General features: G+C 39.1%; 60 protein-coding genes, 2 tRNA genes and 1 pseudogene (2 of these 63 running past the window's edge). 55 read left to right on the top strand and 8 right to left on the bottom strand.

Annotated elements, in window-relative coordinates; translation table 11 throughout:
- Both OZX60_04250 and OZX60_04245 read right to left on the bottom strand, forming a co-directional pair.
- On the bottom strand, window positions 1-504 hold the 5' portion of the coding sequence (locus OZX60_04250) for a dihydroorotate oxidase (GenBank protein ID WEV44654.1). The gene continues 441 nt to the left of window position 1, outside the view; 504 of the gene's 945 nt are visible here — the first part of the coding sequence; the start codon lies at window positions 502-504; its stop codon lies off the left edge, out of view.
- Between the two features lie 99 nt (window positions 505-603).
- Window positions 604-1,701: a nitronate monooxygenase gene (locus OZX60_04245; protein WEV44653.1), complete on the bottom strand. Its 1,098-nt coding sequence runs from the start codon at window positions 1,699-1,701 to the stop codon at window positions 604-606.
- Between the two features lie 237 nt (window positions 1,702-1,938).
- On the opposite strand from OZX60_04245, the gene OZX60_04240 reads away from it, so the two are divergent.
- From OZX60_04240 to budA, 15 genes are all read left to right on the top strand, one after another.
- A complete protein-coding gene (locus OZX60_04240) occupies window positions 1,939-2,373 on the top strand; it encodes a MarR family transcriptional regulator (GenBank protein WEV45879.1) in 435 nt (144 codons plus the stop codon).
- On the top strand, window positions 2,370-3,350 hold the full coding sequence (locus tag OZX60_04235) for a ketoacyl-ACP synthase III (GenBank protein WEV44652.1): 981 nt from the start codon (window positions 2,370-2,372) through the stop codon (window positions 3,348-3,350). Before OZX60_04240 ends, OZX60_04235 begins: the two co-directional genes overlap by 4 nt.
- A gap of 97 nt (window positions 3,351-3,447) precedes the next feature.
- A complete protein-coding gene (locus OZX60_04230; protein ID WEV44651.1) occupies window positions 3,448-3,675 on the top strand; it encodes an acyl carrier protein in 228 nt (75 codons plus the stop codon).
- A 106-nt stretch (window positions 3,676-3,781) separates the two neighbouring features.
- The gene (gene fabK, locus OZX60_04225; protein WEV44650.1) at window positions 3,782-4,738 is read left to right on the top strand and encodes an enoyl-[acyl-carrier-protein] reductase FabK; all 957 of its coding nucleotides are present in this window, start codon (window positions 3,782-3,784) and stop codon (window positions 4,736-4,738) included.
- A gap of 85 nt (window positions 4,739-4,823) precedes the next feature.
- Window positions 4,824-5,744 carry an ACP S-malonyltransferase gene (gene fabD / locus OZX60_04220; protein ID WEV44649.1) on the top strand — a complete coding sequence of 307 codons (921 nt, stop codon included), beginning with the start codon at window positions 4,824-4,826 and terminating at the stop codon, window positions 5,742-5,744.
- A 3-nt stretch (window positions 5,745-5,747) separates the two neighbouring features.
- Complete coding sequence (gene fabG, locus OZX60_04215; GenBank protein ID WEV44648.1) at window positions 5,748-6,482, top strand: 3-oxoacyl-[acyl-carrier-protein] reductase; 735 nt, start codon at window positions 5,748-5,750, stop codon at window positions 6,480-6,482.
- A 111-nt stretch (window positions 6,483-6,593) separates the two neighbouring features.
- Complete coding sequence (fabF, locus tag OZX60_04210) at window positions 6,594-7,841, top strand: beta-ketoacyl-ACP synthase II (GenBank protein ID WEV44647.1); 1,248 nt, start codon at window positions 6,594-6,596, stop codon at window positions 7,839-7,841.
- 8 nt (window positions 7,842-7,849) lie between these two features.
- The gene (gene accB / locus OZX60_04205; GenBank protein ID WEV45878.1) at window positions 7,850-8,338 is read left to right on the top strand and encodes an acetyl-CoA carboxylase biotin carboxyl carrier protein; all 489 of its coding nucleotides are present in this window, start codon (window positions 7,850-7,852) and stop codon (window positions 8,336-8,338) included.
- Window positions 8,335-8,757 carry a 3-hydroxyacyl-ACP dehydratase FabZ gene (fabZ, locus tag OZX60_04200; protein WEV44646.1) on the top strand — a complete coding sequence of 141 codons (423 nt, stop codon included), beginning with the start codon at window positions 8,335-8,337 and terminating at the stop codon, window positions 8,755-8,757. The genes accB and fabZ overlap by 4 nt, the downstream gene beginning before the upstream one ends.
- Window positions 8,758-8,768: 11 nt before the next feature.
- Window positions 8,769-10,139 carry an acetyl-CoA carboxylase biotin carboxylase subunit gene (gene accC / locus OZX60_04195; protein ID WEV44645.1) on the top strand — a complete coding sequence of 457 codons (1,371 nt, stop codon included), beginning with the start codon at window positions 8,769-8,771 and terminating at the stop codon, window positions 10,137-10,139.
- A gap of 6 nt (window positions 10,140-10,145) precedes the next feature.
- Window positions 10,146-11,000, top strand: a complete 855-nt coding sequence (gene accD / locus OZX60_04190; GenBank protein ID WEV44644.1) for an acetyl-CoA carboxylase, carboxyltransferase subunit beta — start codon at window positions 10,146-10,148, stop codon at window positions 10,998-11,000.
- 17 nt (window positions 11,001-11,017) lie between these two features.
- Complete coding sequence (locus tag OZX60_04185; GenBank protein WEV44643.1) at window positions 11,018-11,776, top strand: acetyl-CoA carboxylase carboxyl transferase subunit alpha; 759 nt, start codon at window positions 11,018-11,020, stop codon at window positions 11,774-11,776.
- A gap of 119 nt (window positions 11,777-11,895) precedes the next feature.
- Complete coding sequence (locus OZX60_04180) at window positions 11,896-12,228, top strand: putative quinol monooxygenase (protein WEV44642.1); 333 nt, start codon at window positions 11,896-11,898, stop codon at window positions 12,226-12,228.
- Window positions 12,229-12,393: 165 nt separating this feature from the next.
- On the top strand, window positions 12,394-13,968 hold the full coding sequence (rny, locus tag OZX60_04175) for a ribonuclease Y (protein ID WEV44641.1): 1,575 nt from the start codon (window positions 12,394-12,396) through the stop codon (window positions 13,966-13,968).
- Between the two features lie 88 nt (window positions 13,969-14,056).
- Window positions 14,057-14,767 (top strand): acetolactate decarboxylase, encoded by a 711-nt coding sequence (gene budA, locus OZX60_04170; protein WEV44640.1) that lies wholly within the window; start codon window positions 14,057-14,059, stop codon window positions 14,765-14,767.
- A gap of 15 nt (window positions 14,768-14,782) precedes the next feature.
- Here budA and OZX60_04165 read toward each other — a convergent pair whose 3' ends face one another.
- Entirely contained in the window at window positions 14,783-15,601 is an 819-nt protein-coding gene (locus OZX60_04165) for a mechanosensitive ion channel (protein ID WEV44639.1), read from the bottom strand.
- 105 nt (window positions 15,602-15,706) lie between these two features.
- Here OZX60_04165 and OZX60_04160 point away from each other — a divergent pair, with 105 nt between their 5' ends.
- The 28 genes and pseudogenes from OZX60_04160 to mraY all read left to right on the top strand — a co-directional run bounded on the left by OZX60_04160 (window position 15,707) and on the right by mraY (window position 38,471).
- Complete coding sequence (locus OZX60_04160) at window positions 15,707-16,726, top strand: branched-chain amino acid aminotransferase (protein ID WEV44638.1); 1,020 nt, start codon at window positions 15,707-15,709, stop codon at window positions 16,724-16,726.
- 84 nt (window positions 16,727-16,810) lie between these two features.
- Window positions 16,811-17,014, top strand: coding sequence for a DUF2969 family protein (locus OZX60_04155; GenBank protein ID WEV44637.1), 204 nt, complete (start codon window positions 16,811-16,813; stop codon window positions 17,012-17,014).
- Between the two features lie 90 nt (window positions 17,015-17,104).
- Window positions 17,105-17,185, top strand: a tRNA-Tyr gene (locus tag OZX60_04150).
- Window positions 17,186-17,208: 23 nt separating this feature from the next.
- Window positions 17,209-17,280 (top strand) — tRNA-Gln (locus OZX60_04145).
- 68 nt (window positions 17,281-17,348) lie between these two features.
- Window positions 17,349-17,966, top strand: coding sequence for a signal peptidase I (gene lepB, locus OZX60_04140; protein WEV44636.1), 618 nt, complete (start codon window positions 17,349-17,351; stop codon window positions 17,964-17,966).
- A gap of 99 nt (window positions 17,967-18,065) precedes the next feature.
- Window positions 18,066-19,322: a diaminopimelate decarboxylase gene (locus tag OZX60_04135; GenBank protein WEV44635.1), complete on the top strand. Its 1,257-nt coding sequence runs from the start codon at window positions 18,066-18,068 to the stop codon at window positions 19,320-19,322.
- A 147-nt stretch (window positions 19,323-19,469) separates the two neighbouring features.
- The gene (locus tag OZX60_04130) at window positions 19,470-19,709 is read left to right on the top strand and encodes a YneF family protein (protein WEV44634.1); all 240 of its coding nucleotides are present in this window, start codon (window positions 19,470-19,472) and stop codon (window positions 19,707-19,709) included.
- Window positions 19,710-19,762: 53 nt separating this feature from the next.
- A complete protein-coding gene (gene racE, locus OZX60_04125) occupies window positions 19,763-20,554 on the top strand; it encodes a glutamate racemase (GenBank protein ID WEV44633.1) in 792 nt (263 codons plus the stop codon).
- A gap of 404 nt (window positions 20,555-20,958) precedes the next feature.
- Window positions 20,959-21,552 (top strand): annotated as a pseudogene (locus tag OZX60_04120) (nucleoside-triphosphate diphosphatase).
- Complete coding sequence (locus OZX60_04115) at window positions 21,549-22,064, top strand: metallophosphoesterase (protein WEV44632.1); 516 nt, start codon at window positions 21,549-21,551, stop codon at window positions 22,062-22,064. The pseudogene OZX60_04120 and the gene OZX60_04115 overlap by 4 nt, the downstream one beginning before the upstream one ends.
- Window positions 22,054-22,563: a CBS domain-containing protein gene (locus OZX60_04110; GenBank protein ID WEV44631.1), complete on the top strand. Its 510-nt coding sequence runs from the start codon at window positions 22,054-22,056 to the stop codon at window positions 22,561-22,563. The genes OZX60_04115 and OZX60_04110 overlap by 11 nt, the downstream gene beginning before the upstream one ends.
- A gap of 23 nt (window positions 22,564-22,586) precedes the next feature.
- Complete coding sequence (locus OZX60_04105; protein ID WEV44630.1) at window positions 22,587-23,324, top strand: segregation/condensation protein A; 738 nt, start codon at window positions 22,587-22,589, stop codon at window positions 23,322-23,324.
- A complete protein-coding gene (gene scpB / locus OZX60_04100; protein WEV44629.1) occupies window positions 23,308-23,853 on the top strand; it encodes an SMC-Scp complex subunit ScpB in 546 nt (181 codons plus the stop codon). The genes OZX60_04105 and scpB overlap by 17 nt, the downstream gene beginning before the upstream one ends.
- 72 nt (window positions 23,854-23,925) lie before the next feature.
- Window positions 23,926-24,645: a pseudouridine synthase gene (locus OZX60_04095; GenBank protein WEV45877.1), complete on the top strand. Its 720-nt coding sequence runs from the start codon at window positions 23,926-23,928 to the stop codon at window positions 24,643-24,645.
- A complete protein-coding gene (gene acpS, locus OZX60_04090; protein ID WEV44628.1) occupies window positions 24,642-25,001 on the top strand; it encodes a holo-ACP synthase in 360 nt (119 codons plus the stop codon). Before OZX60_04095 ends, acpS begins: the two co-directional genes overlap by 4 nt.
- A gap of 1 nt (window position 25,002) precedes the next feature.
- Window positions 25,003-26,118, top strand: a complete 1,116-nt coding sequence (alr, locus tag OZX60_04085) for an alanine racemase (protein WEV44627.1) — start codon at window positions 25,003-25,005, stop codon at window positions 26,116-26,118.
- 228 nt (window positions 26,119-26,346) lie between these two features.
- Window positions 26,347-27,195, top strand: coding sequence for a bifunctional methylenetetrahydrofolate dehydrogenase/methenyltetrahydrofolate cyclohydrolase (locus tag OZX60_04080; GenBank protein WEV44626.1), 849 nt, complete (start codon window positions 26,347-26,349; stop codon window positions 27,193-27,195).
- On the top strand, window positions 27,188-28,513 hold the full coding sequence (gene xseA / locus OZX60_04075) for an exodeoxyribonuclease VII large subunit (protein ID WEV44625.1): 1,326 nt from the start codon (window positions 27,188-27,190) through the stop codon (window positions 28,511-28,513). The genes OZX60_04080 and xseA overlap by 8 nt, the downstream gene beginning before the upstream one ends.
- Window positions 28,513-28,734, top strand: a complete 222-nt coding sequence (locus OZX60_04070) for an exodeoxyribonuclease VII small subunit (protein ID WEV44624.1) — start codon at window positions 28,513-28,515, stop codon at window positions 28,732-28,734. The genes xseA and OZX60_04070 overlap by 1 nt, the downstream gene beginning before the upstream one ends.
- Entirely contained in the window at window positions 28,724-29,605 is an 882-nt protein-coding gene (locus OZX60_04065) for a polyprenyl synthetase family protein (protein WEV44623.1), read from the top strand. Before OZX60_04070 ends, OZX60_04065 begins: the two co-directional genes overlap by 11 nt.
- Before the next feature lie 11 nt (window positions 29,606-29,616).
- Entirely contained in the window at window positions 29,617-30,429 is an 813-nt protein-coding gene (locus OZX60_04060; protein WEV44622.1) for a TlyA family RNA methyltransferase, read from the top strand.
- Between the two features lie 2 nt (window positions 30,430-30,431).
- On the top strand, window positions 30,432-30,857 hold the full coding sequence (locus tag OZX60_04055; protein WEV44621.1) for a hypothetical protein: 426 nt from the start codon (window positions 30,432-30,434) through the stop codon (window positions 30,855-30,857).
- 1 nt (window position 30,858) lies between these two features.
- A complete protein-coding gene (gene recN / locus OZX60_04050; protein WEV45876.1) occupies window positions 30,859-32,520 on the top strand; it encodes a DNA repair protein RecN in 1,662 nt (553 codons plus the stop codon).
- A gap of 87 nt (window positions 32,521-32,607) precedes the next feature.
- Window positions 32,608-33,855 carry a peptidoglycan bridge formation glycyltransferase FemA/FemB family protein gene (locus OZX60_04045; GenBank protein ID WEV44620.1) on the top strand — a complete coding sequence of 416 codons (1,248 nt, stop codon included), beginning with the start codon at window positions 32,608-32,610 and terminating at the stop codon, window positions 33,853-33,855.
- A gap of 49 nt (window positions 33,856-33,904) precedes the next feature.
- On the top strand, window positions 33,905-34,861 hold the full coding sequence (gene rsmH / locus OZX60_04040; protein WEV44619.1) for a 16S rRNA (cytosine(1402)-N(4))-methyltransferase RsmH: 957 nt from the start codon (window positions 33,905-33,907) through the stop codon (window positions 34,859-34,861).
- A 4-nt stretch (window positions 34,862-34,865) separates the two neighbouring features.
- Window positions 34,866-35,243, top strand: a complete 378-nt coding sequence (gene ftsL, locus OZX60_04035) for a cell division protein FtsL (protein WEV44618.1) — start codon at window positions 34,866-34,868, stop codon at window positions 35,241-35,243.
- A complete protein-coding gene (locus tag OZX60_04030) occupies window positions 35,240-37,477 on the top strand; it encodes a penicillin-binding transpeptidase domain-containing protein (protein ID WEV44617.1) in 2,238 nt (745 codons plus the stop codon). The genes ftsL and OZX60_04030 overlap by 4 nt, the downstream gene beginning before the upstream one ends.
- A gap of 1 nt (window position 37,478) precedes the next feature.
- The gene (gene mraY, locus OZX60_04025; GenBank protein ID WEV44616.1) at window positions 37,479-38,471 is read left to right on the top strand and encodes a phospho-N-acetylmuramoyl-pentapeptide-transferase; all 993 of its coding nucleotides are present in this window, start codon (window positions 37,479-37,481) and stop codon (window positions 38,469-38,471) included.
- Between the two features lie 91 nt (window positions 38,472-38,562).
- Here the strand turns inward: mraY and nrdF are convergent, their stop codons facing one another.
- The 5 genes from nrdF to plsY form a co-directional block, all read right to left on the bottom strand.
- Window positions 38,563-39,516, bottom strand: a complete 954-nt coding sequence (gene nrdF / locus OZX60_04020) for a class 1b ribonucleoside-diphosphate reductase subunit beta (protein WEV44615.1) — start codon at window positions 39,514-39,516, stop codon at window positions 38,563-38,565.
- A gap of 13 nt (window positions 39,517-39,529) precedes the next feature.
- Window positions 39,530-41,686 (bottom strand): class 1b ribonucleoside-diphosphate reductase subunit alpha, encoded by a 2,157-nt coding sequence (gene nrdE / locus OZX60_04015; protein ID WEV44614.1) that lies wholly within the window; start codon window positions 41,684-41,686, stop codon window positions 39,530-39,532.
- A gap of 72 nt (window positions 41,687-41,758) precedes the next feature.
- Window positions 41,759-42,115 (bottom strand): class Ib ribonucleoside-diphosphate reductase assembly flavoprotein NrdI, encoded by a 357-nt coding sequence (nrdI, locus tag OZX60_04010; GenBank protein WEV44613.1) that lies wholly within the window; start codon window positions 42,113-42,115, stop codon window positions 41,759-41,761.
- Window positions 42,116-42,334: a glutaredoxin-like protein NrdH gene (nrdH, locus tag OZX60_04005; GenBank protein WEV44612.1), complete on the bottom strand. Its 219-nt coding sequence runs from the start codon at window positions 42,332-42,334 to the stop codon at window positions 42,116-42,118.
- A gap of 139 nt (window positions 42,335-42,473) precedes the next feature.
- On the bottom strand, window positions 42,474-43,115 hold the full coding sequence (gene plsY / locus OZX60_04000) for a glycerol-3-phosphate 1-O-acyltransferase PlsY (GenBank protein ID WEV44611.1): 642 nt from the start codon (window positions 43,113-43,115) through the stop codon (window positions 42,474-42,476).
- A 220-nt stretch (window positions 43,116-43,335) separates the two neighbouring features.
- Between plsY and parE the strand changes: the two genes are divergently transcribed.
- From parE to OZX60_03940, 12 genes are all read left to right on the top strand, one after another.
- Window positions 43,336-45,276: a DNA topoisomerase IV subunit B gene (gene parE, locus OZX60_03995; GenBank protein WEV44610.1), complete on the top strand. Its 1,941-nt coding sequence runs from the start codon at window positions 43,336-43,338 to the stop codon at window positions 45,274-45,276.
- A gap of 43 nt (window positions 45,277-45,319) precedes the next feature.
- Window positions 45,320-46,648, top strand: coding sequence for a potassium transporter TrkH (locus OZX60_03990; protein ID WEV44609.1), 1,329 nt, complete (start codon window positions 45,320-45,322; stop codon window positions 46,646-46,648).
- An 8-nt stretch (window positions 46,649-46,656) separates the two neighbouring features.
- A complete protein-coding gene (locus OZX60_03985) occupies window positions 46,657-47,310 on the top strand; it encodes a TrkA family potassium uptake protein (protein ID WEV44608.1) in 654 nt (217 codons plus the stop codon).
- Between the two features lie 11 nt (window positions 47,311-47,321).
- On the top strand, window positions 47,322-49,736 hold the full coding sequence (gene parC / locus OZX60_03980) for a DNA topoisomerase IV subunit A (protein WEV44607.1): 2,415 nt from the start codon (window positions 47,322-47,324) through the stop codon (window positions 49,734-49,736).
- 108 nt (window positions 49,737-49,844) lie between these two features.
- A complete protein-coding gene (locus OZX60_03975) occupies window positions 49,845-51,578 on the top strand; it encodes an ABC transporter ATP-binding protein (GenBank protein ID WEV44606.1) in 1,734 nt (577 codons plus the stop codon).
- Window positions 51,575-53,323, top strand: coding sequence for an ABC transporter ATP-binding protein (locus tag OZX60_03970; GenBank protein WEV44605.1), 1,749 nt, complete (start codon window positions 51,575-51,577; stop codon window positions 53,321-53,323). The genes OZX60_03975 and OZX60_03970 overlap by 4 nt, the downstream gene beginning before the upstream one ends.
- A gap of 101 nt (window positions 53,324-53,424) precedes the next feature.
- Complete coding sequence (locus OZX60_03965) at window positions 53,425-54,219, top strand: Cof-type HAD-IIB family hydrolase (protein WEV44604.1); 795 nt, start codon at window positions 53,425-53,427, stop codon at window positions 54,217-54,219.
- 58 nt (window positions 54,220-54,277) lie between these two features.
- Window positions 54,278-54,952, top strand: coding sequence for a response regulator transcription factor (locus OZX60_03960; GenBank protein WEV44603.1), 675 nt, complete (start codon window positions 54,278-54,280; stop codon window positions 54,950-54,952).
- A 172-nt stretch (window positions 54,953-55,124) separates the two neighbouring features.
- Window positions 55,125-55,550: a PTS fructose transporter subunit IIA gene (locus OZX60_03955; protein WEV44602.1), complete on the top strand. Its 426-nt coding sequence runs from the start codon at window positions 55,125-55,127 to the stop codon at window positions 55,548-55,550.
- 60 nt (window positions 55,551-55,610) lie between these two features.
- Complete coding sequence (locus OZX60_03950) at window positions 55,611-56,102, top strand: PTS sugar transporter subunit IIB (protein ID WEV44601.1); 492 nt, start codon at window positions 55,611-55,613, stop codon at window positions 56,100-56,102.
- A 23-nt stretch (window positions 56,103-56,125) separates the two neighbouring features.
- Window positions 56,126-56,974: a PTS sugar transporter subunit IIC gene (locus tag OZX60_03945; GenBank protein ID WEV44600.1), complete on the top strand. Its 849-nt coding sequence runs from the start codon at window positions 56,126-56,128 to the stop codon at window positions 56,972-56,974.
- 1 nt (window position 56,975) lies between these two features.
- Window positions 56,976-57,671, top strand: the 5' portion of a protein-coding gene (locus OZX60_03940; GenBank protein WEV44599.1) for a PTS system mannose/fructose/sorbose family transporter subunit IID. 138 nt of this gene lie beyond the right edge of the window; the window shows 696 of its 834 coding nt (coding positions 1-696); it begins with the start codon at window positions 56,976-56,978; its stop codon lies off the right edge, out of view.

Raw genomic sequence — 57,671 nt, 5'->3', positions numbered from 1 at the left:
GGGAAGTTTAACTCCAAAAGGTTTTGTATAGAAGGCAAAAATTTCCTTAAGAAGTTTTTCAGTATCCTCAAAATCATAGGCCATTTGAGGTTTTCCAGGAACATTTGGACAAGATAGGTTAAGTTCAACCAGACCTGTGTATTCACTATCTTGAATTGTTCTCATGTTTTCAACATACTCATCAAATCCCTTGTAAGAGGCAACACTCATAACAAAGGGTGAGTCTGGATAAGCTTCTTGCCTTTTAATGGCATAATCTAGGTAGTAGTCAAGCCCCTTGTTGGGAAGACCCATTGAATTAATACTTCCAAGATCCAAATTAACATAACGAGGTTCTGGATTTCCAAGACGAGCTTCTTGGGTAGCTGATTTAGTAACAAAAGATCCAGCTGATGATTCTGCCAGCTGATCTAGTTCTAAGGTATCCATACAGTGAACTCCAGAAGCGTTCATAAAAGGATTTTTATAAGTGTGTCCATAAAAACTTGCTCTTAAATTTGCCATTATCTTCTCCATTAAAGTTATTTACAAGTCTAATTTTAGCAAAATCCTGAACAATAAAAAAGCTGAAAAAGAAAAAAGATAGGAAAAACCTATCTTTTTCTATCCCTTAAGTTCGTCAAAAATTGCCTTAACCGTTGTAATCTCGTTAATTCGGTAACCATTTGAACCTGAGAAGATAAGCCCCATATCCGTATTATGTTCTACAGAGTTGAGAAGAGCCTCACTGATACAGTAAGGAATAGTCTTCCTATCACATAATTTCTTCTGGAGGCAGTTTAGGCAGCCGGCAATTGGAATAATAGGAGTTTTAGGGTCCTCCTGAGCCTTATAGGCCGGAGCACCTTTAGTAATTATTTCGGTAAATTTATTGTCAATTGCTCGACCAGGTAGGCCAACCGGTGATGTAGTCAGGTGAATGTCATCTTCCGTTGCATTAAGGAAGCGGGCCTTAAAGTCATCTGGTGCATCACATTCTTCAGTTCCGATAAAACGAGTTGCCATCTGAACTCCAGAACATCCAAGGTTTAGGTAGTGGTCGATGTCGCTTCGGCTCCAAACACCACCTGCGAAGATAACAGGGATTGATTGATTGAATTTTTCTTCGTACTCACGAACATGTTCGATGATTTTTACAATCTCGTCATCCATAGTAAGGATGGCTTCCTCAATTTGATCAGCCTTGAATCCAAGATGTCCTCCAGCTTTAGGTCCTTCAATAACGATGAAGTCAGCTGTACGGTCATATTTTTTAGCCCAGTTACGAAGAATAATCTTTGCGGCCTTAACAGATGATACGATTGGTGCAATCTTAGTCTTAGCATTACCTACAAGTTCTGGCAGGTTCATTGGGAGACCAGCTCCTGAAATAATCACATCAGCCCCAGCTTCAACAGTTGCTTTTACTACGTCATCGTAGCGGAAACTTGCTACCATAACGTTAAATCCAAGGATTCCTCCCTGAGCAAAACTACGTGCCTTGTCAAGCTGAGTTTTAATGGCTTTGAGGTTGGTTCTAACTGAAGAACGTTTGAATCCTTCTTCCTGGTAACCAATTTGTGCTGTTGAAAGGATTCCGATTCCTCCTTGGGCAGCAACAGATCCTGCAAGTCGGTTTAGGGAAATCCCAATCCCCATCCCACCTTGTATGATTGGGATTTTAGCGGTTAAATCGCCTATTTTTAATTCTGGTAGTTTCATTTTTCTTCCTTATTTAAAATTGTAAAATTATTTGATGGTTTTGCCAAGTGAATGAAATAAACCACACAGCCTATTTTAACAAACTTTATTTGAATGTCAAAGTTTGATTATCAAATCTTTTGATAATCAAATTAATTTTTAGGAGCTGTTGACAGCCCAAATACATATTGATATAATTTGATGGTCAAATAATTTGATAATCAAAATTATAATAAATAAAGGAGATTGTGTTTGGCTATAGATTACACAAAAATTAATAAGTATCTTACGCACATTTTCAATAATGTTTTAATTATTGAAGAGGCAAGCCTACAATCATCACAATTTTCAGATGTTTCAATTAAGGAAATGCATACCATCGATAGTATCGGTGAGGCAAAAATAACAACGCCAAGTGATATTGCAAAAGATTTAATGATAACAGTGGGAACTGTAACTGTATCTTTAAATCGATTGGAAAAAAAGGGATATGTCGAACGTTATCGCAGTCAAAGTGACAGACGTGTAGTTAACGTATCTTTGACAAGCCGAGGAAGATTACTTTACCGTTTGCACCGAAAGTTCCACAGGGAGATGGTAAAACGTTTGGTCGCTGGATTGTCAGATGATTCTGTAAAAATCCTCCAAACTGGTTTAGAAAATCTCAATACGTTTTTAGAGGAGATAAAATGACCTTTGCAAAAATAATAGGTGCAGCCCATTACGCACCAGATCAGGTTGTTAGTAACGATGACCTAGGGAAAATCATGGAGACATCTGATGAATGGATTGCAAGTAGAACCGGAATCAGAAAACGCCATATTTCAAAGGATGAAAATACCTCTGATTTGGCAGCGGAAGTTGCTAGAAGGTTGTTAGAAAAGTCTTTGCTTGAAGCCGAAGATCTTGATTTCATCATTGTTGCAACTATCTCACCAGACGGTAACATGCCGAGCACAGCTTCACTTGTTCAAGCAAAAGTTGGAGCAGTGAATGCCTTTGCTTTTGATCTTACAGCGGCTTGTAGCGGTTTTGTTTATGCACTAGCCCTTGCTGATAAGTTAATAGCAAGTGGAAGCTACCAAAAAGGAATTGTTATTGGGGCAGAAGTCCTTTCAAAGGTTGTTGACTGGTCAGACAGGACAACAAGTGTTCTCTTTGGTGATGGAGCTGGCGGAGTTTTACTTGAGGCAGGTTCTACTGAACCTCTAATCATGGCTGAGTCCTTGAAATCTGATGGGGACCGGGCGATGAGCCTTACCAGTAATTTAACTGGTCCTAGGTCACCTTTTTCATCTGAAAATGACGCAGATGATTTATTTTTAAGAATGGATGGTCGAGCTATCTTTGACTTTGCAGTTAGAGATGTGCCAAAAAATATAGATGCAAGCTTACAAAAAGCTAACCTTTCAGGTGATGATATTGATTATTTCCTGATGCATCAAGCTAACTCAAGGATTTTAGATAAACTTGCCCGTAAGGTAAAAGTTGACCGTCAAAAATTCCTACAGAACATGCAGGATTATGGTAATACAAGTGCAGCCAGCATCCCCATCTTACTGTCAGAATCAATTGAAAATGGTACCATTAAATTAGATGGTAGCCAAAAGATTGTTATGACTGGTTTTGGTGGAGGCTTGACATGGGGAACACTTGTTGTTAAAATTTAGGCTATATTATTTAAAATATATTGAAAATGTATTTATTGTTTGCAGTTAAATTCATATTTTAAAAATATATACATAAAAAGAAAATGGAGAATTAATCATGGCAGTATTTGAAAAAGTTCAAGAAATTATCGTTGAAGAATTAGGGAAAGACGCAAGCGAAATCACATTAGAAACAACATTTGATTCACTTGACGCTGACTCACTTGATATCTTCCAAATTATTAACGAAATTGAAGATGAATACGATATCGCTATTGAAACTGAAGATGGTTTAAATACAGTTGGTGATTTAGTAGCATTCGTAGACGAAAAAATTGCTGAATAATATAAAATTCTGAGAGCGTGCGAACGTTCTCAAAATTTTTATACCTATAGTTTGATAATCAAACTATTTAATTAAAGATAATAAAAATAAAAAAATATAATATATTATGGAAACTAAAATTACTGAATTATTAAACATTGAATATCCAATCTTCCAGGGCGGAATGGCCTGGGTTGCTGATGGAGATTTAGCTGGTGCCGTATCTAAGGCAGGGGGCTTTGGAATTATCGGTGGTGGTAATGCACCTAAAGATATCATCAAGGGACATATCAGACGTATTCGTGAGATTACAGATAAGCCTTTTGGTGTTAATATCATGCTCCACTCACCATTTGTTGATGAAATTGTGGACCTTGTGATTGAAGAGGGTGTGAAGGTTGTAACGACTGGAGCTGGTTCACCTAAGAAATACATGGAACGCTTTAAAGAAGCTGGAATGATTGTTATTCCAGTAGTTGCAAGTGTTGCCCAGGCAAAATCAATGGCAAGAATTGGTGTTGACGCCATTGTTGCTGAAGGTATGGAAGCTGGTGGTCACATCGGTCAATTAACAACCATGACCCTGGTTCGTCAGGTAACCGACGCAGTTGATTTACCTGTTATTGCAGCAGGTGGGATTGCTGACGGTAAAGGAATGGCAGCAGCCTTCATGTTAGGAGCTGAAGCTGTTCAACTTGGAACTCGTTTCATCGTTGCCAAGGAGTCAAATGCCCACCAAAACTATAAAGATAAGGTTTTGAAGGCCAAAGACATTTCGACTGTTATTTCAGCAAGTCATTTTGGTCATGCTGTGCGTGCCATCAAAAACCAATTAACTAAAGACTTTGAGGCAGCTGAACTTGCAGCCTTCAAACAAGAAAATCCAGACTTATCAGTATTTGAAGAAATGGGAGCTGGGAAACTTCCAGCATCTGTAATTCACGGAGATGTTGATAATGGTTCAGTTATGGCTGGACAAATAGCTGGTCTTGTTCGTAAGGAAGAAACTGTTGAGGAAATCATTTTAGATTTATATCAAGGTTTCCAAGCTGAAATAAAAGCAGCTGCTAAGTGGATTGACTAAGTCAACAAGTAAAGTAACAAAATTAAGGTCATTTCAAAGGCAAGTCTTTTAAATGACCCTATTGATATTGAGGAAAAGATAAAAGATGAAAAAAACTGGACTTTTATTTGCAGGTCAAGGAGCTCAAAAAGTGGGAATGGCTCGTGATCTCTATGATAATTTTGAAATTGTAAGAGATACCTATGCTGAGGCTTCTGATATTCTTGGCTATGATTTAAGAGACTTGATTGATGAAGATCCTGAAAAATTAGGAGATACAACCTACACGCAGCCTGCAATTCTTACGACTTCAGTTGCAATTTTGCGCTTGCTTAAGGAAAAAGGACTTGATTATCAAATGGTAGCTGGTCTTTCCCTAGGTGAGTATTCTGCTTTGGTTGCAAGTGGTGCCTTAGATTTTAAGAGTGCCTTAGAGCTTGTTGCCAAAAGAGGCCGATTTATGACTGAAGCAGCTCCAGCTGGTTCTGGTAAAATGGTTGCCATTATGAATACAGATCCTGAGTTGATTGAAGAAATCTGCTTGAAGGCTTCTGAGCAAGGAATTGTAAGTCCTGCAAACTATAATACGAGAGCACAGATTGTAATCGGCGGGGAAGTTCAAGCAGTTGATGTGGCTGTAGATCTTCTTTCAGCTGAAGGTGTTAAGCGAATGATTCCTTTAAAGGTTTCAGGTCCCTTCCACACAGCAATCCTAAAACCTGCCTCTGAAAAATTAGGTCAGGTTCTTGAAACAGTTGAGTTTAATCAATTTGATTTACCTTTAATATCAAACACTACTGCCCAGACCATGGCTTTTGATGATATTAAAAACCTTTTAACTCGTCAGGTTATGGAACCAGTTAAATTTTACGAATCAGTAGAAGAAATGATTGATCTTGGAGTTAATCACTTCCTAGAAATTGGTCCAGGAAAGGTATTATCAGGTTTCCTTAAAAAGATTGACAAGACAGTTGAAGTTGATCAAGTTGAGGATTTAGCAAGCTTACAAGCATTTTTGGAGAAATAAAAAGTGGAAATTTTAAATAAAAACGTCTTTATCACTGGTTCAAGTCGTGGGATTGGTTTAGCCATTGCCCATCAATTCGCAAAAGCTGGTGCCAACGTTGTTTTAAACGGGCGCTCTCAAATTTCTGAGGAGCTTTTGAATGAATTTAACGACTATGAAGGTCGTGCTGTAGCTATCTCTGGGGATGTTAGTGATGCAGCTGATGCCAAAAGAATGGTTGAAGAAGCAATTGAAGTCCTAGGAAGTGTTGATATTCTAATCAACAATGCAGGAATCACTAATGATAAACTTATGCTTAAGATGACCCTGGATGATTTTGAGCAAGTTTTAAACATCAACCTGTCAGGTGCCTTCAACATGACTCAAGCAGTTTTAAAACCAATGACCAAGGCTCGTCAAGGTGCCATTATTAACATGACTTCTGTCGTGGGTCTAATGGGAAATATTGGTCAGGCCAACTATGCTGCTTCTAAGGCAGGTCTTATCGGACTTACAAAATCAGTGGCTCGTGAGGTTGCTGGGCGAAATATCAGAGTAAATGCTATTGCTCCTGGATTTATTGAAAGTGATATGACCGACGTTTTATCTGACAAGGTTAAGGATAGCATGAAGGCTCAAATTCCAATGAAACGTTTTGGAAATCCTTCTGAAGTTGCAGAAGTTTCCTTATTCTTAGCAGGTCAAGAATATCTTACAGGTCAAACCATCGCAATCGATGGTGGTTTAACCATGCAGTAGAAAATAAGTAGGAGACCCTTATCTTCTATTATATTAATAGAGTCTATCAGTATAAATAGAAGAGTTTAAACAAACGGTCCTGAAATAGTTTATTAATTGAGGAGTATGAACATGACAAATCGCGTAGTTATTACCGGTTATGGTATAACGTCACCTATAGGTAATAGCCCGGAAGAATTTTGGGAAAACCTTTCTGCTGGTAACAGTGGAATTGATGTAATTAAAAAATTTGATGCTAGTGCTACTGGTATCACAGTTGCAGGTGAAATCAATGATTTTCCCTTTGATAAATATTTTGTCCATAAGGATAAAAAAAGGATGGATACTTACAGCCTTTATGCAGTTTATGCAGCTCTTGAAGCTTTAAATATGGCAGGTATTGATCCAGATGACAACGACCTTAACCATGACCGTTTCGGTGCCATTATTGGTTCAGGGATTGGAGGATTACCGGTTATTGAAGAACAGGGTGCAAGACTTGCAACTCGTGGTCCAAAAAGGGTTGCCCCTCTTTTCGTTCCTCTATCAATTGCTAACATGGCTACAGGTAATGTTGCCATCCGTGTTAAAGCTAACGGGGTGAGCCGCGCTGAAGTTACTGCCTGTGCTGCTGGTACCAATGCCATTGGATCAGCCTTCCATGAAATCAAAAATGGATATGCAGATATCATGTTAGCAGGTGGAACAGAAGCTGCCATTTGTGAATTCGGAGTGGCGGGATTTGCCAATCTAACAGCCCTAACAAGTGAAACAGATCCTAAGAGAGCATCAATTCCTTTTGATAAGGATAGGTCTGGTTTTGTTCTAGGAGAAGGAGCTGGTGTCCTTGTTCTTGAAAGCCTTGAACATGCTAAAAACCGCGGTGCAAATATTCTTGCAGAGATTGTAGGTTACGGATCAACTAATGATGCCTACCATATGACAACACCATTAACTGATGGTTCAGGAGCTGCTAAGGCTATGAAACTTGCCCTTGATGAAGGTGGAATTGAACCTTCTGAAGTTGGTTACATCAATGCTCATGGTACTTCTACTCAAGCTAATGAGCGCGGGGAAGCCCTTGCTATTCATACTGTCTTTGGTGATGATGAAAATGTTTTAGTATCTTCTACTAAAGCTTTAACAGGTCATGCCCTTGGGGGAGCTGGTGGGATTGAAGCTGTTGCAACCCTACAGGCAATCTTAAACCAATATGCTCCGGTTAATGCTGGAACAAAAGAACTAGATGAAAATACATCAATGGTTAATGTTGTTCTTGGTCAAGGCCGAGATCACGATATCAAGTATGCCATCTCAAACTCATTAGGATTCGGTGGACACAATGCCGTAATCGCTCTTAAGAAATGGGAGGGAGAATAATAATGCCTATGCATATAAATGAGGTTAAGGATCTACTTAACCAGTTTGACAAATCTTCCCTTCGTGAATTTTCTTATTCAACTAATGAATTCAATCTTGCCTTTTCTAAAAATTCAGGGCAGCTTAACCCATCAAATCCTTCAACTGCAGTAAGTGAAAGAGAAATTGTTGAGGTTCCTCTAGCTCCTGCTAGCTCAGTTAGTCCTGTAGCCAGCGAAACTCCTGCAAGCCCAGAGCTTGTAGTGGTTGAAGAAGCTGCTGAAGGAGAAGCTGTTAAAAGTCCCCTTGTTGGTGTTGCCTACCTAAAACCAGCACCAGATAAGGATGATTTTGTTTCAGTTGGCGATAAGGTTAAAAAAGGACAAACTCTTTTAATTATTGAAGCTATGAAGGTTATGAATGAAATTCCAGCTCCGTGTGATGGTATTGTAACTGAAATTCTTGTAGCATCAGAGGAGATGGTTGAGTTTGGAGAGGACTTGGTGAGAATCAAATGATTGATATAAATAAAATCAAAGAATCCCTTCCTCACCGCTATCCCATGCTTCTAGTTGACCGTGTCCTTGAGGTCAGTGAAGATGAGATTACAGCCTTAAAAAATGTTACTATTAATGAACCTTTCTTTAATGGACATTTTCCTGAATATCCAGTTATGCCAGGTGTTTTAATCATGGAAGCTCTCGCTCAAGCAGCTGGTGTTCTTGAATTATCAAAGGACGAAAACAAGGGGAAATTAGTTTTTTATGCTGGAATGGACAATGTTAAGTTTAAAAAGCAAGTTGTTCCTGGCGATCAACTAATCCTCAAGGCTAAATTCATTAAACGCCGTGGTCCGATTGCCGTTGTTGAAGCTCAAGCTTCAGTTGATGGTAAATTAGCCGCAAAGGGTACTTTAACCTTTGCAATTGGTGAATAGGTTGGTGAATCATGTTTAAGAAAATATTAATTGCAAATCGAGGGGAGATTGCAGTAAGGATTATCCGTGCTGCACGCGAACTTGGAATTCAAACAGTTGCCGTCTACTCGGAAGCAGACCGCTATGCCCTTCATACTTTATTAGCTGATGAAGCAGTTTGTATAGGTCCAGCTAAGGCAAGCGAATCTTACCTAAACATGCACCAAATAATTTCAGCTGCAGTTACTTTAAAAGCTGAAGCTATCCACCCAGGTTTTGGATTTTTAAGTGAGAATTCAAAATTTGCTAACCTCTGTGAAGAAGTGGGAATCAAATTTATTGGACCATCAGCCAAAATTATGGACATGATGGGAGATAAGATTAATGCCCGTAAACAGATGATTGCGGCCAAAGTCCCTGTTATTCCAGGTTCTGATGGGGAGGTTTACTCAGCCCAAGAGGCCCTTGAAATTGCTGAGAAAATTGGCTATCCAGTTATGCTTAAAGCTTCTGCTGGTGGTGGTGGAAAGGGAATTAGGAAGGTAAATTCTAAGGAAGAACTCGTTCCTAATTTTGCTTCTGCCCAAGCTGAAGCTCAGGCAGCCTTTGGTAACGGAGCCATGTACTTAGAACGTGTTATCTATCCAGCTAGGCATATTGAGGTGCAGATTCTAGCAGATGAATTTGGTCAAGTTATCCATCTGGGTGAGCGTGATTGCTCCCTCCAGCGTAACAACCAAAAGGTTCTAGAAGAAGCCCCTTCAGTTGCAATTGGACACAGCTTAAGAAATAAAATAGGTCAAGCGGCAGTAGCTGCTGCCTCATATGTTGGTTATGAAAATGCTGGAACCATTGAATTTTTACTGGATGAAGAATCTGGTGACTTCTATTTCATGGAAATGAATACAAGAATTCAGGTGGAGCATCCCGTAACAGAATTTATAACTGGAGTTGATATTGTTAAGTCTCAAATCAAAATTGCTGCTGGTGAAAGCCTTGACATTCAGCAAGAAGATATTGAGTTCACAGGTCACGCTATTGAATGCCGTATAAATGCTGAAAACCCTAAATTCAACTTTGCCCCAAGTCCTGGTAATATAAGTGGTTTGTACCTTCCGTCAGGTGGTGTTGGCTTGCGTGTTGATTCTGCCATGTATCAGGGTTATACTATTCCTCCTTACTATGACAGTATGATTGCTAAAATAATCGTCCACGGGGAAAATCGTTTTGAGGCATTAATGAAAATGCAAAGGGCTCTTTTTGAGCTTGAAGTTGAAGGTGTTCAAACTAATGCAGACTTCCAACTAGACTTGATCTCAAATGATCAAATTATCGCAGGAGATTATGATACTTCCTTTCTTGGAGAAGTTTTCTTATCTGACTATTTAGAGGGAGAGATTTAAGAAACCATGGCTTTATTTAGCAAAAAAAATAAGTATATTCGGATAAATCCTAACCGTTCAACAATAGATGAAAAGGTAAGTAAGCCTGAAATTCCTGACGAACTTTTTGCCAAATGTCCTGTTTGTAAACATACCATCTACACTAAGGATTTAGGTAAGGAAAAGGTTTGTCCCTTCTGTGGTTATAATTTTAGGATTTCTGCTAAAGAGCGTCTTAAGCTTATCGTTGATAAGGGATCTTTTGAAGAGCTATTTACAGGAATTGAAACAACTGACCCCCTTGATTTTCCAGGTTATCCTGAAAAACTTGCTTTCACTAAAGAAAAGACAGGTCTTGATGAAGCTGTTCTAACTGGCCTTGCAAAAATTAAGGGACAAAAGACAGCCTTAGCCATCATGGACCCAAATTTTATTATGGCCTCAATGGGAATGGTTGTTGGTGAGAAGATCACTAGGCTTTTTGAGCATGCCCAAGCTGAAGGTCTACCAGTTGTCATCTTTACAGCATCAGGTGGTGCCCGGATGCAGGAAGGTATTATGAGCCTTATGCAAATGGCTAAAATATCTGCTGCGGTTAAAAGACATTCAAATGCAGGTCTACTTTATTTAACCGTTTTAACCGACCCAACAACTGGGGGAGTTACAGCATCTTTTGCCATGCTTGGAGACATAATCTTAGCTGAACCGCAAAGTCTTGTTGGTTTTGCAGGTCGTAGGGTTATTGAGCAGACTGTACGTGAAAATTTACCTGAAGATTTCCAGAAGGCTGAATTTTTACAGGAAAAAGGTTTTGTTGATAAGATTGTTAGAAGGAAAGATCTAGCTAGTACTATCGGAAAAATCTTACACCTACATTCCTAAACTTAGAGGAGAGAAAAATGCCCGAAAATGCTAATAAAATTGTTCAGCTGGCAAGAAGTCAAGATAGACTGACCATGCTTGACTATGCTGAACAGCTTTTTGATGATTTTATAGAATTCCACGGGGACCGTAATTTTAGGGATGATGGTGCCATTGTCGGTGGGATTGCAAGCCTTTCTGGTCGTCCAGTAACAATTATTGGAATCCAAAAGGGAAAGAGCCTGCAGGATAATTTAAAATGTAACTTTGGCCAACCTCACCCAGAAGGTTACCGTAAGGCCCTACGCTTAATGAAGCAGGCTGAAAAATTCAACCGTCCTGTCATTACCTTTATTAATACGGCAGGAGCCTTCCCTGGGCTTGGTGCCGAAGAGCGTGGTCAAGGTGAGGCCATTGCAAGAAACCTTTTAGAAATGAGTGATCTAAAGGTTCCAGTTATTGCTATAATAACTGGTGAAGGAGGATCTGGTGGAGCCCTAGCCCTTGCTGTAGCAGATAGGGTCTGGATGCTTGAAAATGCTGTATATAGCATTCTCTCACCAGAAGGATTTGCGACCATCCTTTGGAAGGACGTAAGCCGTGCCCCTGAAGCTGCCAAACTACTTAAGATAACTTCTAGTGACCTTTTGGCTAACGGAGTAGTGGACAAGATTATTCCAGAAGAAAGAACAATCTATACTCTTAAAGAGGCATTGACTTCTGAACTTGAGCTACTTTCTGCCCTAAGTCCTGAAGAACTTGTTGAAAAACGTTATCAAAGATTTAGAAAATACTAAAAGAAGATAGATGGATCTTATCCATCTATTTTTTTGTTTGAGCCTGAGCTTTTACCTGACAATCCCTGTGAAATCCTGTAAGATTTTACTTGAAGTGATTACTTAACAGGAGGGAAAAGATGCCGATTACAGTAAATATTTACTATAAGGGAGAAAATGGATCCCCTAAAAAATTTGCCCAGGAAATGCTTGATAAGGGACTGGTTGATTTAATTAGAAGTAAGGAGGGGAATTTGCGATATGAATATTTTCTTCCCCTTGAAGGAGAAGACAGCATTCTTTTGATTGATCAATGGAAAAATCAGGAGGATCTTGATCTTCATCATGCTAGTCCAGTAATGAATCAAATAATTGCTTTAAGGGACAAGTACGGGCTTCAAATGGAGGTTGAACGGTATGTGGATGATGAAAACGGGATTCCAGAAAAAGATGAAAAATTCATTCGAAAATAAGCAGGTAAGCAAGACCATTTTTTTGAAAATTTCATTTTATCAAAAGTGTCTTACATGTGACTTGCATTCACAATCTTTTGACCACTTCCTTTAAATATGATAAAATGTTAAGGTATGGTTAAGAGTACTTTTCTGTATAAAATTTAAACAATGAGGTGTAACAAGATGGTAAGTGTTATTGCTACTATCCTTTGCGCTGTAATTGGTTTGATTGCAGGTTTTATCTTGCGCAACATTCGTCTGAATAAAGATCAGCTAGATGCTGAAACATTGATAGAGAGTGCTGAGAGTAAAGCTAATGATTTAATCCTCGCTGCTAAGCGTGATGCTGAAAATATGAAAAATGAAGCCCGCTTAGTAATTACTGAAGAGGGTCAGAATTATCGCTTAAGAATTGAAAAAGAATTTGAAGAAAATCGACAAGAACTTAAAAAACAAGAGAATCGTCTAAAACAGCGGGAAGAGCTATTGGACCGCAAGGATGATGCCTTGACTCAAAAGGAATTGAACCTTGATTCAAAAGAAGACAATCTTGAGCAAAAAACGCAACAAATTAAACAGCGTGAAAGAGAAGTAGAGAAGTTAGATGCAGTTAAACAGGAGACCTTAGAGCAGGTTGCTAAGCTTTCTACAGTGGAAGCTAGGGATATCGTTCTTAAGGAAACTGAGGACTCACTAACAAGAGATCTAGCTCAGATGGTTCGAGCTAGTGAAGAGAAGGCTACTGTTGAAGCTGATAAGCGTGCTAAAGATATCCTTGCCCTTGCCATGCAAAGGGTTAGTGGAGATTTTGTAAGTGAGCAGACTGTCTCAGTTGTCAGCCTTCCAAATGATGAGATGAAGGGTAGGATTATTGGACGTGAAGGTCGTAATATCCGTACCTTTGAATCTCTAACAGGGATTGATGTCATTATTGACGATACACCTGAAGCGGTTGTCCTATCAGGATTTGATCCGATTAGACGGGAAATCGCCCGTCTAACCTTGGAACAACTTGTCCAGGACGGCCGTATTCATCCGGCTCGAATTGAAGAGTTGGTTGAAAAAAACCGTAAGGAAATCGACAAAAAAATCGTCGAATACGGTGAGCAGGCAGCCTTTGAGGTGGGTGCTCATACCCTCCATCCAGATATTATTAAAATTATGGGTCGCCTTCACTTTAGAACAAGTTATGGACAAAATGTTCTTAACCACTCAATTGAAGTAGCAAATCTTGCAGGAGCTCTTGCAGGAGAGATGGGTGAAAATGTAGCCCTGGCTAAGCGTGCTGGTTTCCTTCATGACATTGGGAAAGCCCTTGATCATGAGATAGAAGGAAGTCACGTTGAAATTGGAGTGGAACTTGCTAAGAAGTATAGGGAAAATCCAATTGTTATTAATACCATTGCTAGCCACCACGGTGATACGGAGCCAACAAGTGTGATTGCCCTATTGGTAGCAGCAGCAGATGCCCTAAGTGCAGCTCGTCCAGGAGCCCGTCGTGAGTCAATTGAAAACTATATCAAGAGACTTCAAAAACTCGAAGAGATTTCAAATAACTTTGACGGAGTTGATTCAAGTTTTGCTATTCAGGCAGGACGAGAAATTCGTGTACTAGTTAATCCAGGTAAAATCAATGATGACCAAGCAGTTATTTTATCACATAAGATTAAGCAAAAAATTGAAGAAGATATGGATTATCCTGGAAATATTAAGGTCACAGTTATTCGGGAAACAAGAGCCATCGACTATGCAAAATAGAAGCTAATATAGCTTCTTTTTTTCTTGCAAACTTATTATTATAATTTTTTAAAGGTCTGGTTTATAATAGGTGAGGAGGATGCAATCTATGACTGATAGAATAAAACTTTTTCAACATAACACCTTAAGTGCTTTAATGTCAGGGCTTTATGCTGGAAATCTAACAATTGGTGAGTTACTAACTCACGGTGATTTTGGAATTGGAACAATTGATTCAATTGACGGGGAGCTAATCATTCTTGATGGTCGTGCCTTTCAGGCTAAGGGTGATAAAACAATTACTGAGCTTTCAGATGATTCTTTAGTTCCTTATGCCGCAGTAATTTTTCATACCCCTGAAGTTATCGGTATTGAAAGAAGCGAGATAAATAGCACTGATTTGGCCAAGAAGATGGAAAGTTATTTTGAAGGTTTTAATCTCTTTAGGTCAATCAAGGTTGAAGGACTTTTCAAGGAGATGAAGGTTAGGATGATAACTCGCTCCGAAAGTGGTAAGCGTTTTGCCAGTGTTGCAAAAAATCAACCAGAATACATTGAAGAGAATGTGAGAGGGACAATTGTAGGGATTTGGACCCCTGAAATGTTCCACGGTGTAAGTCTTGCTGGCTATCACCTTCATTTTATCTCTGATGACTATAGCTTTGGTGGTCATGTTATGAGTTATGTCTTAGAGGAAGGACGCTTTGAACTAGGCCCTGTCCATGTTCTGGAACAAAATTTCCCGACTAACGACAAGAACTTTCTTTTAGCTGATTTGGATGTTGAAAGACTTAAAGAAGATATTGATATGAGTGAATAAAAAAGAAGGCTTGGACTAATTGTCTGAGCCTTCTTTTTCTTCTATCAGATTAATTTTAATGTATTGTTCTAAAAGCAGGTTTTGGGCCTTTAAATTTTGTTCGTATTTAACAAAGGCTACAGTTCTAAGATATAGACCTGATGCTGCTAGATCTTGGATTCCAAGATAAATGGGCTTTTCAAGGAAGATATCCTTATTGCTTTCATAAATCTGTTCATTAATTGCAAGAACTTGTTTCCTAATATAGTCAGGATTATTGATATTAGGAGTTGGTAGGTCAACGAAGACCTTATATTCTTGCTTGGAAAAGTTCCTGATACTTTGAATGTTATGGTTGGGAACGTAGATTTTTGCTCCGTTGCAGTCAACGATGGTCAGACTTCTAATACCGACAGATTCTACATAACCAAGTGCAGGTGGCATGTTAACGATAGAAATATAGTCCCCTACATTGGCCTGGTTTTCAAAGATGATAAAGAATCCTGTAATGATATCTGATAGTAGGTCATGGCCGATTAGGGAGAGGACAACCCCGAAAAATCCAGCTCCAGCTAGAAGTTTACTGGTTGGAATCCCTACAATATCAAGGATAGTGTAAACATATAAAAAGAGGGTTACATATTGAAGGGCACTTAAGGAAATCCTAGAAAAGGTCATGGTCCAAGCTGTATCTGACCAGGATTTTTTGGCATAATTTTTAAAAAATTGACTGATTATTTTGCGGCAAAGTTTATAGAGGATGTAAAATAAAATTGTTGTAACTACCAGATGAAAAATTTTTAAACCTAAAAATTCAATTAATTTCTTCCAATCGGTATGTTTGAATAAGTCCATGGCTTCTCCTAAATATTCTGAATTTTTGCATAAATTCTTGTAATTTTCAAAAAAATATTTTAAAATTATCAAAACGATTATATCAAAAAAGTAGGAGGATATGAAATGCCAGTAAATATTGATTGGGATAACCTAGGGTTTGAGTATAGGGAGCTACCTTTTCGCTACATTTCAAGATTTAAAGACGGAGCCTGGGATGAGGGTCATTTAACAGAGGATGCCGTTTTACATATAGATGAGTCAAGTACTGCCATTCATTACGGACAGCAGGGATTTGAGGGATTAAAGGCTTACCGAACAAAGGACGGCTCAATCAATCTTTTTAGACCGGATAAAAATGCTGAAAGACTTCAGCAAACGGCAAGACGTCTTATGATGGCAGAAGTGCCAACTGAAAAATTTATTGACGCTGTCATGCAGGTTGTAAGAGCTAATGAAGATTTTGTTCCTCCTTATGGAAGCGGGGCAACCCTCTACCTTCGTCCCCTTCTAATTGGGGTGGGAAATGCTATTGGGATTCATCCAGCGCCAGAATACATTTTTACAGTCTTTGCCATGCCTGTTGGGAACTATTTTAAGGGCGGACTTGCTCCAACCAACTTCTTGGTTTCCTATGACTATGATAGGGCAGCTCCTCACGGGACTGGGTCAGCCAAGGTTGGTGGAAACTATGCCGCAAGTTTAGTGCCAGGTGCAGTTGCAAAGGATATGGGCTTTAGTGATGTAATTTACCTAGATCCTGCAACCCATACTAAAATTGAAGAAGTAGGAAGTGCCAACTTCTTTGGAATTACTAAAAATGATGAATTTGTAACACCACTTAGTCCGTCAATCCTACCAAGTATTACTAAATATTCCCTCCTTTACCTGGCAGAAAATCGCCTAGGTCTTAAGGCAATTGAAGGTGATGTTTTTGTGGATAAGTTGGATGATTTTAAGGAAGCCGGTGCCTGCGGAACAGCTGCTATTATTTCTCCAATTGGAGGTATTCAAAACGGGGACGACTTCCATGTCTTTTACAGCACAGAAGAAGTTGGGCCAGTAACTAAAAAACTTTATGAGGAACTTACTGGTATCCAGTTTGGCGATGTAGAAGCGCCAGAAGGTTGGATTTACAAGGTCTAATAAGGATTTGGGAATGGATATTTGAGTCCATTCCCTTTATTTTCCAAGCTTGAAAATTTATCAAATTTCCTGTAGAATTAACCCATGAGAAAAAAGAAAGATATAGAAATCCAAATAGTTGATACAACTGATGGTGTTGACCTAATCATAGGTAAAAAACTTGTAGCACAAATCATTGAAAATGATGGTAAATTTGTTTTAAGGGAAAACGGCAAAGAGATTGCCCAATATAAAAATTATTCAACAGCCCTTGAAGAGGCTATTAGAAGTTACAATTTAGCCCTATAAATTAAATTGTAAAAAAGTTAATTTAAGTATTGAAAAATCAATAAATTTTTGATAGAATTATTTTTGTTGATTTTGATATACTTTTAACATGGAAGGGTAGCGAAGTGGCTAAACGCGGCGGACTGTAAATCCGCTCCTTCGGGTTCGGGGGTTCGAATCCCTCCCCTTCCATTTAGTTTTTAAACTAATACCTTTGGGGTATAGCCAAGCGGTAAGGCAAGGGACTTTGACTCCCTCATGCGTTGGTTCGAATCCAGCTACCCCAGTAATATATTGAAAAAAGGGTGGATAATAACCGCCCTTTACTTGTATCTAGAAGTTCTAGGAGTAGGATATGGTAAAGAGAGATTTATATACTAAACTAATAATTGCGAGCGTTATTATTGTTTTTTTAGCAGTCTTACGTATATTTATTATTGAGCCTATTAGGATCCATAATGATAACATGGCTCCGGTTTTAGTAAAATCAGACCAGGTTATTGCCTTAAAAGAATCCAAGCTTGAAAATCTTGACCTGGTTGCTTACAGGCATGACGGTAAAAAATATATCGGAAGAATTATCGCCATTCCAAATCAAGAAGCAGTTATGCTTGATGATCTTCTCTATATTGATGGCCGGGTTATCAAGGAGCCTTATATTAAGGATAACGAAACAGCCTATCTACTTGAAAATCCAGGTGAAGAGTATAATACAGACTTCACAGTAGCAAGTATTTCAGGCAAGGATATAGCTAAATTGCCTGAGGATACCTACTTAATTTTAAATGACAACCGTAAGGTTGAAGACGACAGCAGGAAATTTGGTCTAATCAATAAATCAGATATTTACGGTCGAATCAGCTTTAGGTACTATCCATTTAAGGATTTTGGTTTTGTTCAAAATGATGAAGCAAAATTTGAAAATGGTTTTAAGGTTGATACAGGATTAGACAATTCTCAATCAAGCAATTAGAAAAAAGACAGGATATGTATCTATCCTGTCTTTTTTAATAAATATTTTTATTTTTTTGAAAAAATGTTAGAATATTGTAAAAATATGGAGGATAGATTGATGAAAAAACCATTTGTGGCTAGTGAAAAATTACAGGAAATTACCGAAAAATATCCAACCCCCTTCCATCTTTATGATGAAGCTGGAATTAGAAAGAAGGCGCGTGACCTTCAAGCAGCATTTTCATGGAACAAGGGTTTTAAGGAATACTTTGCGGTTAAGGCAACCCCAACTCCTGCCATTTTAAAGATCTTACAGGAAGAAGGCTGTGGTGTTGACTGTGCCAGTTATGTGGAGCTCCTTATGAGTCACAAACTTGGTTTTAAGGGTCATGATATTATGTTCTCATCAAATAATACTCCAGCTAGTGAATTTTCTTATGCAGAAGAGATTGGAGCGATTATTAATCTTGATGCCTATGAGCATATTGAAATGCTTAAGGAAACGATTGCTATTCCTAAAACAATTAGTTGCCGTTATAATCCTGGAGGTGTATTTGCCCTTGGAACCGACATTATGGATAGCCCAGAGGAATCAAAATTTGGGATGACAAAGGATCAATTGGTCCAGGCCTTCAAAGAATTAAAGGAACTGGGAGTTGAAAAATTTGGGATTCATTCCTTTTTGGCAAGTAATACAGTAACCAATGACTATTACCCAGCCCTTGCTGAGGAATTATTTGAACTTGCCGTTTATGTGGTTGAAAAAACTGGCGTGGATCTTGATTTTATCAATCTATCAGGAGGTATTGGGGTCAATTATCTACCTGAACAGGAAGAAAATGACATCTTTAAAATTGGTGAAGGGGTAAGAAAGGCTTATGAAAAAGTTTTACTTCCAGTAGGACTTTCTTCAGTCAAAATTTTTACTGAACTAGGCCGCTTCATGCTAGCTCCACATGGTCATTTGATAACCAAGGTCCTTCATAAGAAAAAAACATACAGGGATTATGTGGGAGTTGATGCAAGTGCCGTTAACCTGATGCGCCCAGCCTTTTACGGGGCCTATCATCATATAAGTGTTAGTGGCAAGGAAGATGCATCTGCTCTCGAAAAAGTTGATGTTGTAGGTTCTTTATGTGAGAATAATGATAAGTTTGCGGTGGAAAGAATGCTTCCTCCGGTTGAAGTGGGAGATACTCTAGTCATTCATGATACAGGAGCGCACGGTTTTTCAATGGGTTACCAGTACAATGCAAAACTTAGGAGTGCAGAGATTCTGCTTAAAGAAGACGGAAGTACTACTATGATTAGACGGGCTGAAACCCCTGAAGATTACTTTGCTACCTTGTATGGCTTTGATTTTGATCAGGAGTAGTCTACTATACACAGGGAATACAAGGACGTAGGTAGAACACAAGTCGGAAGCTATCCTGTAAATATGTTTTATTGAATTTCAGCCTTATTTTTGGTATACTTTGTAAGTGAATTCTATAAGTGAATTAGGATAAGGAGAAAAAAGAAAATGAATATTGGAATTGCTATTTTGCTAATTCTTATTGCTGCAGTTGCAGGCTTTGCGGGTGGAATCTTCCTAAGTCGTTCTCAAGTTAAGAAAATGATGATGGATAATCCTCCCCTTAATGAAGATGCAGTTCGTATGATGATGAGTTCAATGGGTCGTAAACCAAGTGAAACTCAAGTTCAGCAAGTTTTCCGTCAGATTAAAAATTCTGCCAAACAAGAGGCAAATAAAAAGAAATAAGGGCTAGAGCACGATGCTCTACCCCTTTATTTTTTGAGGATTTAGGTGATGTTATGGATAATAGACCAATAGGATTTTTAGACTCAGGAGTTGGTGGTTTAACTGTTGTTAAGGAGTTAATGAGACAGCTGCCCCAGGAAGAAGTTATTTATATAGGTGATTCTAGGCGGGCTCCTTATGGGCCAAGACCTGCGGAGCAGATTATTTCTTATACCTGGCAACTGGTCAACTTTTTAGTGGGCAAGGATGTCAAGATGATTGTTATTGCTTGTAACACAGCAACAGCTCTTGCCTTAGATCAGATTAGGCAGCAAATTGATATTCCAATTATCGGTGTTATCCTTCCAGGGAGTAGGGCTGCCATTAAGACAAGTAAAAGTGGTCAGGTCGGGATTATTGGAACAGAGATGACCATAAAAAGCGAATCCTATAAGAAAATTATTGAAAAAAAGGCACCTAAGATAGAGGTACATAGCTTAGCCTGTCCTAAATTTGCCCCCCTGGTTGAAAGTAATGAAATAAATTCTTCCATAACCAAAAAAGTTGTTTATGAGAGTTTACAGCCCCTGGTTGGTAAGGTGGATACCTTGGTCCTAGCCTGTACCCATTATCCCCTCCTAAGGCCCATTATTCAAAATGTTATGGGACCTCAAGTTAAGCTGATAGATAGTGGAGCAGAGGCTGTGAGTGATATTTCCATGCTGCTGGATTATTTTTTAATCAACGGGGAAAGTAAGCGGCAAATTAATCACAAATTTTACACAACAGCAGGTGTTGAAAGCTTTAAGGAAATAGCAAACGCCTGGTTAGACAAAGATATAGAAGTGGAGCATGTAGACCTATGAGCAGAGTAGTTAAGGATCTTGAAAATAATGTTTTCGGAAAAATTACAGATGATAAGTCATTTGTAGTTAGCAGTTTTACCGGTAATTTTTCTAAAGAAGTAATGAGCTTGGAGAAATTCTTTTACCGACTGCCTGAAACTACAAGTGAAGAATTTGGTTTTGAAATTTTCTCTGTTGATGGAAATGTAGAAGCAACCTATGCAATCTTCTTTGAAATGTTGCGACTTGCTAGTGGTAATGACTATAGCTTCCAGCTAGAGAAGGGAATTTTTACTGCCTATTTAGATAATACGTTAATTCATTTGGAAACTGTGGGTGAATTTGACGAGTCAAGCTTTGATAAGATTGGTTTTAAGGCAGCCTCTCTTGATGATAAAAAATATGAAATCAGTGCTGACCGGGAAATCTTAATAGCAACGCACAATGAAGGAAAAACCAAGGAATTTCGTCAGATGTTTGCTGAACTTGGCTATACGGTTAAAAACTTAAATGATTTCCCAGACCTTCCTGAGGTAGCGGAAACAGGGTCAAGTTTTGAGGAGAATGCCAGACTTAAGGCTGAAACCATTTCCGAACTTACTGGGAAAATGGTTTTAGCTGATGATTCAGGCCTGATGGTAGATATTCTTGGTGGTCTCCCAGGAATCTGGAGTGCACGTTTTGCTGGAGATAATGCGACAGACGCTGCTAATAACGCCAAATTACTCCATGAACTAGCAAGTACTGCAGTCACCCCTGAACGCCGCAAGGCAAACTTCCATACGGCCTTAGTCGTTGCAGCCCCTGACAAAGAATCTTTAGTTGTGGAAGCTGATTGGGACGGCTATATTGCGACTATTCCAAAGGGTGACAATGGATTTGGTTATGATCCCCTCTTTGAGGTTGGTGAAACTGGTAAAACTGCAGCTCAGCTGCCAATGGAAGAAAAAAATAAAATTTCTCACAGGGCTCGTGCCCTTGCAAAACTCCTTGATGAGTGGGAAGAGTGGGCAAAATGATTATAATTATGAGTGATTCTCATGGTGACCGGAAAATTGTTGAAGATATAAAAAATAAGTATCTGGGTAAGGCCAGTGCCATTATCCATTGCGGGGACTCAGAACTTCCAAGTGATGATAAGGTCTGGGAAGGAATTACAGTTGTTAGAGGTAATTGTGATTTTGACTCAGGTTATAAGGAACTTGTTTCCTTAGAGGATGAGGGTAAAAAAATCCTCGTGACCCATGGTCATCTTTTTGGTGTTAATTTTGGTCTAACTGGTTTGGAAAATTTAGCCAAGCAAAACCAGGCAGACATGGTCTTTTTCGGCCATATCCACCGGCCGGTAGCCCAAATTGAGGATAAAACTCTTTATTTAAATCCAGGAAGCATTAGCCAGCCGCGCGGTGAATATCCTGAAAAAATGTACTGTAAGCTTGAGTTAACAAAAGACGCCTATAATATTCAATATCTCACCCGAGATCACGAACCTATTAAAGGATTGGAGTTCCATTTGAACTATGATAGATAAAAAAATTGAAAACTTTCTCCTAGCCCAGTCGGAAACCTTTTTAAAACCTGCTGCTGATGTTGCAGTTCTTGTAGATGAGCATAATATAACCCATGCCAAACTTTTATTAAGCCAGTACAAGTATACAAATGTACCTGTCGTTAATAAAAAGAAGGAATATGTAGGAATTCTTGGTCTAACAGAAATAGTTGACTTCGAAAATATGCATGATTTTTACTATGAAAAAAGCAATCAGACTGAAATATCTCAAATTGTAAATAGGGATATTGAGACAGTTCAAATCAATTATAATTTTGAAGATGTTCTGCGGAAGTTAACCAAGCAATCTTTTCTACCTGTCTTAGACGGGAGAGATTTTATTGGGATAATTCCTAGACAAGAGGTCTTAAAGGCCTTTAATGCTTTTGTTCATGATTTTACCAAGCACTATACAATTGGAGAAAAGGCTAGTAAAAGTGACTTGAAGGCATATGAACAGGTAAGTTACCAAAGAAAATAATAAGTTAGAAATGTGCTAGTAAAATGAATAATATTAAAATCAAAATTAAGGACTTTGAGGGTCCCCTTGATTTACTTCTCCACCTAGTAAATCAATATAAAATGGATATCTATGAAGTTCCTTTGGTCTCGGTCATCGAGCAGTACTTAACTTATGTTAATTCCATGAAAATACTAGAGCTTGAGTTGGCAAGCGAGTATCTTGTGATGGCCAGCCAGTTGATTTTGATAAAATCAAGGCGCCTTCTTCCTACTGTGGCTGAAGAAATGGAAGATAACGGTCTTGATTTAGAGCAAGAACTTTTAAGTCAGATTGATGAGTACCGGAAATTTAAGCTTTTATCGGAAGAATTGAGGGATCTTCATGAGGAGAGGTCTGCCTTTTATTCCAAAGAAAAGACAGAAATTCCAAGTGATGAAGGTGTTTTGGTTCACGATAAAACAAGTATTGATATCTTTCTAGCCTTTAGTAAGATTATTGAACAGAAGAAGGCTGAATTTAAGGATGAAAATAATATTGTTCTTAAAGAGAGTTTCTCAATTGAAGAGAAAATAAAAGAGGTGGGTCAAATTATTAGGGACCGGGGAAGGATTGTCTTTTCTGATTTGTTTAATCAGTCAACCAGTAAGGATGAGATGATAACAATTTTTCTTGCGACCCTTGAGTTGATTAAAAATCAATTAGTAATTTGTAGCCAAGAAGAGGCCTTTGGATCAATTATTTTAGAGGGGGTAGGAGAATATAATGAACAAATTGGCTGAACTTGAGGTCCTGTTATTTGTAGCAGGAGAAGAAGGTTTGAGTCTTAGGGATCTAGCATCTTTAATGGGGTTAGATCCCCAAGCCATTGCCCAGCAGGTTGATAAGTTAAAGGAAAATTACGAACTCAATGAAAAAAGTGGCCTGACAGTAATTGAAACTGCAGGAAGATTTCGTCTGACTACAAAGGCTAGTTTTAAGGATTTCCTCAAGCAGTATGCAAAGACCCCTATAAATCAGTCGCTTTCAAAGGCTGCCATGGAGGTCTTATCAATCATTGCCTATAAGGGCCCTTTGACCAGGGTTGAAGTTGATAATGTTAGGGGGGTTAACTCCCAAGGTGCCATAACAACCCTGTTAACTTTTGATTTAATCAAAGTGGTTGGGAAAAAAGAAGTTATCGGAAGTCCTAATATCTATGCAACAACTGACTTCTTCCTTGATTTTATAGGAATCAACTCTCTAGAAGAGCTTCCTCAGGTAGATGAAAATGGATTAGAGTCTGAGGATGTCTCTCTCTTTAATGAATAGAGATTGAGATATAATTGAGATATTAAAATAACTAACGATAACTAAATATATAAAATAGAAAAATAGGAATTAATAATGAGAATCAATAAATATTTAGCTCACGCTGGAATTGCCAGTCGTCGTAAGGCTGAGGAGCTAATCAAATCAGGACTTGTCTCTGTTAACGGTGCTCGGATGACAGATCTGGCCTACCAGGTTAAATCAGGAGACCGCGTTGAAGTAGAAGGAGTTTCTGTCTACAATGAAGAGCCAGTTTACTTTTTACTAAACAAGCCGCGCGGAGTTATTTCTTCAGTTAGCGACGAAAAGGGTAGAAAGACTGTTATGGACTTCTTTGGTGGTGTTAAAGAGCGGATTTATCCAGTTGGACGTCTGGACTGGGACACAAGTGGTCTTATCCTTATGACCAATGACGGTGAATTTGCAAACCTTATGACCCACCCCAAACACGAGGTAGAAAAAGTCTATGTAGCAAAAGTTAAGGGGCAGGCCAACAAGGAAAATCTGCGCCCCCTAACTCAAGGAGTTAAGATTGACGGCCGTAAGACAAAACCTGCAACCTATACCATTCTTAAAACTGATGGTGTTAAAAAGACAAGTGTTTTAAGTCTTGCCATCCACGAGGGACGTAACCACCAGGTTAAAAAAATGCTTGATGCCGTAGGTCTTCCAGTCCAAAAACTTAGCCGTGTTCAATATGGACCACTTGATCTTGCAGGAGTGGCTCCTGGTGAATACCGTAAGTTAAGCAGAAAAGAAGTTAGTCAACTTGTTAATGCAGCTAAAAAATGATTAAAAACATAGGCATTGATAATATCGAACTTAGCCGGATTAAAAAAGCTCAGGAAAAGAATTCAAATTTTGCAAAAAGGGTACTTACCGAAGCAGAGCAAGTAGTATATAATAAATACTCCGGCCAAAGACAGATTGAGTATCTAGCTGGCCGCTGGTCAGCTAAAGAAGCCTTTTCAAAGGCCTGGGGGACTGGAATTGGAAAAGTAAGTTTTCAGGATTTGGAGATTTTAAATAATGAGGCAGGAGCTCCTTATTTTAGTAAATCTCCTTTTAATGACTGTGGTAAAGTTTTTGTAAGTATAAGTCATTCAAATCTTGAAGCTATTGCGTTTGTTATTTTAGAAGAGGGTTAAAATGAAAACTAGTGTGCATCGTCCGACGAGGATTATCGTTAATTTAGAAAATATTAGGGAAAATATTCATCAAATCAAGAGTCACCTACCTGACCAGACTATGATTTATGCTGTTGTTAAGGCTAATTCTTACGGTCACGGGGCTGTGCAGGTATCTCAGGCTGTAGAAAGTTTGGTTGCAGGTTTTGCTGTATCAAATTTGGATGAGGCTCTTGAATTAAGAGAAAATGGTATTTTAAAAGATATCCTAGTCCTAAGTGGGATAAATCCGGAAGATATTAACTTAGCTCTTGAACATAATATTTCCTTGACGGTACCAAGTCTTGATTGGCTCCACCATCTTACAGACGAATACCAGGCAGGAGATTTATCAGACCTTAAGGTTCATTTAAAAGTTGATAGTGGGATGGGACGAATTGGAATTAGGAATATCGATGAAATTAATGAGGTAATCGATCTTCTTGATGACCATCAAATTGTTTTCGAAGGAATTTTCACCCATTTTGCAACAGCTGATGAGGAGTCCCATGAAAAATTTAATCAGCAGGAGGATAAATTCGATGAAATTCTTGCTGGTCTTAAACGTAAGCCAAATTTCATTCACTCAAGTAACTCAGCAGCCAGTATCTGGCATGAGGATACAGTTAGAGATATTGTAAGGTTTGGTGATGCCATGTATGGTTTGAATCCATCTGGTAGGGCTCTTAACTTACCTTTTGATTTAAAACCTGCCTTAAGTCTTGAAAGTGAACTTACTCATGTTAAGCATCTACCGGCTGGTGAGACTGTAGGTTACGGGGCGACCTATACTTCTGATGAGGATATCTTTGTAGGAACCTTGCCTATTGGCTACGCAGACGGATGGACCCGTGACATGCAAGGATTTGAGGTCCTTGTTGATGGAAAAAGGATGCCAATTATTGGACGTGTTTCCATGGACCAGACCACTATTAAACTTGATCAAGAGTATCCTTTGGGAACTAAAGTGACCCTGATTGGTAAAGATTCAGGCCAAGAAATTACGGTTGATGATATTGCTGATAAAAGAGGAACCATCAATTATGAGGTGGTTTGCCTGTTAAGTGACCGAATCTATAGAACCTACGATATGTATTAAAATTAAGGGAATTCCAAAATGGAGTTCCCTTTAAGCTTGGTAAATACTTTGGCAATCTTCTGGTAGCATGGTTTGAATAATAACTTAAGAAAAATACGTATTAGGCAAGGGATATCTAATTCGTGTTGGAAGGGAAAATTAAGCACTTTTACACAAAGCTTCTTAAATTTGCTATAATTAACCAATATTGAAATAAAGATATTATTACAAAGGTACGAAGGAGTAAGTATGAAAATTATTGATGGTAAGGCACTGGCGGCTAAATTGCAGGCTGACTTAAAAATTAAAACTGATCAACTGATTGAAGCAGGTATTACCCCTGGACTTGTTGTAATTTTAGTTGGTGAAAATCCAGCCAGCCAGGTCTATGTACGCAATAAGGAAAGACAGGCTACAAATCTGGGCTTCAACTCTGTAGTTAGACGTCTGGATGAGGGAATTAGTCAAGATGACTTACTAAAAATAATAAATGAATATAATCTAGATCCGGCAGTTCACGGGATTTTGGTTCAACTTCCTCTACCAAAACATATTAATGATGAGGAAATCTTAATGGCTATTGATGCCAGTAAGGATGTTGACGGTTTCCATCCATTAAATATGGGTAAACTATGGGAGGGAAATCCCCTGATGATTCCTAGTACCCCTGCTGGAATTATGGAAATGTTTAAGGACTACGGGGTTGAGCTTGAAGGTAAGAATGCTGTAATTGTAGGTCGTTCAAATATCGTTGGAAAACCAATGGCAGCCCTTCTTCTTGCTGAAAACGCCACAGTAACCATCACTCATTCAAGAACCAAGAACTTGAAAGAAATAACTAGTCAAGCTGACATCCTAGTTGTAGCAATTGGAGTAGGGCACTTCATTACCAAAGAATTTGTTAAAGAAGGAGCGGTTGTTATTGATGTTGGTATGAACCGTAATGACCAGGGGAAATTAATTGGTGACGTTAAATTTGATGAGGTGGCTCCTTTAGCTTCACTTATTACGCCAGTTCCAGGAGGAGTTGGTCCCATGACTATTACCATGCTTATGGAACAAACCTATGAGGCTGCCTGGAGGGAGCTAAATGACTGAGTATTTAACAGTCTCAACCCTGACCAAGTACTTAAAGGCTAAGTTTGACAAGGATCCTTATCTGGAGCGTGTCTACCTAACAGGTGAAATATCAAATTTTAGGAAAAGACCAACCCATCAATATTTTTCCCTTAAAGATGATCAGGCAGTAATTAACGTTACCATGTTTGCTGGAGCCTTCAATAAGCTTGATTTTCTACCGGAAAACGGCATGAAGGTAATGCTTGTTGGGCGAATTAGCTTATATGAAAAAAGTGGTCAATATCAAATAAATGTCAGCCAAATGATTCCAGACGGGATTGGTGCACTTACAGTAAAGTTTGAACAGTTAAAAAAAGCTTTGACCAGTGAGGGGATTTTTAATCCGGAATGGAAGCAGTCCATACCTCGATTTTCACGTAAGATTGGGGTGGTTACCAGTCCTTCAGGGGCTGTGATTAGAGATATCATAACCACTGTTCAAAGAAGATTTCCCATGAGTGAAATTGTCCTTTTCCCTAGTAAGGTCCAAGGGGAGGGAGCGGCTTCTGAAATTGCCCAAAACATTAGAAGGGCCCAAGAGATGGAAGGGATTGACCTTCTAATTGTTGGTCGCGGAGGCGGATCGATTGAAGACCTTTGGGCCTTTAATGAAGAAGAAGTGGTTCGGGCAATTTTTGAATCAAGAATCCCTGTAATTTCAAGTGTAGGCCATGAAACGGATACAACCCTTGCAGATTACGTGGCTGATAGGAGGGCTGCAACACCTACAGCTGCAGCAGAGTTTGCAACCCCGGTTAGTCAAATGGATTTACTGGCAACCTTTTCTGATTGGGAAAAGAGGATGGCAGGGGTTTTATCTAAAAACATTAGCTATTCCCAGGAGAGAATCAATCATCTGACTAATTCAGTTGTTTTCCGCCAACCCGAGAGACTATATGATGCCTACCTCCAAAAACTTGATCATCTGACCGTTAATTTGGAGGAAGTTCTAGTAAGGAAGATCAGAGAAGAAGGCCATGCCTATAACCTTTTGGATCAAAGGTTGAAATCAATTAATTTAGAAGCTAAAATAAAAATCCATGATGAGAATTTAGTTACAAGTAGTGAACGTTTAAAAATTGCTGTTCAGAGGATCTTTGATAGTAAAAAAAATCAGGCTGAAAAATTATGGGAGGCCTTGACCCTAATTAGTCCAGAAAGAATTTTATCTAGAGGTTATGCCTTGGTTAAGGATGAGGACGGAAAATTAGTAAAATCAGTTCATGATCTCAAAGAAAATGAAAGACTTGAAATTGAACTAGCTGACGGTAAAATAGATGTTGAGGTAAGAAAATAATGGTAGATAAAGAAAGAAAATTTGAAGAAAATTTATTAGAACTTGAAGGTATTGTTAGAAGGCTTGAAGGAGGAGATGTGGCTTTAGAAGACGCTATCTCTGAATTCCAAAGGGGAATGATCTTAAGTGAAAAATTAAAGAAAACCTTAGCTGATGCTGAAAATACCTTGGTTAAGATAGTTCAAAAGGATGGTTCCCTAGGAGATTTTGATGAACAATAAGGATTTACTGGCTGGAATTGATAAGGCCATTAAAGATTTTTATTCTAGCAGCAATCCAGTTGAGCACTTGAGGGAATCTATCTTATATTCTGTTGATGCTGGTGGAAAAAGAATTAGACCTCTCTTTTTCCTAAGAACCTTAGAAGCCTTTGGTTTAAACTTGACTGAAGAACACTTTAAGGTCGCTTCAACGGTTGAACTTATCCATACATCAAGCCTGATTCATGATGATCTTCCAGCCATGGATAATGATGATTACAGGAGGGGTAGGCTAACCAATCATAAGGTTTTTGGTGATGCCCAGGCAATTTTAGCAGGGGACGCTTTGCTCCTTGATCCCTATAATATTTTAGCTAGGGTCAAGCTTCCGAGCCAGCAAATTGTTAATCTGGTACTTGAACTTTCCCTAGCCAGTGGATCCTTTGGTATGGTTGCAGGACAGGTTCTTGATATGGACGGAGAAAAAAGGGAATTAAATCTTGAGGATTTAAAGGAAATTCACGCCTTAAAAACTGGAAAGATGTTAACCTTCCCCTTTGTAGCAGCTGGGATTGTAGCTGGTGTTTCAAAGGAGATCTTAGAACAGTTAAGAAGCCTTGGTGAACATGTTGGTTTGGCCTTTCAGATTCGAGATGATATAAAGGACGTTACAGCAGATTTTTCAGAAATCGGTAAAACTCCAGGGAAAGATATCATTCATGATAAGGCTACCTATATAAAATTTTACGGCTTAAATGGATCCCGTGAAGCCTTGGCTGAGGAACTCGGTCAAGCAAGGAAGATTATAGCTAATTTGGCTAAAGATATTGATTTAAACCCAGTGAATTTATTAGAATTGATAGATTTACTTGAGGTTAAGGAAGAAATTTAATTGGAGGTAAGATGGTAAAGGAACGTGTTGATGTTCTAGCCTATGAACAGGGACTTTTTGATACAAGAGAAAAGGCCAAAAGAGGAATTATGGCAGGTCTTGTCTATAATCAAGATAACTTGCGTTATGACAAACCAGGAGAAAAGATTGATGCAGCAACTGAACTTCATATTAAGGGAGAAAAATTAAAGTATGTGTCACGCGGGGGATTAAAACTTGAACGAGCCCTTGCTTACTTTGATATTTCAATTGAGGGACGAAAAGTACTTGATATTGGTGCTTCAACCGGAGGATTTACTGATGTCATGCTTCAATCTGGTGCTGAGCTTAGCTATGCCTTAGACGTTGGGACCAACCAGTTGGCCTGGAAGATAAGAAGTGATGAGCGCGTGGTAGTTATGGAGCAGTTTAACTTCCGCTATGCAAAACCTGAAGATTTTACCAGTGGTCTTCCAAGCTTTTCAAGTATTGATGTAAGTTTCATCTCCCTTGATTTGATTTTACCTCCTCTTTTTGAAATTTTAGAAGACCAAGGAGAGGTTGTGGCCCTGATTAAACCTCAGTTTGAAGCTGGTCGGGAGCAGGTTGGGAAAAATGGAATTATAAAGGATGCCAAGGTTCATAAGGAGACAATTAACCGGGTCATAAATACAGCCCAAAATGTTGGTTTTTCAAGTCTCAACCTAACTTATTCTCCAATTAAGGGTGGCCATGGTAATGTAGAATTCCTTGTTCATCTTAAAAAGGACGGGAATAATCAATCTGTTAGCCAGGAAGATATCGATCAGGTGGTAGCCTCAGCTCACGAGGAGTTAAAGGGATAAAGATGAAAAAATCAGACCGAATTAAAATAATTGAGGAACTCCTATCTAATCAAGATATTAAGACGCAGGAGGAGCTGGTTCAAGCTCTCGAGGATAAAAAAATAGATGTAACCCAGGCAACTGTATCAAGAGATATCAAGGAGATGGGCCTTGTAAAGGTACCTGCTAAATCAGGAGGTTACCGTTATAATTTGCCCAGCCTAGGCGGAGACAAGGGATTTTCTGCTTTAATAAGAGAGCTTAAGTTAATGGATAAAATGGTGAGTGCAAAGACAGATCCAGGACATGCCATGCTTTTGAAAAGAAAAATTCTCTCTCTTTGCGGGGACCGAATCTTTTCTTTAATCTCAGATGATGATAGTATTTTGCTGGTAGCAAATTCTGAAGAAGATGCGAGGATTACTTATCGTTTTCTAGGAGGTGAGTAAAATTTTACAAGATATTTCCATTAAAAATTTTGCCATTATTGAAGATATTCACTTGCAGTTTGATAATGGGATGACGATTTTGACAGGGGAAACTGGGGCAGGTAAATCAATAATTATTGATGCCATGAATCTTCTGCTTGGAAGTCGTGCTAGTGCAGCCTTTGTTCGTAAGGGGGCTGACAAGTCACAAATCGAAGGTCTCTTTTTCTATGAATCAACTCCCTTTTTAAAAGAAAAGTTGTCCTCTCTTGGAATAGAAGATGATGGGGAATTGATTTTAAGGCGGGAAGTTTTTTCAACAGGTCGCAGTGTCTGCCGAATAAATGGCCACATGGTCAATTTAAGCACCCTAAAAGAGATTGGTGAACAGCTGGTAGATATTCATGGTCAACATGACCACCAGGAGCTGATGGATGTCAAGATGCATCAGGTTATGCTTGATGAATTTGGTGATCAGGACTTTTTAAATCTTAAGGCATCCTACCAGGAAAATTTTGAAAAATATAAGCAGCTTAGAAAAAAACTTATTGATCGTAAGCGAAATGAGCAGGAGTTTGCCCAAAGGATTGATATCCTTCAGTTTCAAGTTGATGAAATTGAAGGAGCGCAGATTGATTTGGAAACAGATGGTCTTCTTGAGGGGAAAAGGGAACTTTTAGCAAACAGTAAAAATATTATTGATTCTTTAAGTTCAGCCTATAATTCCTTAGATGATGAGGATTATTCAAGTCTATCAAATATTCGCCAGGCCATGAATGAGATGGAATCCATTGAAGATTTTTCACCCCAATATAAGGAAATATCGGCCAAATTGACTGAAAACTATTATATTTTGGAAGATTTGACAGTAAGTATTGCCAAGGCCTTGGATGATCTTGATTTTAATCCCAATGAATTAATTTTTCTAGAGGACCGAATCTCTCATTTGGCAACCTTGAAGAAAAAATATGGTCCTGAGCTTTATGATATTTTAGCTTATCTTGAAAATATCAAACAAGAATTAGTTGATCTTACTGGAGATGATAGTGCTGATGAAAGTTTAGAATCTCTTGTTAAAGAAGCTGAACGAGAGTTAGTCCTTACTAGTGACAAACTAAATCAGGCTAGAAGGAAGTTGGCAGAGAGCTTGCAAGCAGATATTAAACGGGAACTGCAAGATCTGTATATGGAAAAGGCTGACTTCAAGGTTGATTTTAAGAAATCAAAATTCAGTAGGCAGGGAAATGAGCATGTTGAATTTTTCATTCAAACCAATCCCGGAGAAGGTTTTAAACCTCTTGCTAAGACAGCATCGGGTGGGGAGTTAAGTAGGCTTATGCTTGCTATAAAATCTTCTTTTTCAAGGAAGGAAAATAAGACAAGTATTGTCTTTGATGAGGTTGATACAGGAGTTTCTGGAAGAGTAGCCCAGGCCATAGCCAGTAAAATTTATAAAATATCTCAAGCAGGTCAGGTCCTATGCATCTCCCATTTACCCCAAGTGGTTGCCATAGCTGATACTCAATTTTATATTGAAAAAGAAAGTGATGACCATGTAACAAAATCAACTGTCAGAAGACTTTCTAAGGATGAAAGAATCCAAGAGGTTGCTAAGATGCTTGCAGGTGATGACATTACCAAGGAAGCCCTCGCCCAGGCTGAGAGACTTTTAAATATTAACTAAAAAAGATACTGAAAATATGGTATAATATTAAAGGCTTTTCAAGCCTTTTTTAGATAGATTATAAACGAGAGAATTTGGAGATTTGTTTTGAAAAATTATTACTTTAAAGAAATATCTGCAAATGAATTTGAAAAATATTCAAAAGAGAGATTAAAATCTTCAAGTTTTCAGCAAACTGAAGAAATGTCAAAAACCTTAGCTGATCAGTCTTGGACCTGTGATTTTTTAGCAGTTTTTAATTCTGAAGAAAATCTACCCCTTTTAGCGGCCCTTGTCATAAGTAAAAAAATGATGGGTGGCTTCCACATGGAACTTAATTACGGTCCTATCTATAAGGAGTATGATGAAGAAGCCTATCTTTTCTTCCTAAAAGAGCTAGAAAAGTATGCAAAAAAGAGAAATGTTTTAGAACTTGTTGTTAGACCAAATATCGATGCTGCAACCTATGCAAGTAGCGGTAGTGATAGACATGAAGTCCATTCAAACCTTAGGGTGGCTATGGAAGCTTTAAACTTTGAAAGAAGTAAAAGTGGTGAAGTCTTAGGCTGGCAGTATGCTAAAGATTTGGAACCCTATGCTAATTATAATGCACTCTTTAAATCCTTTACCAAGGACGGTCAGTACAGTATTAAAAAGACCAGACAATTTGGTGTTAAGGTTAGAAGGATGTCTTATGAAGAGCTACCTAAATTTAAGGAAGTTACCCTTCATACAGCCCAAAGGCGTGGATATGAAGATAAGAGCTTAGCCTATTATCAAGATGTCTATAAAAATTTTGGTGACCAGGCAGACTTTTTAGTAGCCGAAATAAATTTTAAGGAATACAAAACAAGTCTTATAGACCGCAAAGAGGAACTTGAAAAAAATCTTCTAGCCATTGAAGAATTTTTAGCGGTTAATCCAAATTCAAGGAAGAAGAATAATCAAAAAAGAGAACAAGTGGCAGAGATTTCAACCTATACAAAGAGGATTGAAGAAGCAAACCAGTTTATTCTTGAATTTGGTCAAGAGGACATCATAGCTTCGGTTGGACTTTTTATCTATTCACCATCAGAACTTGTTTATCTCTTCAGTGGAAGTTATGACAAGTATAAAAGATTTTATGCTCCCTTTGCCGTTCAAGAATTTGTAATGAAAAAGGCCATGGATCAAAAAATTCCTCGCTATAATTTTTACGGAATTTCAGGTATTTTTGATGGCAGTGACGGAGTTCTTGGATTTAAACAAAATTTTAATGGTTTCATTGAAGAGAAAATTGGGGATTTTACCTACTATCCCAATAAATTTAAATATAAATTAATAACTACCCTTAAATCCCTTCTAGGAAGAAAATAAGCTCTTCCTTGATGGTTGTTTTGTAAGTGCTAGTTGAAAGAGAGTAAATATGGATTTTAAACATGAGACAGTTTTACTGCATGAAACTGTGGACATGCTTGACGTAAAACCTGATGGAATTTACGTTGATGCGACAATGGGGGGAGCAGGGCACACTAGCTACATCTTAAGCAAGCTGACAAGTGGTCGCCTTTACGCCTTTGACCAAGACCAGGTGGCTCATGATAATGCTGAAAAAAAACTTGCCGAGCACATTGAGGCAGGCCGTGTGGTCCTTGTAAAAAATAACTTTAGAAATCTTAAGGCAGCTTTGGCTGAACTTGGCATTGAAAAAATTGATGGAATCATCTATGACCTAGGTGTATCAAGTCCTCAGTTTGATGATGCTGAACGCGGATTTTCCTATCGTAATGAGGCAAGGCTCGATATGAGGATGGACCAGACCTCATCCCTTTCAGCCTATGAGGTGGTAAATGACTATGATTATAATGATCTAGTCCGCATTTTTTTCCGCTACGGGGAAGAAAAGTACTCAAAACAGATTGCCAGAAAAATTGAAGCCCAAAGAAAAATTGCTCCAATTGAAACCACAACTGAGCTGGCTGAATTGATTAAGTCAGCCCTACCTCAAAAGGAACTTAAGAAAAAGGGGCATCCAGCTAAAAGAGTCTTCCAGGCCATTCGCATTGAGGTTAATGACGAACTTGGTGCTGCTGAAGATTCAATCGAGCAGGCCATTGATCTCTTGGATGTTGAAGGCAGAATCTCTGTCATCACCTTCCATTCACTTGAAGACCGTTTGACTAAGACTATCTTTAAGGAATACAGTACAGTCGATGTGCCGCGCGGACTTCCGATGATTCCTGATGATATGCTTCCGACATTAGAACTTGTCAACAGAAAACCAGTTCTGGCAAGTCCTGAAGAGCTTGAGCATAATAATAGGGCTCACAGTGCTAAACTGCGCGTGGCTCGTAAGGTAAGGGAAACACAGGCGAAAGGATAGAACTATGGCTAAGTCAAAAAAACCAGTTAATATAAGTGACGCAGCCCACAAAGATAGTTACCATATCCGGGCCGAGTCACTTTCTTCAAATCTTCTTGCCAAAAAATTTAAGAAATATTCAACCATCGAAAAAGTATTTTATTTTTCAGTTGTTGCAACAATTATAGTCATGGCTGTAGCTATTATTTTTGTTAAGACAAGAATCTTCCAAACAGAAGAGAATCTTGGTCGTATTCAATATAATATTTCTCAAAAAAAGACCAAGCAAGAAGAGCTTAATCAGCAAATTCAAGAGCTATCAAGATCTGACAGGGTTTTGAAAATTGCTGAAAAAGAAAATCTAAAGCTAAACGATAAAAATATTAGGAAAGCAAGCAAATGAAAGAAAAATTACTAGCTCCTTTTAAAAAAATGATGGACTACATCATGAGAGTTAGGAGTACACCAGGCCAAAACAGGAAAGCCATGGGTCAAAATTTCTTCATCGTTACCTTTTTAATCTTTGTTGTCTTCTCAGGCCGTCTGATTTGGGTTGTTGCAACAGATAAGGTCGCAGGTGAGGAACTAAGTTCTAAGGCTAAGAAAAACTTCCAGGAAACTCAAGTAATTCAGGCTAAAAGGGGAACAATCTTTGATAGGCACGGGGTTCCTATAGCCATCGATTCAAGTTCTTATACTGTCTCAGTTATTAAGGATGAAAGATATGTGGGTGTTGGAAACGTACGCCTTTATGCAAACGATGATGATTTCAAAAAAATCGAAACCCTTTTCAAGGATGTCCTAGGTATGGATTCCGACTATGTGAAAAGTCAGCTAGAAAACAAGAATGTTAATTATGTTTACTTTGGTAATAAGGGATCAAATATTGACTACAATACCCGTAATGCCATTGAAACTAAGGCTGAGGAAGAAGGAATCAAGGGCATAAACTTTGAATCTCACCTTTCAAGAAGTTATCCTAATGGTAAGTTTGCCTCTCACTTTATTGGAGTGGCTGGACTTAGGGATGCAGATGATGAAACTCAAGGACTTGCTGGTCAGAATGGACTTGAAGCAAGTTTAAATTCCATTTTAAGTGGAACTAATGGATTACAAACCTTCCAAAAGAATACTTCAGGAGTACCCCTTCCTGGAACAACTGAATCAACCAAGGAAGCTGTTAATGGTAGTGATGTTTATACGACCCTTGATGTATCCCTTCAAACTTATCTAGAAACTCTTCTTGATAAGTCCTATGCAGATTCAGGTGCCCAAGAGGTTGTTGCAACCTTAGTTAAGGCAGATACCGGTGAAATTCTTGCCACCAGTCAAAGACCTACCTTTAACCCTGATACAAAGACAGGGTACGATTCTGCGAACTTCACCTGGAACAACCTCCTTTACCAGGCCAACTATGAACCAGGATCGACCATGAAGGTCTTTACCCTAGCATCTGCAATAAATCAAGGGGTCTTTAACCCAGCAGATACCTATACAAGTGGAACTTTAAAAATTGCTGATACGTCAATTCATGACTGGGATTATGCAAGTAACCCTAAGGGTAAAACAATGACCTTTGCCCAAGGTTTCTCTTATTCAAGTAATATTGGTTTAACCCTTTTGGAGCAAAAACTTGGGGAAAGCACTTGGAGAGACTACCTCAAACGTTTCAAATTTGGAACTTCAACTTATATGGGTGTAGGGCATGAAAATGCTGGTCAATTCCCAGATGCTAACGTGGTAACAACAGCCATGAGTGCTTTTGGTCAAGGGATTGACGTAACAGAGCTTCAAATGCTTCGAGGATTTTTATCAATAACTAATGGTGGAGTGATGTTAGAGCCCCATTACATAAATAAAATCGTTACAGGAGATAAGGTGAGACAGGTTTCACCAGAAATCATTGGTAAGCCAGTTGATGCTTCAGCAGCCAACCAAACCCTTCAATACATGGTTAGTGTCGGTACAGATCCGCAGTTTGGTACGGCCTATAATGGTCTAACCAAGGCGCCATTCTTCCAAGTGGAAGGTCAAAATGTGTCTGTTAAGACAGGTACAGCCCAAATCGCTCAAAATGGAGCCTATATGACTGGTGATAATAACTACATATATTCAGCTGTTACCATGGTACCTACTGAAAATCCTGAATTTATCATGTATATGACTGTAAAAATTCCTAAAACATGGAGTCTGTCTTACATTTCTGATGTGGCCAACCCAATTTTAACAAGGGCCATGGAAATGAAGGATACCCTATCAACAAGTAATCTTGGTTTGACCAATGAAAAGATTAAAATTGATAATTACTTAGACAAGGATCCAGGAACCGTTGCTGAAGGACTAAGAAGGGAAATTCTTGCCCCTGTAATAATTGGTACAGGAGATAAGGTTGTTAAACAGTCCCTAAGCGAGGGAACAACTGTTGATCCAAACCGGAGGGTGCTTCTTCTGACAGACGGAGACATTGAAATGCCAGATGTTTTTGCTTGGACCAAGTATGATATTGAAAAATTTGCTGAGTGGATGGATCTTGATCTGGAATTCACAGGAACGGGTAATAAGGTTATCGGACAAAGTATCGCCATGAATACCCCCTTATCGAAAAATCAAAAATTAACTGTAGATTTAGGAGTTTAAAATGACTTTACAAACAATAATTGCAGGACTTGTAAGCTTCATTGCTACCTTTGTAGGTATCCCGCAATTTATAAAATTCTTCCACAAGAAGAAAATCGGTGGCCAGCAGATGCATGAGGATGTTCATCAGCATGCTAAAAAAGCTGGTACACCTACGATGGGAGGAATTGTCTTCATCATCAGTTCACTTGCTATTTCTCTGATTTTTGCTGTACTTTCTGGCCTTGTAAGCCCAGCCTTCTGGATTGCTTGGTTAGTCTTTGCAGCCTATGCAGGTGTTGGATTTGCTGATGACTTTCTTAAGGTATTCAAGCAAATAAACCAGGGGTTAACAAGTTTACAGAAACTTCTGGCCCAAATAGTAACAGGAATCTTTGCTTACATTCTTTATATGAATGAGGAAGGTGCCAACTTTATTAATATTTTCGGCCTAAAGTGGAATGTGGGAATTTTCTTTGCCTTCTTCCTAATCTTCTGGCTAGTTGGTTTTTCAAACGCTGTTAACCTAACAGACGGAATTGATGGTCTGGCAAGTATTTCAGTTGTTATTTCCCTTTCTGCTTATGCAGTTATAGCAGCTCATCAAAAGCAGTATGATGTTCTTTTGATTATTATGACGACAATTGGAGGACTTTTAGCCTTCTTTACCTATAATCATAAGCCTGCGAAAATTTTCATGGGGGATGTGGGAAGTTTAGCTTTAGGAGGTTTCCTGGCTGTAATTTCAATTCTTTTGCATGTTGAATGGACCCTCCTTCTAATCGGGATTGTCTATGTCTTTGAAACCATGTCAGTTATGATGCAGGTTAGCTACTTTAAGGCAACAGGAGGTAAAAGGATTTTCCGCATGACTCCTGTTCACCATCACTTTGAACTTGGTGGCCTGACAGGTCATGGTAAGGCCTGGAGTGAGTGGAAGGTTGATTTCTTCTTTTGGGGAATTGGCCTTGTCGGAAGTATGCTTGCCCTTGCAATTTACTTCCATGTAAATTAAGTAAATTAAAAAATAATCTCGGGAGTTTCCCGGGATTATTTTCGTCCATCAAGTAATAAAAAAGCAGACCTGGAGTCTGCTTTTTCTTTTATTAATAGTCGTAGTCTGACTCTTGCATGCTTTCAACCTGACCTAGAAGGTAGCCATTACCAACTTGCGAGAAGAAGTCATGGTTGCTGGTTCCTGTAGACAGACCGTTCATGACGATTGGGTTTACGTCGCTGGCATTGTCAGGGAAGAGGGGTTCAAAACCAAGGTTCATCAGAGCCTTATTGGCATTATAGCGAAGGAAGGTTTTAACCTCTTCATCCCAGCCAAGTTTCTTATAAAGTTCATCTGTGTAGCGCTCTTCATTTTCATAGAGCTCGTACAATAGGTCATAGGCCCACATCTTGATTGCTTCCTGTTCTTCAGGGCTTAATTCATTATAACCCAGCTGGAACTTGTAGCCAATGTAGGTTCCGTGGACTGACTCGTCACGGATGATAAGTTTGATGATTTCAGCCACATTTGATAGCTTGTTGTTACCTAGATAGTAAAGGGGAGTGAAGAAGCCTGAGTAGAAGAGGAAGGTTTCTAGGAAGACGCTGGCAACTTTTTTCTCTAGAGGAGTTCCGTCCTTGTAAATCCCATTAACTCTTTGAGCCTTGTATTGAAGGGCTTCGTTTTCAGCCACCCAATCAAAGATCTCGTCAATTTCACTTTTAGTGTTTAAAGTTGAAAAGATACTTGAATAGCTTTTAGCGTGAACTGACTCCATGAACTGGATGTTGTTAAGGACTGCTTCCTCATGCTGGGTGCGGGCATCAGCACGAAGGCTGTCCATCCCAGTTTCTGATTGAACGGTATCAAGGAGGGTAAGTCCGCCAAAGACCTTACCAACTAAGTCTTTTTCTTCATCAGATAAATGGCGCCAGTCGTCTAGGTCATTTGAAAGGGGGATACGGGTGTCTAACCAGAACTGTTCAGTTAATTTTTCCCAGGTAGACTTGTCAATCATGTCCTCAATGGCATTCCAGTTAATGGCCTTATAGTAGTTGTTCATTTGATTCTCCATATTAAATTACACAGCTTTCACATTGGTTGGCACCAACCTCATCCCCATTGTCAGTGAAGGTTCTGATGTAGTAGATGCTCTTAACTCCCTGTTTCCAAGCATAGTTACGTAGGATGTTCAGATCACGGGTTGTTTGCTTAGGTGTTGTCTTCCACTCATATAGTCCTTCAGGCATTTCTGAACGAATAAATAGAGTCAGACTTAGTCCTTGGTCCACATGTTTTGTGGCAGCAGCATAAACGTCAATCACACGACGCATGTCCATATCATAGGCACTTGTATAGTAAGGGATGGTGTCTGTCGCAAGACCACGGGCTGGATAGTAAATCTTACCAGTTTTCTTTTCCTGACGCTCTTCAATACGCTGGGTGATTGGGTGGATACTTGCTGACACATCATTGATGTAGCTGATTGATCCATTTGGCGCCACAGCAAGTCTATTTTGGTGGTAAAGGCCATGTTTTTGAACATTATCACGCAGATTTGCCCAGTCAGCTTTTGAAGGGATATGGATGCCGGCAAAAAGCCCCGCCATCTTCGGTGTAAGAATGATTTCGTCTTCTAGATAAGTATCGAAGTAGCTGCCGTCAGCATATTTAGACTTGTCGAAATTGTGGAAGCTGATCCCACGTTCTTTGGCAATTTCCATGCTTGAAAGTAGTGAGTAGTAGTTAAGTAGCATGAAGTAGATATCAGTGAACTCAATTGATTCAGGGCTTCCGTATTCAATGTGATTTTGGGCGAAGTATGAGTGAAGACCCATGGCACCAAGACCGATTGTGTGAGCCTGATCATTTCCATGCTTGATTGAAGGAACTGCATCAATTGATGATTTATCTGTAATATAGGTAAGGGCTCTGACCATTGAATCAATTGATTTTGCGAAATCTTTTGTTTCCATTAGGTTTACAACATTTGTTGATCCCAGGTTACAAGAGATGTCTGTTCCAAGTTCGGCATAGGTCTGATCATCATTTAAAAGAGAGGGTTTTTGAACCTGAAGGATTTCAGAGCAGAGGTTACTCATGACGATTTTTCCGTCAATTGGGTTTGCCCTGTTGGCCGTGTCGATATTTACGATATAAGGGTAACCTGACTCCTGTTGAAGTTTTGAGATTTCCTGCTCTAGGTCACGGGCGCGAATTTTTTTCTTGGCAATATCAGGATTTGCCACCATCTTGTCATATTCAGCTGTAATATCAACATATGAAAATGGAGTCCCGTAGATGCGTTCAACATCATAGGGGCTAAAGAGGTACATATCCTCATTATTTTTGATCAGCTCATAGTACTTGTCAGGAATGGTAACCCCAAGTGACAGGGTTTTAACCCGGATTTTCTCATCGGCGTTTTCCTTTTTAGTTGAAAGAAAGGCTATGATATCTGGGTGGAAAACGTTCAGGTAAACAACACCTGCCCCTTGGCGTTGGCCAAGTTGGTTAGAGTAGGAGAATGAATCCTCGTAAAGTTTCATGACAGGCACAACCCCACTTGCGGCATTTTGGATTTCCTTGATTGGAGCTCCGGCCTCACGTAGGTTAGACAGGTTGATTCCAACTCCACCACCGATACGAGAAAGTTGGAGGGCGCTATTTACAGAACGGCCGATTGAGTTCATGTCGTCAGTCGGCTGAATCAGAAAACATGATACCAACTCCCCACGGCGGCTACGTCCAGCATTTAAAAAACTTGGTGTTGCTGGTTGGTAGCGCTGGTGGATGATTTCGTCAGCAATCCCGCAGGCCAGATCTTCATCACCATCCGCAAAGTAGAGAGCATTTAAAAGGACACGGTCTTCAATATTTTCCAAATAATATTCCCCGTCATTTGTTTTAAGGGCATATTGCTGATAAAACTTGTAGGCTGCCATAAATGACTTGAAGTGGAAGTCTTGGGCATAGAGCCAGTCGTTAAGCTCTTCCACAAAAGAAAAGTCGTAAAGCTCTAAGAAATCACGTTCAATGTAGTCATGTTCTAGTAGGTAGTCAAAACGGTCACGTAGACTATCAAAGGTCAAAAGGTTAGGCTGCACATTTTCAACAAAAAAAGCTTCAAGTGCCTCTTGATCTTTATGGAGGGGGATTTGACCATTAACTGGGATATTAATTTCATTGTTTAGGCGAAAGTAGCTAACGTCGCCAAGGTTTTTTAAAGACATAAATTCTCCAATTTCACAAATAAAAATTTGCCACAATATTATCGGTTATATTGTAGCAAACTTAGGGATAAATCATCTAATTTCTTCTATTAAGTTAAGGACATTTTGAACATCCTCTTGGGTCCCATTAAACTCAAAGGCATAGAGCATGGGAATATCATATTTTTTCGCTAAATCCTTTGCTGTGAAAACAAACTCGTCACCAAAGTTCCTATTTCCAGACCCTACAACTCCTAAGCAATTTTCTGAATAATCTTCTAGAAAATCATCTGCAGGTTCTGTAATCATTTCTTCATAGGTAGGTACGATTAAAATGTAGTCACTAGTAGCATCTTCCTGTGAAAAATCAGTAATACTAAAGTTTTCAAGGCCAAGTTTTGCGACAAAGCGCTTAACCTGACCTGTAACTGAAAAGTAGGCTACCTTCATTTAGATAAGCTTAGCAAGTTCCCCAGGGCGGAAACCAGAAAAAGCAATTTCACCATTTGAAACAACAGGTGCTGCCATGAATCCCATCTCTTTAACTTGAGTGATATATTCTGGCTGTTCATCAAGGTTAATTTCCTTGAACTGGGCCCCCTTGTCATTAAGCCATTTTTTAACCATATTACACTGCATACAGTTGTTTTTTGAGAAAACTGTTACCATAATATTAACTCCTTATCTCGTATTGTTTATTCAATAATTCTAAAATAAAATTTCTATTTTGGCAAGCAAAAAAACACTATATCTAGTGCCTGAAAAATTCAAAGCTACTACATTTAGTGTTTTTACGGGGTTTAAGACCTTATTTTTTAGGTTTCTGTTTGGTTAAATTTAGTCCAAAAGGAACTAGGTTTTCCTCATGATTTTTAATTCTTTTAAGGTTATCCCGGTGCTTGTAAATGATAAATGTTGCTAGGACAAGAATTAAAATTAAAAAGACCGGATCATAGGATTTAAAGATAAAGTGGAAGGCCGGGAAAACAGTAACCGCAAGAATGGCCGCAAGGCAGATGGTAATACTTGAAAAACTAACCATACTTGTTAGGTATAAGGCAATCATAAAGACAATGAAAAGGAAAAGGAAGAAAAGTGGGTTGTAGGTTAAAATCATACCAGCACTTGTAGCAACAGCCTTTCCACCCTTGAAACCATCAAAGATTGAACAAGTGTGACCAAAAATAGCTACCAAGCCAAAAATAGCTGGTGATATTCCGTGAACATGGAAGATCATTGGTAGGGCAGTTGCGATAACACCCTTTAAAACATCACAAATAAAAACAACTATGCCAGCTTTTTTTCCAAGAATTCTAAAGGTATTAGTGGTTCCGGTATTTCCGCTTCCGTAGTCATGTAAATTTTTTCCAAAAAATATTTTGCCAATCCAAAGTCCTGATGGAATGGATCCCAAAAGGTAGGCAGTAATTAATAAAATTATAACTTTCATAGGCCTATTATAGCAAAAAATTAAGCCTACTTAAATGCTCGGATTTTCATTTGTCTTGAATTTCTTAAAAAAATTTCCTGGATTTTAATTGGTAAATTGAATTTTTTTCCCGTATAATATGGGGATGAAAGGTGCAAGACACCAAGTATTAGGACCTTTTGAGGCTTTAACAGGGCGGTTTCAAGCCCCTTTAAGTCGAGGTCTAGTTTAGAGGTTAAAAATGACGATTGATATTAATCATTATAATGATGACGCTATCCAGGTCTTAGAAGGACTTGATGCGGTAAGAAAGAGACCGGGGATGTATATTGGTTCCACGGACTCAGCAGGTCTTCACCACCTGGTATATGAAATTGTCGACAATGCAGTTGACGAGGCCCTAAGTGGCTTTGGTGATCAAATTGATGTAGTAATTCATGCTGATAACTCAATCAGTGTATCTGACCACGGGCGCGGGATGCCTACAGGAATGCACAAAATGGGGATCCCAACAGTTGAGGTCATTTTCACAGTCCTCCATGCTGGAGGTAAATTTGGCCAAGGGGGCTACAAGACTTCAGGAGGTCTCCACGGGGTGGGATCATCTGTAGTTAATGCCCTGTCTTCTTGGCTGGAGGTTGAAATCACTCGGGACGGTCATATTTATAAACAACGTTTTGAAAACGGCGGAAAACCGGTAACTGGTCTTGAAAAAATTGGGACGGCCCCTAAAAAGGCCAGTGGGACCAAGGTTAGCTTTTTACCAGACCCTAAGATTTTCTCAACTACAAGCTACAAGTATAATACCATCTTTGATAGACTCAATGAGACGGCCTTCCTATTGAAGGATGTGACCCTGACTCTGACTGACGAAAGAGATGATAAGACGGATTCCTTCCACTATGAAAATGGGGTCAAGGACTTTGTGGCTTACCTTAATGAGGATAAGGATACCCTGACTCCTGTCATGCATTTTGCAGGAGAAGAGGCTGACTTCCAGGTGGAAGTGGCCCTCCAGTACAATGACGGTTACTCAGACAATATCTTAAGCTTTGTCAACAATGTCCGGACCAAGGACGGGGGAACCCATGAAACAGGCTTTAAGACAGCTCTGACCAAGGCCATGAACGACTATGCCAGAAAGACTGGCCTCTTAAAGGAAAAAGACAAGAACCTGGACGGTAGTGACTACCGAGAAGGTCTGTCAGCAGTGATCTCAATCCTTGTGCCTGAAGAGCACCTGCAGTTTGAGGGGCAGACCAAGGATAAGCTGGGAAGTCCGTTGGCTCGACCTATTGTCGAAGGCTTAGTTGGAACCCAGCTATCATATTTTCTGATGGAAAACGGGGAAGTGGCCCAAAGTCTAATTAGAAAGGCCATCAAGGCCCGTGAGGCCCGTGAGGCTGCTAGAAAGGCCCGTGAGGACTCAAGAACCGGCAAGAAGAGCAAGAAGGACAAGGGGCTTTTATCAGGAAAACTGACTCCAGCTCAGTCGAAAAACCCCAAGAAAAATGAACTCTACCTGGTCGAAGGGGACTCTGCCGGAGGCTCTGCCAAACAGGGGCGTGACCGTAAGTTTCAAGCGATTTTACCCCTTCGTGGTAAGGTAATTAATACGGAGAAGGCAAAGATTTCTGACATCATGAAAAATGAGGAAATCAACACCATGATCTATACCATAGGAGCTGGGGTGGGGGCCGACTTTAACCTGTCTGATGTCAACTATGACAAGATTATCATTATGACCGATGCTGATACGGACGGAGCCCACATCCAAATCCTTCTTCTGACCTTCTTCTACCGCTATATGAAACCACTGGTTGAGGCCGGTAAGGTCTATATAGCACTACCTCCACTTTACAAGATGAGCCAGGGCAAGGGTAAAAAAGAGAAGGTAGCCTATGCCTGGACAGACGGAGAACTTGATGAACTCCGTAAAGAATTCGGTAAAAATTCGACCCTCCAGCGCTACAAGGGACTGGGTGAAATGAATGCCGACCAATTATGGGAGACAACCATGGATCCGGAATCAAGAACCCTTATCCGGGTTACCTTGGACGACGTGGCCCAGGCTGAGCGCCGGGTATCAGTCCTTATGGGAGACAAGGTTGAGCCACGGAGAAAGTGGATCGAAGACAATGTTAAATTTACCCTTGAAGAAGACGGACAAGTTATTTTTTAAGAAAAAATAGTCTAGAAATAACTTGCTAGATTGCGGGGATATTATGAACCTTTTAAGCAAATTAAAACCAGCCCAGATTATAAGTCTTGGTTTCCTTTTGATTATTTTTCTAGGAACCATTATCCTTATGATGCCTTTTGCAAGTAAAACAGGGGAGGTTACTCACCTGTTAGATGCCTTTTTTACGGCTACGAGTGCGACCTGTGTAACTGGACTTACAACTCTTCCAACAGCCTATCATTGGTCCTTTTGGGGTCAACTGGCCATCCTTATCATGAATGAGGTAGGAGGTCTAGGTTTTATGACTGTAGTTGTCATGCTTCTTACCTTAACAGGACAAAACCCCAGCCTTAAATATTCAATGGTCATTAAAGAATCATATAGCTTTGCCAGTTCCGGCCGAGCCTTCTACCTGATTAAATATATTATAAAGATGATGGCCCTCATTCAGGTGGGAGGAGCTTTCCTTTTGGCCGTCTCCTTTGTCCCTTTATTTGGATGGACCAAGGGTCTCTGGTACAGTATTTTTCACTCGGTGTCAGCTGTTTCCAATGCAGGCTTTGATCTTTTTGGTAACTCTTTGATGGATTTTACTGATAATCCCTATGTCCTAACTGTTATGTCTCTTTTGATTTTATCAGGGGGTTTTGGTTTTATTATCTGGATGGATTTACTTAATTATAAAAATAATCCCAAGTTGAGCTTACATACAAGAATAGCCCTTGTTATGGCTGTCTTACTAGTTTTAGGGGGTACCCTCCTTTTCATGATTATTAACCTTAAAGATTTTGATGGAAACATTCTTAACTATCTGAGTCAAAATTTCTTTTTGGCCGTGAGTCCAAGAACGGCAGGATTTACCATCTATGACTATAATAATATGGCCTATGCCGGTGTCTTTTTGACCATGGTTTTAATGTTTATCGGAGGAACCAGTGGCTCAACATCAGGTGGGATTAAAACCACGACCTTTGGAGTATTATTATTAAATATCCGGGCTATTTTGAGGCGGGAAGATGCAACGACTTATCACTACCGAACCATACCCATGTCAACAATCATGCAGGTCTATGAAGTTATCTTCCTTTACATGTCAGTAACCTTTATTAGTCTTTTCATTCTTTTGATGACTGAAAAGGTACCTGATCATAACGGGATTGAGTACATTATTTTTGAAGTAATAGCTGCCATTTCTACAGCAGGTTTTTCTATGGGGATGACTCCAGATTTATCAGTTATTGGTAAGTTATTAATAATTATTTTAATGTTCGTTGGTCGGATTGGTCTTTTTACAACAATTTATACAATCAACCACAGGGATAAAAAAGATACCTACTTTAAATATCCTGAAGAACAGGTTATTGTTGGATAGGAGAAAATATGAAATCATATGCAGTTATTGGTCTTGGCCGTTTTGGTGGAAGTGTGGTCAAGGGTCTTGTTGAAAGGGGCCAAGAGGTTCTTGCCATCGATAAGAATGAAAGTCTGGTTAATGATTACATGGATATAGCAACACAAGCTGTTATAGGTGATGCCCAGGATGAAAGGATGCTTAAAAGCCTTGCCATTGGTGATTTTGACTATGTGGTGGTGGCCATTGGTGAAAATGAGCAGGCCAGTACCCTAACAACTCTTTTAACAAAGGAACTTGGAGTGAAGACTGTGGTCGCAAAGGCTGCAACTCCTATCCAAGCTAAGGTTTTAGCCAAGGTTGGAGCAGATGTTATTATTCAACCAGAAGATGATGCTGGTAAAAATTTGGCCGAAAAATTAGTTAACCGCAATATCTTTGAATATTTTGAAATATCACATGACATGATGTTTGCAGAAATGAAGGTCAATAATTCCAAATTTGAAGGTAAAAAAATTTCAGAGATTAGGTTCTATGAAAAACATGAAATAAATGTTGCCATGATAAGACGGGCAGACGGTAGTACCGAAATTGGTACTGGGGATACAATTATTCACCTGGGTGATTTTATTTATGTCATTGGTGAAAAAAGTGCTGTTTCAAGTCTTAGCAACATGATTTAGTAGGAGAAAAAATGTCAAATATACAAAATTTATCCCTTGAGGATATTATGGGAGAACGTTTTGGACGTTATTCAAAATATATTATCCAGGAACGGGCCCTTCCTGATATTAGGGACGGCTTGAAACCAGTTCAAAGGCGTATTCTTTATTCGATGAATAAGGATGGTAATACCTTTGATAAGGGTTATAGGAAAAGTGCCAAGTCCGTTGGTAATGTCATGGGTAATTTCCATCCCCACGGAGATAGTTCCATCTATGATGCCATGATTCGAATGAGTCAGGACTGGAAGATGGGTGAGCCCTTGATTGAAATGCACGGTAACAACGGGAGTATGGACGGTGATCCGCCTGCTGCCATGCGTTATACTGAAGCAAGGCTCAGTGAGATTTCAGCCTATCTTTTAAATGACATCGAAAAAAATACAGTTCCCTTTGCTTGGAACTTTGATGATACAGAAAAAGAACCAACTGTTCTTCCAGCCAGCTATCCTAATCTTTTAGTTAACGGATCAACAGGAATTTCAGCTGGTTATGCAACAGAGATTCCGCCCCACAACTTAAATGAGGTGATTGATGCTGCCATCTATATGGTTGATCATCCGGCAGTTCAAGTTGAAAAATTAATGGAGATTATTCCAGGACCTGATTTTCCAACTGGGGCTATTATTCAAGGCAAGGATGAAATAAAAAAAGCCTATGAAAGCGGCCGAGGACGTATTGTCCTAAGAAGCAAGACTGAAATTGAGGATTTAAAGGCCGGTAAAAAACAGATTATCGTCACTGAAATTCCTTATGAGGTCAACAAGGCTAGTTTGGTCAAAAAAATCGATGACATAAGATTAAATCAAAAGGTAGCTGGGATTGCTGAAGTTCGTGACGAATCTGACCGTGATGGACTTAGGATTGCCATTGAACTTAAAAAGGATGCGGATACAAAACTTATTCTGAACTATCTTTACAAGTATACAGACCTTCAGACTAATTATAATTTTAATATGGTAGCAATTGATAACATGGCACCTAGACAGGTGGGAATTGTTGAAATTCTCAAGAGCTATATCAGCCACCGCCGTGAAATTATCCTGGCCCGCAGTCGCTTTGACCTAAAAAAGGCAGAAAAGCGCCTGCATATAGTTGAAGGTCTTATTAAGGTATTAAGTATCCTTGATGAGGTTGTAGCCCTAATCCGGGCCAGTGAGAATAAGGCTGATGCCAAGGAAAATCTGAAGGTATCCTACGGATTTTCTGAAGATCAGGCTGAGGCCATTGTTGTCCTTCAGCTATACCGTCTGACCAATACAGATATTGTGGCCCTTGAACGAGAAGAAGAAGAGCTTAATCAAAAAATTGCTACCTTAAAAGCTATTATTGGAGACGAGAGAACCCTCTTTAATCTGATGAAGCGTGAACTACGTGAGGTCAAAAAGAAATTTTCAAGACCAAGAAGAAGTAGCTTGGTGGACCAGGTTGAAGTGGTTGAGATTAAGGCAGAAAGCTTAATCAGCGAGGAAGAAACCTATGTTTCCATAACTCGTGATGGCTATCTTAAGAGAACAACGCCAAGAAGTTATGCTGCCAGTAAACCTGAAGAGCTTGGTAAAAAAGATGATGACGAGCTTGTACTTTTAGAAAATACCAAGACAACAGCCCATCTTTTAATTTTTACAAACCTTGCCAACCTCATCTATAGGCCAGTTCACGAACTGCCAGATATCAGATGGAAGGATATTGGTGAACATCTTTCTCAAACAATAAGTAATTTTGAAGCTGAAGAAAAGGTAATTCATGCTCAAATTGTTACAGATTTTGAAGCAGAAACCCTCTTTAGTTCTGTTACAAAGGCAGGTCAGATTAAACGTCTGTCCTTAGGGGACCTTAAACCTTGGCGGACTTATAAGTCAAAATCAACCAAGTTTGCCAAACTAAAAACATCAGAGGATCAAGTTATAAAAGTTGAGTCCTGCCAGGAAATTGACGAAATCATGCTTCTTACAAGATTTGGTTATGCCCTTCGTTTTGGTATTTGTGAAGTCCCAGTTATTGGAGCCAAGGCAGCTGGGGTTAAGGCTATTAATCTCAAGGAAGATGATGAACTCGTAGCAGCCTTTCTTATCAGGAGCCAAGAATTTTACCTCCTAACTCAAAGGGGAGCACTTAAGAAAATGAGGCTGGATGACATTCCAGCTACAAGTAGGGCAAAAAGGGGACTTTTAACTCTGCGGGAGCTTAAAAAATCACCTCATTATGTCTTTGGGGCAGGAAATGCTAGTGATTCCACTAGCCTACAGGTAACCTCTTTAATCCTTGAAAAATTTGATATTAATTTGGCAGATCTTGGCCTAAGTGAGAGGACAAGTAATGGATCCTTTATCTTTGATGAAAGTAAAGAAAAGGGTGTCAAAGAAGTAACCGAGAAAAAGATTTAGCCCAGGCTAGGTCTTTTTTCTTTTATTATCTGCCGTTTGGGATAGAAGGCATTAATTAAAAAAATATGATACACTAAACTAGAATAAGAAAAAAAGGAGGCGCATTCATTGAAATTAATGTGGAAGTACACGATAAAGAATAAAAAACTTTTATTTATGAATTTAATTTGTGTACTAGGGTTTATTTTAATCGAACTAGGTTTACCGACAATTTTAGCCTGGATGATTGATAGTGGAATTCCTGGTCAGGACAAGGCCTATATTTATAAGATGGGTTGGTTGATGCTTGGAATTATTGTTGTAGGGGTTAGTTTAAATATTGCTCTTGGTTATGTAACTTCAAGGATTACAGCAAATATAACAGCAGATATTAGGGATGACTTATTTGAAAAAATTCAAAGTTATTCTCATAATGAGTATGAGGCCCTAGGAGTTTCATCGCTTATAACAAGGGTTACAAATGATGCTTATCAGATTATGCTGTTCATGCAAAATGTGCTGCGGATTGGATTTACTGCTCCTCTGATGTTTTCTATTAGTTTATATCTGGTTATGGGTACAAATATGACTCTTGGTTGGTATGTGCTAGGTGCGCTTCCCTTCTTGCTAGTTGGGGTTATCTTGATCGCCCTCTTATCAGAGCCTATTTCTAGTAAGCAGCAGGATAATCTTGATAAAATTAATGGAATTTTAAGGGAAAACCTATCTGGTTTACGGGTAATTAGGGCCTTTGTTAATGAGAAGTTTGAAAACAAGCGTTTTAAAAAGGTAAATGATGCCTACGCAAGTACTTCAACCAAGTTGTTTAGCCTGATGGCAGCTGCCCAGCCGGGATTTTTTGTTCTCTTTAATGTTGTTATGGTGCTGATAATCTGGCAAGGAAGTGTTCAAATAGATAGTGGAAGTTTAAAATTAGGGGATTTAGTTGCCTTTATTGAGTATATCTTCCATGCCCTCTTCTCATTTATGCTTTTTGCAACAGTCTTCATGATGTATCCAAGAGCTTCTGTATCAGCTAACCGGATTCAGGAAGCCTTTGATACCATGCCTTTGGTTGAGATTAAAGAAGACGGAATTAAGGAAACCAAGGAACATGGTCACTTAGTTTTTGAAAATGTAACCTTTGCCTACCCAGGACCTTCTGAAACACCTGTTATCCGTAATGTGAGTTTTGAGGCTAAGGCCGGTGAAACGGTGGCCTTTATAGGAAGTACGGGAAGCGGGAAGTCAACTCTTGTTCAGCTGATTCCAAGATTCTTTGATGTTAGTCAAGGAAGGGTACTAGTTGATGGTGTTGACGTTCGTGACTTTAATCCTCATGCCCTAAGAAGTAGGATTGGATTTATTCCTCAAAAAGCTCTGCTTTTCAAGGGGACAATCGCTGACAACCTTCGCTTTGGTAAGGAGGATGCAAGTCTTGAGGATATGGAGTTCGCCTGTAGGATTGCTCAGGCTTCTGAGTTTATTTCTAAATTACCTGATGGCTTTGACTCTAAAATTTCAGAAGGTGGTTCTAACTTATCTGGTGGACAGCGCCAAAGGCTTGCAATCGCAAGGGCAATTATCAGGAGGCCTGAAATCTTTGTCTTCGATGATAGTTTTTCAGCCCTTGACTATGCAACTGACAAGAAATTAAGATCAAGTCTTAAGGAAGTAACTAAACATTCAGCCCTTTTAATTGTTGCCCAAAGGGTTGGAACCATTATGGACGCCGATAAGATTGTTGTTCTTAATGAAGGAGATGTGGTAGGAATTGGTAATCATAGGGAACTTCTTGAAACTTGTCCAATTTACTATGACATTGCAAGCTCACAACTTTCAGAGGAGGAATTGAAAAAATGAAAACTTTTTCTTCTTTAATGAGAATCTGGCACTATATTAAGCCTTATAAAATCTCGTTTTACCTGGTAATTATCTTTACCATCTTAACTGTTGCCTTTAGTGTTGCAGTTCCTTATGCTGTAGGTCTTCCAACATCAGAGATTGCAAAAAATCTTGCCCAGGGAGAGGCCATTAACTTTGCTTTTATTAAGCAAAGCCTGGTTTGGATACTAATCCTAGGACTTTTATACGGAGCCTTCCAACTTATCGCAGGACTTCTAGTTACTAGAGTTGTTCAAAGTTCAATGAAGGACTTAAGGTCTGATATTGATGAAAAAATTAATCGTCTTCCAGTTTCCTACTTTGATGCTAACCAGCAGGGAGATGTTCTGTCTCGAATGACAAATGATGTAGACGCAGTAAGTAATGCCTTCCAACAAGCCTTTGTTGGTATTATCAATGCTCTTTTAAGTATTGTAATGGCAGTTGCTATGATGTTTTATATCAATAGTGTAATGGCCTTGATTGCAATCATAATGATTCCTTTATCAATTTTGATTTCGAAATTTGTCGTTAAACACTCTCAAAATTACTTCCAAGCCATGCAAAATTCCTTGGGTGAAATGAATGGTTATGTCCAAGAATCAATGACAGGATTTAATGTAATTAAGGTTTTTGGTCAAGAGGAAAGTGCCCTTCAAAACTTCAAGCGGGTAAATGGTCAGCTTAGGGATAATGGATTTAAGGCAGCCTTTATTTCAGGACTTATGATGCCCCTTGTCCAAATGACAGCCTACCTAACTTTTGCAGTGATTGCAGTAGTTGGAAGTATTTATGCTATCAGCGGGGTTATCTTGGTTGGACAATTGCAGGCCTTTATCCAGTATATCTGGCAGGTTAGTCAGCCCATGGGTAATGTTACCCAACTTTCGTCAGTTCTTCAAAGTGCCAGTGCAGCTTCAAGCCGAGTATTTGCCATCTTGGATGAGCCTGAAGAGGTAAAAACAGAAAATCCTGTAATTCCTCCTAAGAAAATCCACGGAGATGTAAGTTTTGAGGATGTATACTTCTCTTATAGTCCAGAAAAACCACTGATTGAAAACTTAAACTTTAAGGTTAAGGCAGGACAAACTGTTGCTATTGTTGGTCCTACTGGGGCCGGTAAGACAACCTTGATAAATCTTCTAATGCGTTTTTATGATGTAACGTCTGGTTCCATCAAAATCGATGGCATTGACACCAAGTCGATGAAAAGAAGTGACGTTCGTTCAATGTTTGGTATGGTTTTACAGGATGCTTGGCTGTATGAGGGAACGATTGCTGATAATATCCGTTTTGGAAAGCTTGATGCGACAGACTATGAGGTTGTTGATGCAGCTAAGACAGCTAATGTTGATCACTTTATTCGTACCATGCCAGAAGGATATGATATGTTAATTAATGCTGAAGGAGATAATATCTCCCAAGGGCAGAAGCAGCTTTTAACCATTGCGCGTGCTGTTATATCAGATCCTGAGATTTTAATTCTTGATGAAGCGACAAGTTCCGTTGATACAAGGCTTGAAAGTTTAATTCAAAAGGCTATGGATAAGGTAATGGAGGGTCGAACTAGCTTTGTAATTGCCCACAGGCTTTCAACAATTAGGGATGCCGATCTAATTCTTGTCATGAAGGACGGATCAATTGTTGAACAGGGAAATCACGAGGAGCTTTTAAAAGAAGGCGGCCTTTATAGTAACCTTTATAATAGTCAGTTTACTGAATAAAAAATAGACCCTCGAGGTCTATTTTTTATTTGGTTAATATTTGTAAACCGTTTACAATTTGTGCTAGAATTAGTTGAAAACAGTGTTTGAAAGGAATGAAAATGAAAAAGAAATTAATATTTAGTGATTTAGATGGTACCTTACTCAATGAAGAAAACACAGTTAGTAAAAAGACAGCCCAAGCTATTAAAAGGGTTATCTTAGATGGTTCAGATTTTATTCCAGTTTCTGCTAGAATGCCTGAGGCCATTGCACCAATTATGGAATCAATTGGGGTTACAACACCTATAATTTCCTACAATGGAGCTTTAATTCAGGACGAAAATGGGGAGATAGTTTTCTCTAAGACCATGGATTCGGAAGAAGCAGCTGGAATCTGTGACTTTGTGGCTAGGAATTTAGTTGGCGTGGTTTGGAATGCTTATAGTTATTCTACTTGGTTGGTTCAAAATAAGGAAGACTACTGGATTAAAAAGGAAGAAGTATCTGTCTCTCTTTCAGCTAAAGAAGGAGATATTAGAAGTGTTGCAGAGCTTCCTTCTGTTCATAAGATTCTTTTGATGGGTGAACCTAAGGTCATGGACGAGATTTTACCTACTTTGAGGGAACAATTTCCTGAGCTTCTTATCTATCCATCTGCTCCTTATTTAATTGAGGTCATGGGGGGAACTACTTCTAAAGGGGGAGCTGTAAAATACTATTCTGACTACAAGGATGTTGACCTTAAAGATACAATCGCCTTTGGTGACAACTTTAATGATTTAGACATGCTAAGAGTAGTTGGTCAGGGATTTGTTATGGCTAATGCTCCTGAAGAGATTAAAGAAGAAATCGGCAATATAACAGCAGATAATAATCACGACGGAATTGCACAAGTTTTAGATCGTTTATTTTAGGGAGGACGCTTGTTAAAATTAGTTAATTCTAACTTTTGCGGGTAGGAGAATAGGAAAAATGATAAAGGTACTAATTGCTAATGATCAAAGACTGGTTAGGGAGTCTTTGGAACTTGTTTTATCCTCTTACAAGGATTTGAAAATGCTTGGTAGTGCAGGTGACGAGCAGGAATTATTAGAGAGAATCAGATTTGAATTGCCAGATGTTATCCTGATGGATATTAATCTATCAAGGTCTGGTGGGGATTTATGCATTAAGACTGTTAAGGAATTTTACCCTCAGATTAAGATTGTAATTTTAACAGCTTCTGATGATGATGCATCAATTTTCAATGCCCTTAAGTGCGGGGCGTCTGGCTACTTACTAACCAAAGGAACTTCAATGGATGACCTTCATTCTGCCCTAGTGGATGTAAATCAGGGTATGTCTCCCTTAAATCCTTATATTGCATCGAGGGTTTTCAAGCTTTTTTATAAGATGGCCCAATCAGATGTAGTAGTTGAAGCCGATAAATCAGCCATAGATCAGATTACTGACGGAGAGTGGTTGATTATCGAACATGTTGGTTTGGGGCTTTCAAACAGGGAGATTGCCGGGAAATTATTTTTATCTGAAGGGACAATTAGAAATTATTTATCATCAGTTTTAGCCAAGCTTAATTTAAGGGATAGAACCCAGTTGGCTATCTGGGCTGTTCAAAGCGGAGTTACCCTTAAGGTTTCAGGGGCTTAAAAATAAGCAAATTAAAAAGAGATTTCGGTCTCTTTTTTTTGTTTTCAGAATAAACTATAAATGTGACAAATGTAACTAATTTTAGATAAAAAATTAACCAAAATAATGACAAAGGAAAATATGAAAGCGCATTATCTTTTGCTAAACTTAATTCATTGGAGGAGGAAATATTATGAAATATTTACTACTGGTAAGCCACGGTGGCCTAGCAGAAGGGGTTAAATCATCCCTTAAAATGTTTACTGATGGTGACTTGGATCACGTTATCGCCCTAGGTTTGAAGGACAAGGAATCGGTTTCTGATTTTTCAAATAGGGTACGAAGAGAGTTGGCAGGGCTTGATGAACATGAATTAATTGTTTTAGCAGATATTATTGGAGGTAGCCCCCTAACTAGTCTAATGGATCTTCTTTCAGAAACAAAGGACCTTGAGGACATGGTTGTCCTTGGTGGGATGAACTTAACCATGGCTCTGACTGCCTTTGTCATGAAAGACATACTTGAAGCAGATGAACTTAGGGAGACAGTCCTTAAAGAAGCGGGGGACGCCTTAAAGGAATTTGTGATTTCATCTGATGAAGATGACGATGAAATTTAAGTAATTTAGGCAATCATTTCCAATTATTAAAAAATTAAACTTAAAAAGGAGAAAAGGAAGATGACAGTTACATTTTTACGTATCGATGACCGGATGATTCACGGACAAACAGTTACCAGATGGGCCAAGGAGTTTCCCTGTGATGGTCTGATAGCAGTAAATGATGCTGCGGCAGCTAATAAGGTTTTAACTCAAGCCTACAAGGGAGCATCTGATAAAAAAACTTTTGTCTGGTCAGTGGAGGATTTTGGTAAAAAATCACAAAAAGTTTTAGATTCTGATACCAGATATTTCGTAATTACTAAAAATCCCCTGGATATGAAAAAAATTCTTGTGGATCAAGGGTTCAAGCCAGGAGTTAAAGAGGTTATCGTAGGTCCTTGTAATGACAGACCTGGTGCTATCAAACTAGGAAACAACCAATCAATTACCCAAGAGGAAGCAGCAGCCTTTGAAGCCATTGAAGGAGCAGGTTACAGGGTTAAATTCCAACTTCTACCGGATGTATCAATTGGTTACTGGTCAGACTTTAAATCAAAATTTGGTTACTAATATTAGATAGTAGGAGATAAAAGATGACAATTACATGGATTCAAGCAGCTTTACTAGGACTTTTTGCCTGTCTGTCGTCAATGCCAGGGCTTGCTGGTACAACTGTAGGGAACTATACCTTAGGGCGTCCCTTGGTTGGTGGACTTGTTTGTGGACTTATTTTAGGAGATTTAGAGACAGGTATTATCTGCGGGGTTGCCATGCAGCTGGTTTACATTGCCTTAGTTACACCGGGTGGGACAGTTTCTGCCGATTTAAGGGCCGTGTCATACATTGGTATCCCTCTTGCAATGGTTGCCATTCACTCGCAGGGTCTATCAGTTGAATCAGCAGATGCAGCCAACCTAGCTAAGTCAATGGGAACTCTAGTTGGAACAGTTGGAACAGTTCTTTTTTACGGAACAGCAACTTTAAACCTTGCCTGGCAACATATTGGGTGGAAAGCGATCGAAGAAGGTAAATTCCATAAACTCTATAAGGTTGACTGGCTTTACCCTTGGATCTCTCACTTCGTATTCTCATTCCTACCAACTCTTATCATGTGTAAACTTGGAGCAGATGCGGTAACTGCCATGAAAGATGCCCTTCCAATGGACGGAATCCCAATGAAAACCTTATTTACTGTAGGTTCCCTTCTTCCATGTGTGGGTATTGCTATTTTACTTAAGCAGATTGTTGAAAAGATGATGGACTTTGTTCCTTTCTTTGTAGGATTCACTCTTGCAGCATCTCTTGGTTTAAACCTTGTATCATGTGCGGTAATTTCTCTTATTTTTGCCCTAATTTTCTATGAAATTGAAATGGTAAAAAATATGAAACGAGCAGTAAGTACAAGTGAATATGATTCTGATGACGAAGAGGAGGATATCTAAGATGGCTCAAAAAAAATTAACGAAAAAAACATTAGCAGAGTCTTTCCACCACTGGTATTATGGTAATTTGACTTGTTTCTCTCAGGAGCACATGCAAACTTTTGGTTACTTAACCTCAATGCTTCCTGTTATTGAAGAGCTTTACGACAATGAAGAAGACAAGGCTCGCTCTGTTAAAACCTATACGGCCTTCTTTAATACAGAACCTCAGTTGGGTACCTTGATTGTAGGGATTACAGCAGGTCTTGAGGAGGCCCGTGCCAACGGAGCAACAGAGGTTGACGATGAAACAATTAACGGTCTTCGTGCAGGTCTAATGGGTCCCGTAGCAGGAATCGGAGACTCACTGATTGTTGGGACACTTATTCCAGTAATTTTAGGGATTGCCTTGGGTCTTTCGACCGGTGGATCACCAATTGGGGCTATTTTCTACATCATTGTTTGGAACCTACTGGCTTACTTTGGAATGCGCTTTGCCTACTTCAAAGGTTATGAACTTGGAGACAAGGCTGTTGAATTCCTTGTTGGTCCTCAAGGTCAAGCAATTAGAAAGGCCGTAACAATTGTTGGGGGGATGGTTGTTGGGGGAGTTGCTGCTACTTGGGTATCAGTTAAAACTTCCTTCCAACTAGGAGACAGCGATAATCCTTACCTGGTTTTACAAGATAAACTGGATTCAGTTTACCCTGGCCTTCTA

The sequence above is a fragment of the Streptococcaceae bacterium ESL0687 genome, from assembly GCA_029392475.1.
Lineage (GTDB): Bacteria > Bacillota > Bacilli > Lactobacillales > Streptococcaceae > Floricoccus.
The sequence above is the reverse complement of the archived record's forward strand: the minus strand, read 5'-3'. Positions and strand labels throughout refer to the sequence as shown.

Coding starts and splice junctions, on each gene's coding strand:
- OZX60_04130 (WEV44634.1), top strand. CDS start 19,470: ATGAATATTGGAATTGCTATTTTGCTAATTCTTATTGCTGCAGTTGCA.
- ftsL (WEV44618.1), top strand. CDS start 34,866: ATGGCTAAGTCAAAAAAACCAGTTAATATAAGTGACGCAGCCCACAAA.
- fabZ (WEV44646.1), top strand. CDS start 8,335: ATGATTGATATAAATAAAATCAAAGAATCCCTTCCTCACCGCTATCCC.
- alr (WEV44627.1), top strand. CDS start 25,003: ATGAAAACTAGTGTGCATCGTCCGACGAGGATTATCGTTAATTTAGAA.
- OZX60_03955 (WEV44602.1), top strand. CDS start 55,125: ATGAAATATTTACTACTGGTAAGCCACGGTGGCCTAGCAGAAGGGGTT.
- OZX60_04245 (WEV44653.1), bottom strand. CDS start 1,701: ATGAAACTACCAGAATTAAAAATAGGCGATTTAACCGCTAAAATCCCA.
- OZX60_04165 (WEV44639.1), bottom strand. CDS start 15,601: ATGGACTTATTCAAACATACCGATTGGAAGAAATTAATTGAATTTTTA.
- rny (WEV44641.1), top strand. CDS start 12,394: ATGGTAAGTGTTATTGCTACTATCCTTTGCGCTGTAATTGGTTTGATT.
- fabK (WEV44650.1), top strand. CDS start 3,782: ATGGAAACTAAAATTACTGAATTATTAAACATTGAATATCCAATCTTC.
- OZX60_03970 (WEV44605.1), top strand. CDS start 51,575: ATGAAAACTTTTTCTTCTTTAATGAGAATCTGGCACTATATTAAGCCT.
- fabF (WEV44647.1), top strand. CDS start 6,594: ATGACAAATCGCGTAGTTATTACCGGTTATGGTATAACGTCACCTATA.
- rsmH (WEV44619.1), top strand. CDS start 33,905: ATGGATTTTAAACATGAGACAGTTTTACTGCATGAAACTGTGGACATG.
- accB (WEV45878.1), top strand. CDS start 7,850: ATGCATATAAATGAGGTTAAGGATCTACTTAACCAGTTTGACAAATCT.
- nrdF (WEV44615.1), bottom strand. CDS start 39,516: ATGAACAACTACTATAAGGCCATTAACTGGAATGCCATTGAGGACATG.
- OZX60_04185 (WEV44643.1), top strand. CDS start 11,018: ATGCCCGAAAATGCTAATAAAATTGTTCAGCTGGCAAGAAGTCAAGAT.
- OZX60_03950 (WEV44601.1), top strand. CDS start 55,611: ATGACAGTTACATTTTTACGTATCGATGACCGGATGATTCACGGACAA.
- OZX60_04055 (WEV44621.1), top strand. CDS start 30,432: ATGAAAAAATCAGACCGAATTAAAATAATTGAGGAACTCCTATCTAAT.
- OZX60_04065 (WEV44623.1), top strand. CDS start 28,724: ATGAACAATAAGGATTTACTGGCTGGAATTGATAAGGCCATTAAAGAT.
- xseA (WEV44625.1), top strand. CDS start 27,188: ATGACTGAGTATTTAACAGTCTCAACCCTGACCAAGTACTTAAAGGCT.
- fabD (WEV44649.1), top strand. CDS start 4,824: ATGAAAAAAACTGGACTTTTATTTGCAGGTCAAGGAGCTCAAAAAGTG.
- lepB (WEV44636.1), top strand. CDS start 17,349: ATGGTAAAGAGAGATTTATATACTAAACTAATAATTGCGAGCGTTATT.
- mraY (WEV44616.1), top strand. CDS start 37,479: ATGACTTTACAAACAATAATTGCAGGACTTGTAAGCTTCATTGCTACC.
- OZX60_04030 (WEV44617.1), top strand. CDS start 35,240: ATGAAAGAAAAATTACTAGCTCCTTTTAAAAAAATGATGGACTACATC.
- nrdH (WEV44612.1), bottom strand. CDS start 42,334: ATGGTAACAGTTTTCTCAAAAAACAACTGTATGCAGTGTAATATGGTT.
- OZX60_04135 (WEV44635.1), top strand. CDS start 18,066: ATGAAAAAACCATTTGTGGCTAGTGAAAAATTACAGGAAATTACCGAA.
- OZX60_03985 (WEV44608.1), top strand. CDS start 46,657: ATGAAATCATATGCAGTTATTGGTCTTGGCCGTTTTGGTGGAAGTGTG.
- OZX60_04115 (WEV44632.1), top strand. CDS start 21,549: ATGATTATAATTATGAGTGATTCTCATGGTGACCGGAAAATTGTTGAA.
- OZX60_03945 (WEV44600.1), top strand. CDS start 56,126: ATGACAATTACATGGATTCAAGCAGCTTTACTAGGACTTTTTGCCTGT.
- OZX60_04235 (WEV44652.1), top strand. CDS start 2,370: ATGACCTTTGCAAAAATAATAGGTGCAGCCCATTACGCACCAGATCAG.
- OZX60_04070 (WEV44624.1), top strand. CDS start 28,513: ATGGTAGATAAAGAAAGAAAATTTGAAGAAAATTTATTAGAACTTGAA.
- OZX60_03965 (WEV44604.1), top strand. CDS start 53,425: ATGAAAAAGAAATTAATATTTAGTGATTTAGATGGTACCTTACTCAAT.
- OZX60_04080 (WEV44626.1), top strand. CDS start 26,347: ATGAAAATTATTGATGGTAAGGCACTGGCGGCTAAATTGCAGGCTGAC.
- budA (WEV44640.1), top strand. CDS start 14,057: ATGACTGATAGAATAAAACTTTTTCAACATAACACCTTAAGTGCTTTA.
- OZX60_04155 (WEV44637.1), top strand. CDS start 16,811: ATGAGAAAAAAGAAAGATATAGAAATCCAAATAGTTGATACAACTGAT.
- OZX60_03990 (WEV44609.1), top strand. CDS start 45,320: ATGAACCTTTTAAGCAAATTAAAACCAGCCCAGATTATAAGTCTTGGT.
- acpS (WEV44628.1), top strand. CDS start 24,642: ATGATTAAAAACATAGGCATTGATAATATCGAACTTAGCCGGATTAAA.
- accD (WEV44644.1), top strand. CDS start 10,146: ATGGCTTTATTTAGCAAAAAAAATAAGTATATTCGGATAAATCCTAAC.
- OZX60_04160 (WEV44638.1), top strand. CDS start 15,707: ATGCCAGTAAATATTGATTGGGATAACCTAGGGTTTGAGTATAGGGAG.
- OZX60_04060 (WEV44622.1), top strand. CDS start 29,617: ATGGTAAAGGAACGTGTTGATGTTCTAGCCTATGAACAGGGACTTTTT.
- accC (WEV44645.1), top strand. CDS start 8,769: ATGTTTAAGAAAATATTAATTGCAAATCGAGGGGAGATTGCAGTAAGG.
- parE (WEV44610.1), top strand. CDS start 43,336: ATGACGATTGATATTAATCATTATAATGATGACGCTATCCAGGTCTTA.
- nrdE (WEV44614.1), bottom strand. CDS start 41,686: ATGTCTTTAAAAAACCTTGGCGACGTTAGCTACTTTCGCCTAAACAAT.
- parC (WEV44607.1), top strand. CDS start 47,322: ATGTCAAATATACAAAATTTATCCCTTGAGGATATTATGGGAGAACGT.
- racE (WEV44633.1), top strand. CDS start 19,763: ATGGATAATAGACCAATAGGATTTTTAGACTCAGGAGTTGGTGGTTTA.
- scpB (WEV44629.1), top strand. CDS start 23,308: ATGAACAAATTGGCTGAACTTGAGGTCCTGTTATTTGTAGCAGGAGAA.
- OZX60_03960 (WEV44603.1), top strand. CDS start 54,278: ATGATAAAGGTACTAATTGCTAATGATCAAAGACTGGTTAGGGAGTCT.
- plsY (WEV44611.1), bottom strand. CDS start 43,115: ATGAAAGTTATAATTTTATTAATTACTGCCTACCTTTTGGGATCCATT.
- OZX60_04110 (WEV44631.1), top strand. CDS start 22,054: ATGATAGATAAAAAAATTGAAAACTTTCTCCTAGCCCAGTCGGAAACC.
- OZX60_04105 (WEV44630.1), top strand. CDS start 22,587: ATGAATAATATTAAAATCAAAATTAAGGACTTTGAGGGTCCCCTTGAT.
- nrdI (WEV44613.1), bottom strand. CDS start 42,115: ATGAAGGTAGCCTACTTTTCAGTTACAGGTCAGGTTAAGCGCTTTGTC.
- OZX60_04230 (WEV44651.1), top strand. CDS start 3,448: ATGGCAGTATTTGAAAAAGTTCAAGAAATTATCGTTGAAGAATTAGGG.
- OZX60_04180 (WEV44642.1), top strand. CDS start 11,896: ATGCCGATTACAGTAAATATTTACTATAAGGGAGAAAATGGATCCCCT.